Consider the following 44,415-nt stretch of genomic DNA (forward strand, 5'->3'; position numbering starts at 1 on the left):
CGCTCTTTTGCAGGGTGATGGTGACAGTGTAGGTGGTGGCTGCGGAGGAGGGAGCGGTGCCGCCGGAGACGCCGGTCTGGTCCAGCCGGAAGGTGAGCTCCAGGTCGGCGTAGCAGCAGTTGTCCATCCGGTCCTGGTCCTCCAGCAGATAGCGGCGGCCCAGATTGCCCTGGGCCAGGTCGGTCTGCACCGCCTCCAGCAGGGGCTCCAGCAGCTCGGCGGGCAGGTACTCGAAGCCGTAGCTGTCGTCCTCCGGGTTATACAGGTTCACCAGGGCGGCGTCCACCAGCCGGGCGGTCTCCCCAATGGAGCCGAAATAGATTTCGCTGATTGCCTGAGGCTGGTTGATGAGCCGGGACAGCTGGGCGGCGGGGGTGGAGGGGTCCTCCAGATCCTCCTGCCGGATGGGCAGATCGTACTGCCGCTCCAGCACGGTGCCGTCGGTCAGCTCATACCACAGGCGGACGGAGGTGTTGGTCTCCACCTGCAGGTCCAGTCCGTTGGACTGGGTGATCCAGGACTCGGTGCTGATTCCGCTGGCCTGCACCGCCTCCAGTTCATCCTTGCGGCCGGTGATGGCGGAGTGGAGGCTGGTGACCTTCTCAATGGTCTGGGGATCGGAGGTGGAGAAGTCCAGGTAGGCGCCGCTGTCATAGGGGGCGCTGCTGATGCCGCTGATCTCCACCGTCTTGACCTGAGCGGCGTCGGGCACCCGGCGCTCAAAGCCCAGCAGGTCCAGCTCCAGGGTGGCCATGGCGGCCACCAGACACACCAGAAAGATCACGCAGCCCTTCCAGCTGGTTTTGAACACCCAGAACCGCTTTTTCAGCAGCATTTCCGCGATGAAGCAGCCCGTAGCCCCCCACAGCAGCATCCAGCCCAGCAGGGTCCAGGCCCCCGAGGGCAGCAGGGTGTAGAAGATGGCGTAGAAGAAGGCCCCCAGGGTGATGGAGCAGCACAGGGCCATGCCGTAGCGGAACACCGGGCGCACCCAGCCCACGGTGATCACGTCCCCCGCCCGCTCCAGCTGGCGGCGGCGGTAGACCGCCAGGGCGATGCCCGCCAGGGCCAGGCCGATGAGGGCGTAAAGAGTCACCAGGCCCAGGCCGTAGTAGCGGGGGGTGCTGCCCGTGTAGTCCAGGCCGGTGGAACGGAGCAGCTTGAGGGCGGGGGTGAGCCACAAGGCCCACTTCTCGGCCCACTCCGCGCCGGTGAACCCGAAGAGAAATTCCCGGGCAATGCTCTCCACCAGATAGGTGAGGGCGGCGGCCAGGAAGTTGAGGATGAAATAGAAGGCGGGCAGGGCCAGAATGTGGCCGGTAAACATGGCGCAGAACACGGCGAAGGAGTAGAAGAACAGGCACAAAAGGCAGGTGACCACCAGCCAGGTGAACAGGGAGCTGAACACCACCGTGCCGTTGAGAGCCTCCGCCGCCAGGGCCAGCAGAAAGACAGCGAAGTTGGGCACCCACAAAAAGGCCAGGCCGGACAGGTAGTTGGTGAGGAACAGGCCCTCCCGCCGCATGGGCAGAGCGTGGAGCATCCCCACCGAGCGGGCGGAATAGAGGTAGGAGAACACCGCCATGGCGCACAGGATGCCAAAGAGGAAGGCCAGCACCAGGGCCATGTTCCGGCTGCCGTCCAGCAGGACCAGGGGGAATTCCCAGGCGTTCCCCTTGTCCCACACGTCCCGGCGCAGCAGTACCCCCGCCGGCAGCAGTACCACCCAAATCAGGGCGTACAGCCCCCAGATGGGCCAGAACCGGGCCAGATTTTTGCGGAACAGGGTCATATTAAAGTACGATGTCCCGGACCCCATAGTCCTCACCTCCCAACTCATAAATAAAGATTTCCTCCAGGGTGAGGGGCAGCGCCTCCATCAGAATGGGGGCGTACACCGCCAGCCGGTTGGTGACGTCGGTGGCATTGCCCCGGATGATGAGGGTATGGATGCGGCCCACCTGGGACACATGGAGCACCTCCAGGTCCTCCGGCAGCTGGGGCATCTCCCGCTCCTGGAACACGATCTGCATTTTCACCACGTTCTCCTGCAGATCGGACAGGGAGCGCTCAATGAGTACCTTGCCGTGGGAGAGGATGCCCACATGGTCGCACACGTCCTCCAGCTCCCGCAGGTTGTGGGAGGACACCAGCACGGTGGTGCCGTGCTCCGCCACGTCCCCCATCAGCAGGGACCACACCTGGCGGCGCATCACCGGGTCCAGACCGTCCACCGGTTCGTCCAGCACCAGCACCTCCGGCCGGCAGCACAGAGCCAGCCAGAAGGCACTCTGCTTCTGCATTCCCTTGGACAGGCGGCGGATGGGCTGGTTTTCGTCCACGTTGGTAAACACGTCCTTCAGAGCCTGGTACCGGGCCGTGTCAAACCGGGGATAAAAGCCCTTGTAAAAGCGCATCATGTCCCGGGTGGAGGCGGACAGAAAGTAGTACAGCTCGTCGGGAATATCGGCGATGCGGGCCTTGGCGGCGGGGTTTTCGTAGATGGGGTTGCCGTCCAGCAGCACCGAGCCGGAGTCCTGCCGGTACACCCCGGTGACGTGGCGCAGCAGGGTGGACTTGCCAGCGCCGTTGGGGCCCACCAGACCGTAGATGGAGCCCTGGGGTACCGTCATGGTCAGGCCGTCCAGGGCCTTAAAGCCGTCGAAGGTTTTGACCACATTCTTGGCTTCGATCATGGTTTCCTCTCCTCTCTCACCGCCTGGCGGGCGGCGGCCTCGTCCAAACGGCGGGCCAGTTCCCCCGCCGTCATACCCAAAAACAGCAGCTCCGCGGCGGAGGAATCAAAGTCCTTCAGCAGCCGCTCCCGGCGGTCGGCGTTTACGTCCGCCTGGGGGGCGGCAAAGGAACCCTTGCCCGCCACGGTGTACAGATAGCCCTCCCGCTCCAGGGACTCGTAGGCCCGCTGGATGGTGTTGGGGTTGATGGCCAGCGACGTGGCCAGCGCCCGCACCGAGGGAAGTTTGTCCCCGGCCTGGAGGGCCCCCGTCACAACCAGGTGCCGCAGTCCATCCTTTACCTGTTCATAGATGGGCCGGGCGTCCCGGTAATTCAGCTGGATCATCCTGGCATCTCCTTTCCGGAAGTGTATGACACATCTTAGTACAGTTAGTATACACGGGTGAGAGGGGGGAATTCCTTAAAAAAGTGTGACGTTTTTCTTCCGGTTTTCGGCGGGGGCGACGCGCAGAGCATAAAAAAACGTCCCGCGGTTTTCCGCGGGACGTTTGATTGCGGCAAAAGCCGATCAGCACATGGGCTTGAGGTCGGGGGAGACGATCAGGGTGGCCTCGGTGGCAGCCTGGATCTGCTCCACGGTGAACTCGGGGTTGTACTCCACCAGCTCCAGACCCTTGTCGGTCACGTTGATCACCGCCATCTCGGTGATGATCTTGGTGATGCAGTGCACGGCGGTGTAGGGCAGACGGCACTTCTTCAGGATCTTGGGGTTGCCCTTGGCGGTGTGCTCCATGGCGACGATGACGTTCTTGGCGCCCACCAGCAGGTCCATGGCGCCGCCCATGCCGGGCACCTTCTTGCCGGGGATGATCCAGTTGGACAGGGAGCCCTCCTCGTCGACTTCCAGGCCGCCCAGGATGGTGGCGTCCACATGGCCGCCGCGGATCAGGCCGAAGGAGGAGCAGGAATCGATAAAGGCGCCGCCGGGGGCCACAGCGGCGGGAGCGCCGCCGGCGTCGGTGACGTACAGGGGGTCCTTATTCTCGTCGGTGACGGTGCCGGTACCCACGATGCCGTTCTCGGACTGGAGGGTCACCTTCACGCCCTCGGGCAGGTAGTTGGGAACCAGGGTGGGCAGGCCGATACCCAGGTTGACCACGTCGCCGTCCTTCAGCTCCTTGGCGACACGCTTGGCGATAAAGCCCTTGATCTCAGACTTTTCCATTACGCTTTCCCTCCATCCACAACGTAGTCCACGAACACGCCGTAGGTGTGTACGTTCTCAGGCTCGATCTCACCGATCTCCACCACATAGTCGGCCTCGGCGATGACCAGATCGGCGGCGGTGGCCATGGGCAGGTTGAAGTTGCGGGTGGTGCCCTTGTACCACACATTGCCGGCCTTGTCGATCTTGTTGCCGCAGATGATGGCCACGTCGGCGTGGACGGTCTTCATCAGCAGGTAGTCGCGGCCCTCGATGGTCTGCTTACCCAGGCAGAAATCCTTGTTGTCCTCCACGATGGTGCCCACGCCGGTGGGGGTGAGCACGCCGCCCAGGCCGGCGCCGTTGGCGCGGATCATCTCGGCCAGGGAGCCCTGGGGAATCAGGTCCACCTTCATGGTGCCTTCGTTCATCTGCTGGGCAACCTCGGGGTTCAGGCCCACGTGGGTAGCGATCAGATGCTTGACCTGGTGGTTGTGGATCAGCTTGGCCACGCCGTAGTAGTCCTCGCCCAGAGGGCCGCCAGGCATGGAGCCGTCGTTGGAGATGAGGGTAAAGTTGCCCTTGCCGGACTTGGACAGGGCGTCGATGATCTTGTGGGCGTTGCCGCAGCCCATGAAGCCGCCCACCATGATGGTGGCGCCGTCAGGGATGAGGGCCACAGCCTCTTCCACAGTGACAAACTTGGCCATTGGAGTGTCCTCCTTAAATCACATTATTTTCAAGCCGGAGGGCCGGTAAACGGCCCTCCGGTTTGAAGTTACGGATGGATCAGCACTTCTCGAAGATGGTGGCGACGCCCATGCCGCCGCCGATGCACAGGGTGGCCAGGCCCTTCTTGGCCTCGGGCCGCTTCTGCATCTCGTGGAGCAGGGTGACAATGATACGGGCGCCGGAAGCACCAACGGGGTGACCGATGGAGATGGCGCCGCCGTTGACGTTGACCTTGCTCATGTCGAAGCCCAGCTCACGGGCCACGGCGATGGACTGAGCGGCAAAGGCCTCGTTGGCCTCCACCAGGTCGATGTCGTTGATGGTCACGCCGGCCTTGGCCATGGCGTTGCGGGAAGCGGGCACGGGGCCCACGCCCATGATCTTGGGATCCACGCCGCCCTGGCCCCAGCCGATCAGCTTGGCCATGGGCTTCAGGCCGTACTTCTCCACAGCCTCGCCGGAAGCCAGCACGATGGCGGCAGCGCCGTCGTTGATGCCGGAGGCGTTGGCAGCGGTGACGCGCTGGACGTGCTTCTTGGCGTCAGCCTCGTGGACCTGGGTGACCTCAAAGGTGTGAACGATCTCGTCCTCCACGCCCTCGGGACCGGCGGGGAAGGCGCCGCGCAGCTTGGAGACGGACTCCATGGTCACGCCGGCCTTGGGGAACTCGTCCACCTTGAACTCCACCATTTCCTTCTTCTTCTTCACCATGACGGGCACGATCTCGTCCACGAACTTGCCGGCAGCCTGGGCGGCCTCGGTCTTGTTCTGGGAGGACACGGCAAAGGCGTCCATCTCCTCGCGGGTGATGCCCCACACGTCGGCGATGTTCTCAGCGGTGGTGCCCATGTGATAGTTGTTGTAAGCGTCCCACAGGCCGTCCTTGATCATGGTATCGACGACCTTCTTGTCGCCCATGCGGGCGCCCCAGCGCTCAGCGGGCAGAGCGTAGGGAGCAGCGGACATATTCTCAGTGCCGCCGGCCACGATGACGTCGGCGTCGCCGGACAGGATGGCGCGGGCGCCCTCAATGACGGACTTCATACCGGAGCCGCACACCATACCCACGGTGTAAGCGGGCACGGAGTAGGGCAGACCGGCCTTCACGCCCACCTGACGGGCGGGGTTCTGGCCCTGGGCGGCGGTGAGGATGCAGCCGAACATCAGCTCGTCCACCTGCTCGGGCTTCAGGCCGGAGCGGTTCAGGGCCTCCTTGACCACCACAGCGCCCAGATCGGTGGCGGGGGTGTCCTTCAGGCTGCCCCCGAAGGAGCCGACAGCGGTACGGCAGCAATTGACTACGTAGACTTCTTTCATTGTGAATGACCTCCAGATGATTTCGATTTCTCCCCTAATAAACCCTTCGTTTCATTATACATCCGATATTAGTAAAAATCAACTGTGGAAAGTGTGGAAGCGGCGGGCGCCGCATGGTATCCGGTTTGCACCAGAAGCGCAGGGGCAGGATAGGGTTGCGGGCCGGGTTACGGGGGGATATAATAAAGAAGAACAAGACAGGAGAAGGAGGCGTGGTATCGTGCGGGAAGAACACTGGGCGGCCTATCTGGACTGCGTGGGGGAGCTGCTGGTGTCCCAGCCGGTGCAGGCCATGAAGGAGATCCGGCACCATCCGGGGGTGTCCTGCTTTGAGCACAGCCTGTTTGTGTCCTATGTGGCTTTCCGCCTGGCCCGGCGGTGGGGGCGGGACGGACGGGCGGCGGCCCGGGCGGGGCTGCTCCACGATCTGTATCTCTACGATCCCAAGAGCCTGCCCTCCTATAAACAGTGCTTTGCCCATCCCCTGGCGGCGGAGCGAAATGCCCGGGCCCTGTGCGGGGAACTGAGCCGGGAGGAGGAGAACGGCATCCTGGCCCATATGTGGCCCATGGCACGCAGCGCCCCCCGCAGCCGGACGGCGGTGGCGGTGTGTGTGGCCGACAAGCTGTGCGCCACGGCGGAGGTGCTGGGGATCTGGCGGCGGACCGCCCTGTACCGGATGGCCTGCCTGCCCCGGCCTGCCTTCGGTGGAAACGCGGTAAAGAAACGGTAAAGACCGCCCTTTCCTTGTGCAAGGGGCCCAAGTTGGAAAAAAAGGCGGGTTTTTTTCAAAATCCCGGTGCATTTTTCCGCCTACTTTGCTATAATAATGTCTACTGAATAAACCGAAAATCGGTTTATTCCCGCGGCTGTAGCCGCGCAATTCCATAAAATGGCTCAAGGGAGCCGATTTTATGGAATTCAGCCATTGTTATAATGCGTATTTCCATTGGTGCATTGAGACGCACCAATGGAAGGTGCAAGGTTTTTTGGATAACTTCGTCCAAAAACCTTGCACCAGAACAAAGCTACTTGGCCTTGAAAGCTTTGGCTTTCAAGCCTTCCAGCTTTGTTCATTGCGCATTATAATGACCCTAGAATACGCCCTGCGGCAGCCTGCCCGCCGGGCGGACAGGCAAATCCATTGTTTTTTGAGGTGATCTCAGGTATGAGCGCGACTGGAGCGGTAGTGTTCCTGCCCCGGGAGGGGACCGGCGTGTGCCCCATGCTGGAGGACCTGCTCTTTGATCCGGCGGCCCTGTGGCTGGCGGAGGCGCTGGAGAGCGCCGGCGTGCAACAGTTTTTCGTGGTGTGCCACAGTGACGACCGGGAAAAGGCGGAGGGCTGCTTCCCGGTGGGAACGGAATTCGTCACCGGCGGCACCGAGGACGCCCTGGATCAGCTGATGGCCTTCCTGGGCAAGCTGGAGGGAAAGGTGCTCATCCTGACCCGGCCGGTGCTTCTCTCCTGGCAGAGCGCCCGGCAGCTGGTGGATGACAGCAGCACCGGTCCTCTGGATAATAAGGATACCGGCGTGTGCCGCATTGACGCGGCCCTGTTGGCCCAGGCTCTGGCCGACGGCAGCGGCCTGGACGAGGCCCTGAAGGAAAACGCCGACAAGCTGGGGGGCCGGAGCATCTGGTATCAGGGCGCCGCCCTCATCAAGAGCAGCCCCGAGGGCCGGGTGGAGGCCGAGCTCACCGCCCGCAACTACGGCGCCTACCGCCTGCTGGAAAGCGGCGTGCGTATTATGGACCCCAACACCTGTTATGCCGGACCCCGGGTCCGGGTGGGTAAGGGCACGGTGATCCTGCCCGGCACCATCCTGCGGGGAGAGACGGTGATCGGGACCGGCTGTGAGCTGGGCCCCAACACCATGATCCGGGACTGTACCCTGGCCGACCATGTGGTGGTCAATGCCTCCCAGCTCAACGAGAGCACCGTGGACACCGGGGCCAGGATCGGACCCTTCGCCTACATCCGCCCCAACTGCCATGTGGGGGCCAACGTGAAGGTGGGCGACTTTGTGACGCTGAAGAATGCCTCCGTGGGAGAGGATACCAAGATCTCCCACCTGACCTATGTGGGAGATGCCGACGTGGGCTGCCGGGTGGACCTGGGCTGCGGCACCGTCACCGTCAACTATGACGGGGTGGGCAAGTACCGCACCACCATCGGGGACGACGCCTTCATCGGCTGCAATACCAATCTGGTGGCTCCCGTCCGGGTGGGGGACGGCGCCTACACCGCCGCCGGCTCCACCATTACCGACGACGTGCCCGCCGACTCCCTGGCCATCGCCCGGCCCCGCCAGACGGTGAAGAAACAGTGGGCCGCCCGCCAGACCCGTAAAAAGTGAACCCGTCCCGCTGATGGGACAGAAAATAAAAAAATAAGTTCGATCTGCACGAAAAGACAGAGAACACTAATTTTGTGAGAGGATGTTTGAAAGATGATCGCACACGGTAAGGACATCAAGATCTTTTCCGGCACTTCCAACCGCAAGCTGGCTGAGGCCATCTGCAAGGAGATGGGCATGGAGCTGGGCAACGCCGAGGTAGGCGCCTTCTCCGACGGAGAAAACTTTGTCTCCATCTACGAGACCGTCCGCGGCTCCGACGTGTTTGTGGTCCAGTCCACCAGCCACCCGGTCAATGACAACCTGATGGAACTGCTCATTATGATCGATGCCCTGAAGCGGGCCTCCGCCGGCCGGATCACCGCTGTGATGCCCTACTTCGGCTACGCCCGTCAGGACCGCAAGACCAAGCCCCGCGATCCCATCTCCGCCAAGCTGGTGGCCAACCTGATCACCCGGGCCGGCGCCGACCGGGTGCTCACCATGGACCTGCACGCCAACCAGATCCAGGGCTTCTTCGACATCCCCGTGGACAATCTGCTGGGCAACCCCATCTTCACCAACTACCTCCACGACCGCTTTAATGGCAAGGAGGACGAGATGATCGTGGTCTCCCCCGACGTGGGTTCCGTGGCCCGGGCCCGGGCCTTCGCCCAGAAGCTGGGCATGGGCCTGGCCATCGTGGACAAGCGCCGCCAGAAGGCCAATTCCTCCGAGGTCATGAACATCATCGGCGACGTGCAGGGCAAGAAGGTCATCCTCTTTGACGACATGGTGGACACCGCCGGCTCCCTGTGCGGCGCGGCCCAGGCCCTGGTGGAGCTGGGCGGTGCGGTGGACGTCATCGCCTGCGCCAGCCACGGCGTACTCTCCGGCCCCGCTGTGGAGCGCATCGAGAAGAGCGTCATCAAGGAGCTGTACTTCCTGGATACCGTCCCCGCCAAGGAGGGCGTGACCTGCGACAAGATCAAGTATCTGTCCGTGGCCCATCTGTTTGCCGAGGCCATCGAGCGCATCTACGAAGAGGTCTCCGTGTCCAAGCTCTTTGTGTAATTAAAATTCTGACCATACCATCAGGTAGGGCGGGGGCTTGCCCCCGCCTTTGCCTGTTTAAGGAGTATCTATGTTTTTCAACAGAAATCGAGCCTCCGGCGTGGAGTGGCTGGTGGTGGGCCTGGGCAATCCCGGGGACAAGTACGAGAACACCCGGCACAACGTGGGCTTTCTCACCATCGACCACATCGCCGGGGAGCAGCGGGTGCCGGTGCAGAAGCTGAAGTACCGGGCCCTCACCAACACGGTGGAGCTGGGGGGCGCCAAGGTGCTGCTCATGAAGCCGGTGACTTATATGAACCTGTCCGGCGAGGCGGTGGGGGAGGCCGCTCGGTTCTACAAGATCCCCGCCGACCATGTGCTGGTCATCTCCGACGACGTATCTCTGCCCATCGGCAAGCTGCGCATCCGCAAGGGGGGCTCCGCCGGGGGCCACAACGGCCTGAAGAACATCATCCAGCACCTGGGCACCGACCAGTTCCCCCGGGTGAAGGTGGGCGTGGGGGAGAAGCCCCATCCCGATTACGACATGGCCGACTGGGTGCTCTCCAAGTTTGTGGGTGAGGACCTCAAGACCATCACCGCCGCCATCGAGAAGGCGGGCAAGGCGGTGGAGTGCCTCATCGCGGAAGGGCCCGACAAGGCCATGAACAAGTTCAACGGCTGAGGGAAATATGATTACTTTTCGTAAAATTGATCAAAGCAATTACATGGATTGCATCTGCCTGAAGGTAAGAGACGACCAGACCGGCTTTGTGGCGGATAATGCCCGCTCTTTGGTGGAGGCCCGGTTTGAAGAGGGCCTGTACACCAGGGCCGTCTATTCTGATGACACTATGGTGGGCTTTGTTCTGTTTGATTATGACCCCGAAATTCCGGGCTGGTGCATGAGCCGGTTTATGATCGGCGCACAGTATCAGGGGCAAGGACTGGGCAAAGAGGCAGTGCTCCGCTTCCTGGACTTTATGAGAGAAGAGAGGAAGGTGGGGGAGCTCTATCTTCATGTGGAATTGGAAAATACGGCGGCCTATCAGCTGTACGAAAAGCTGGGCTTTCAAACCGTGGGAGAGATTCAGTATACCTTTGACGGAACCACCTACCGGGAGTGGCGCATGATGCGCCGGCTGTGAACCTGTGGGCCGCTGTTGCCAAATCGTAACTTGCAATTCCCGACGGGGATGCTAGGATAGAAGGAGCGGGCGCGCCCGCTCCTTTTTTGCAGAGGGGCGCGCCGGATTTGGGAGGTGGTCTCCATGGCGGGACGCAGGCTGTTTTGTCAGTGTGGTCCGGTGTGCTACCGGATCTCCCTGTGGAAAGAGGGGGCACGCAAGGCCCTGGCCGACCGGCGGGGTGGGGTACATTGGTCCACCTGGCGGTGTGAAGAGGAGCTGCCCGTGCTCCTCAAGGGGCACCGCTCCCCGGTGCTCCGGCGTCTGACCGGAGTGGACATGGATTTGCAGCGCAGCAAGCGGACCAATCTGGCCCTGGCCTCCGCCTGCATCGACGGGGTGGTGGTGGCGCCGGGGGAGAGCTTCTCCTTCTGGCGCCTGGTGGGCAAGCCCTCCGCCCGGAAGGGTTACCAGGACGGACTCACCATCGCCAGCGGGAACCTGGGCCGGTCGGTGGGGGGCGGGCTGTGCCAGCTGGCCAACCTGATCCACTACCTGGTGCTCCACAGCCCCCTGACCGTCACCGAGCTGCACCACCACTCGGACGCCCTCTTTCCCGACGACCGCCGCCGGGTGCCCTTCGGCACCGGCACCTCCATCTTTTACCCCCATGTGGATTACCGCTTCCGCAACGATACCGACCAGCCGGTCCAGCTGCGGGTGTGGCTGGAGGAGGACGACCTGTGCGGCGAGCTGCGGGGGACGAACCCCTTCCCCCTGCGCTACCGGCTGCGGGAGGAGGGGAGCGGTTATGTCCGGGAGGGGGAGACATACTACCGGGTGAGCCAGGTCTACCGGGTGGCCTATGACCGGGCCACCGGTGAGGAAGTGGGCCGGGAGCTGCTGCTGGACAACCACTCCAAGGTACTCTTTGATCCTACTCTCATCCCGGCGGATCAGATGTTGGAGCGGTGAAAGGAGAGGGCTATGCTGCTGGAACGAATCAAGGCCCACAGTGCCGCCCTGGGGGACCGTCCCGCCCTGAGGGCGGGGGAGCAGGTCATCCGCTGGGGAGAACTGTGGCCTATGGCCCAGGGCCTGGCGGCCAAACTGCGGGAGCAGGGGACCGGCCCGGTGGCCCTGGTGGGCGACCCGGCGGAGGTCTGGGTGCCGGTGGCCTTTGTGGCCTGCCTGCTGGCGGGGCGGCCCTATCTGCCCCTGGACCCCCTGCTGCCCCCGGCGGGACAGCGGGAGCTGCTGGAGCAGGCGGGGGCGGTTCTGCTGGACCGGCGGACGGCGGAGGAGGGCTTTTCCTCCGATCTGTCCTGCCCGCTCCCCGACGACCCTAACCGCATCGCCTATGAGATCTTTACCTCGGGCAGCACCGGAACGCCCAAGCTGGTGGAGGTGAGCCTGAGCAATCTGGAACACTTCCTCCGGTGGGCTTTCGCCCTGCCGGAGATTGCCGCCGTCCTGGGCGGGACGGCGGTAGGTCAGGCGGCCTGGTCCTTTGATCTGTCGGTGGCCGACCTCTATCTGGCTCTGCTGGGGGGCGGCACCCATGTGGCCCTCACCCCGGCGGAAAAGGAGGATTTTACGGCCCTCTTCCGCCGGTTGGAGGAAAGCGAAGTGTCCCTGCTGGTGGCCACCCCCTCCTTTTTGCGCCTGTGCCTGACGGAGCCCTCCTTCGGTCCTGCACAGCTGCCCCGTCTGCGGACGGTCTTCTCCTGCGGGGAGGTATTGCCCCCCGCTGCCGCCCGGCGGCTGCTGGACCGGTTTCCCGGCGTGACGCTGCTCAACGCCTACGGCCCCACCGAGGCCACTTGCGCCGTATGTGCTGTTCCTATTTCCCGGGAGATGTGCGGTGGGCCTCTGCCCATCGGCACAGTTGGGGAGGGGGCTGTGGATATCTCCCTGGAGGAAGGGGAGATCATCCTCACCGGAGCCAGTGTTTCCCCTCGGTTTGGTGGGAAGTATTCCACAGGGGACCTGGGTTATGTGGAAAACGGACTGCTCTACTGGGCGGGGCGGCGGGATTTACAGCTGAAGTACAAGGGGTACCGGCTGGAACCTGCCCGCATCGAGGGGGTGCTGGAGGCCCTGCCCCAGGTAGAGCGGGCGGCGGTGCTCCCCCGGCGGGATGGGGCGGGACAGGTGAAGGGCCTGACCGCCTTTGTGGAGGGGGCCGGGCTGGAGCCGGAGAAGCTGGCTCAGGCCCTGGCGGATTTGCTGCCCCCCTGGCAGATCCCCGGTCAGTGGAAGCTGCTGGATCGGCTGCCCCTGACCCCCAACGGAAAATGCGACCGGAAACGGCTGGAGGAGATGCTATGATGATGGGTGACGATGTGATCCGGGACCTGCTGGTGCAGGTCTGCGGCACCCGGGACGCCCTCCGCCCCGGAGCCGACCTGCTGGAGGAGGGCATCCTGGACTCCTTGGCCATGATCGACCTGCTGGAAGGGCTGGAGGATCTGGGCATCCAGATCCAGCCCACCCGTGTGCCCAGGGACTCCTTCCGCACGGTGGAGGGCATTCTGGCCCTCTGCCGCCAGGCGGAGGGGGACGCCCCCTGAGGCTGCCCCCTGCACCGGGGTAAGGTGCGCTTATAACTTCCAAATTTTTCTATATCTTCGAGGTGTACCATGAAACAACTGCTGTCCGCGCTGAAGGATATCCCGGAATATTGTGCCCTGACGGCGGCCATTGACAACGGGGCCTGCCCGGTGGCCTTCTCCGGCTTGTCGGCGGTCCACCGGGCCCACTTTGCCGCCGGGCTCCATCAGGAGCTGGAGCGGCCGGTGGTGGTGGTGTGCGCCGACGAGGGGGAGGCCCAGCGGATGGAGAAGGATTTGGCCGCTCTCTCCGGGGAGAAGGTGGCCACCCTGTCCGCCCGGGAGTTCACCTTCCACAACGCGGCGGTGGTGTCCCGGCAGTATGAGCACCGGCGGCTGTCTGTTCTGCGGGCGCTGGCGGCGGGGGAGTGCCCCCTGCTGGTGTGTACGGTGGAGTCCCTCCTCCAGCGCACCATCCCCAAAACCCTGCTCACCCAGGCCGCCCAGGTAGTGCGGATGGGGGAGGCCCATGACCTGAACGAGCTCACCGACACCCTCACCGCCGCCGGGTACGCCCGGTGCCAGCAGGTGGAGGGCGTGGGCCAGTTCGCCCTGCGAGGGGGCATTCTGGACTTCTTCTCTCCCGCCCATCAGAAGCCGGTGCGTGTGGAGTTCTTCGGGGACGAAGTGGACGCCATGGGCTTCTTCGACCCGGACACCCAGCGGCGCATCCAGAACATCAGCGAGGCGGAGATCTTGCCCGCCGCCGAGGTGCTGCCCCAGTTCACCCCCGGCGGCTGGGCGGGGCTGCTGGAGGGCCTGGACAAGCTGATCGCCCGTACCCGCAAGCGTAAGGGGTCGGAAAAGCTGGTCCAGACCCTGGAGGAGGACCGGGAGCGGCTGGACGCCGGTACCTCCTTCCCGGCCATGGACCGGTATGTAAGCCTCATCTACCCCCAGATGGCCACGGCGGCCGACTACCTGCCGGAGGACGCTGTGGTGATTTTCAGCGAGAGCGGCCGGGTGGCCGAGCGGGGGAAAAACTACTTGTGGCAGCTGGGGGAGGACGCCAAGTCCCTGATGGAGCGGGGCGAGCTGGCGGGGGATCTGGCCGACTTTGCCCGCACCCCCGAGGAGCTGTGGCAGGTGTTGGAGGAGTGGCCGGTGTGCTACCTGGACGCCTTCGCCGCTTCCACCTATCCCCGACGGCCCCGGACGGTGCTCAACCTGCTGGCCAAGCAGCTGCCCTCCTACGGCGCCAGCCTGGAGACCGCCGTCTCCGACCTGGCCCATTACGTCTCCGAGGGCTTCCGCACCGTGGTGCTGGTGAGCAGCCAGCAGCGGGCCCTCAACCTCCAGGCCCTGCTGCGGGAGCAGAAGATGACCACCGCCGTGGACTTTGAGCTTCACGACCTGCCCGGCTACGGCAAGGCGGTCATTGCCGTGGGGGGCGTCACCGCCGGCATGGAGTACCCGGTGGGGCGGCTGGCGGTGCTCACCGAGGGCCAGTCCGCCCTGGGCAAGCGCCGCCGGAGCAAGCCCGCCACCAACCGGCAGAAGCTCAAGTCCTACGCCGACCTCTCCCCCGGGGACCTGGTGGTCCACGAGCACCACGGCGTGGGCCGCTTCGTGGAGATGACCAAGAAAGTGGTGGACGGCATTGAGAAGGACTATGTAAAGATCGCCTATGCCGGCACCGATATCCTGTATGTCCCCGCCACCCAGCTGGACCTGGTGAGCAAGTATATCGGCGGCGGCGAGGACGCCAACGAGAAGCGCAAGCTGTCCAGGCTGGGGGGCGGCGACTGGGAACGGGCCAAGTCCAAGGCCAAGAAGGCGGTGAAGGACCTGGCCAAGGGCTTGATCCAGCTGTACGCCCAGCGGCAGCGGCAGCCCGGCTTTGCCTTCTCCCCCGACTCCGAGTGGATGCACGAGTTTGAGGAGCAGTTTGAGTACGCCGAGACCGACGACCAGCTGCGGTGCATCGCCGAGATCAAGCGGGACATGGAGACCGCCCGGCCCATGGACCGGCTGCTGTGCGGCGACGTGGGCTACGGCAAGACCGAGGTGGCCTTCCGGGCCATCATGAAGTGCGTGCTGGATGGCAAACAGGCCGCCATTCTGGTGCCCACCACCGTGCTGGCCCGGCAGCACTACCTGTCGGCCAAGCAGCGCTTTGCCAAGTACCCGGTGGAGATCGACGTAGTGAGCCGGTTCCGCACCGCCGCCCAGATGAAGGAGACCCTGCGGCGGCTGGAAGCCGGGCAGATCGACCTTTTGATCGGCACCCACCGGCTCTTCCAGAAGGACGTAAAATTCAAGGACCTGGGACTGCTGGTCATCGACGAGGAGCAGCGCTTCGGCGTCCAGCACAAGGAGCGGCTCAAGGAGCTGTCCAAGCAGGTGGACGTGCTCACCCTGTCGGCCACCCCCATTCCCCGTACCCTCAATATGGCCCTCTCAGGCATCCGGGACATGAGTACCCTGGAGGAGCCCCCCATGGACCGCCAGCCGGTGCAGACCTATGTGCTGGAGCACGACTGGGGGGTGCTGATGGATGCCGCCCGCCGGGAGCTGGAGCGGGGCGGCCAGGTGTACTACCTCCACAACCGGGTGGACACCATCACCCGCACCGCCGCCCGCATCAAGGAGATGCTGGGGGAGGACGTGGAGGTGGCGGTGGCCCACGGCAAAATGAGCCAGGAGGAGCTCAACGAGGTCATGACCCGCATGAGCGAGGGCGAGGTGGATGTGCTGGTGTGCACCACCATCATCGAGACCGGCATTGACATCGCCAACGCCAATACCCTCATCATTGAGGACGCGGACAAGATGGGCCTGGCCCAGCTCCACCAGATCAGAGGCCGGGTGGGCCGGTCCACCCGCCGGGCCTTTGCCTACCTGACCTACCGGCAGGGGAAGGTGCTCACCGAGGTGGCCTCCAAGCGGCTGGGGGCCATCCGGGAGTTTGCCGAGTTCGGCTCCGGCTTCAAGATTGCCATGCGTGACTTGGAGATCCGTGGGGCGGGCAACATCCTGGGCCCGGAGCAGTCCGGCTTCATGCTCAGCGTGGGCTATGATATGTACCTGCGGCTGCTGGAGGAGGCGGTGCTGGAGGAGCGGGGCGAGCCCATCCCCAAGCGCACCGAGTGCGCCGCCGACCTCAGCGTGGCGGCCTCCATTCCCGACCGGTATGTCCCCTCCCCGGAGGAGCGGATGGACCTGTACCGGCGGATCGCCGCCATCCGCACCGAGGCCGACGCCGACGACGTCACCGACGAGCTCATCGACCGCTACGGCGACCCGCCCCGGACGGTGAACAACCTGATCTCGGTGGCTCTGCTGCGGGCGGCTGCCGCCGAGAATGGGGTGGTGCAGATCCGCCAGCAGGGAGGCGGCCTGCAATTCTACCTGGACGGCTTTGACCTCCAGCGGGTGAGCGCCCTGTGCGCCCTGGAGCACTACCGGGGACGGCTGCTCTTCTCCGCCGGAGAGAAGCCCTATCTGGCCCTGCGGCTCAAGAAGGGGGAGGACCCCTTGAAGTGGGGCCGGAAGGTAATGGAGGACTACGGCAAGACCGGGGCGCAAAGCCCGGCAGACCAACCGTAAAACAGGCAGAAGGGGCCCGGCGCATTGCGCCGGGCCCCTTCTGTATAGGGAAAGAAAGATGGGAATCGTGGATCAGAAGCCGACGATGTTCAGATACACGTCCACCGTGCCGGATACCACATAGGGATTGCCGTCGGCATCGTTGGCGTACCAGAAATTCTCCTCCATGGGGAAGTCCGGGTTGGAGGAACCGGCAGTGGCGTATACCGGGATGGAGATCTTCACCCAGCCGTCGGTGGCCTGGGTAAAGGTGCCGGTCAGGTACTTGTCGGCCCAGCGGTAGCCGTCCTCATTCTCCTGGACCTCATAGTCCAAAGACAGGCCGTACTCCGCCAGGGCGTCCAGAGCGGCCTGGGTGCCGATGGGGGAGGAGCCGGGGATCTCCCGGTCGGCGGTCAGGTCGTCGGCGGTGTAGAAGATGCCGTCATAGAAGGAGTTGATGCCGGCCCGGTCCACGGGATCGCCTACCTTGCCCCACAGGATGATGGGGGCTACCGCAAACTCACTGGGCTCCACAAACTGGAAGTGGAGGGTGCGGGTGACGGCCTCGCCGTTTCTGGGGGTGACGGTAAAGGTCACGTCGGCCTCTGCCACGCCCTGGCACTCGCCCTCCAGGTGGTCGCCCACCAGGGTGATGCCGTCGGGCAGCTGGCCGGACACCTGCTTGACGGTAAAGCTGTTCTGCTGCTCCTCGGGCAGCCACCAGCGGAACTCGTAGCCCACGCCGTTGTACCAGGTCTGCGGGTTGCCGTTTTCGTCGGTATAGGTCTCGGGGGCTACGCTGAGCACATAGTCCACCTGGTCGGGGTCATAGGGGGGCAGCACCGACTGGATGACGGCGGTCTGGGTGGAGGCGTCGTAGCTGACGGCCTTGCCAAAGGCCTCACTGATGGCACGGATGGGCACATAGGTGGTGCCGTTGTAGGCAAATACATCCACTTCCTTGCCGTTGACGTCGGTGGGCACAAAGGCCTCGCCGTCGATGGACAGCTTCATGCCGGGGTTGACGGCGATGTTGACCAGATTACCGGCGGCCAGGGCGGCGGTGCCGGTGCCCAGCACCAGGGTCAGAGCCAGGGCGGCCACGCGGGTCTTTTTCTTCATAGAGACACTTCCTTTCGTGAACTGCGGGTTTTGCAAGCTGAAACCAGCATACCACAGTACTGTAAGAAAGTGGTGTGCATAACAGCACACTCGTACACACCGGAAGGAAAACAGCAGGGCCCGGCGTGATACGCCGGGCCCTGCTGCATTGGGAAGGGAAGGAAGTTTGGAAAGATTTAGGGTTCGGAATTATAGGCATCCTGGATGATATCAGAGCCAATGGTTGTAACGGTAAGGTTACCGCCCCGATCCTGGAGGGTGCCGGTACCGGTAATAGAACCGGTGCCGTTGATATCGCCCTGGTAGCCCGCGTGGGCGTCGCCGGCCAGCTCCATGGTGCCATTGATGGTTAGGGTGCTGCCCGGCCAGATGCGCAGGATGCCGGAACAGGTCATGGTACCGCCCTGGTCAATCACCAGGTTCATGCCGTCCACCAGGTACATCCAGCCGCCGTCGTTTTCGGCTTCGACAAAGTCGGGGACCATAAGCTTACCGCCTGATTCCACCACCAGCTTGTCGTCCCCCTCCAGCCAGTACTGGTTGCAGGAGACGGTGCCGCCGTCCTTGATGATCAGGGAGGTGTGGCCCGCAAAGCCCTCAAAGCCGCTGCTGGCAAAGTCCAGCTTGCCGCCGGTGAGGGTACCCTCGATGGTGATGAGGTAGGGGGTCTGCTCCTCCAGCTCCCAGTTGTCGGAGCTGTCCCGGACCAGCAGGGTCACGTTATCGGGCAGGGTCAGGGTTTCCCCGGCGGCCAGGGTGTAGTTGTTGCGCAGCTCCAGGTAGTAGTTGCCGTAGGTATTGTTGTTCTGTACGGCTTCGATGGAGGCACGGATCATGGCGTCCACCGCCTCGTTGTCGTTCCCCAGATCGGGGAAGTTCAGGGCGCAGTTGACCCGGCTGGGGTCCTCGGCCTCAATGGGGGGATGGTCGGGAATGGCCCAGCTGCCGTCGTCGTTGGCGCTGATGCCGTGGTAATAGAAGGCCCCGGCGCTCATGTCTATTTTGTCAGCGGTGACGCGGCCGGTGCCGTCTATGTACAGCTCACCGTCCAGAGTAAGGAGACCGGAAACATTCAGGGCGGCGTCATAGTCCACATAGACCCGGCTCTGCCCCTCCAGGGGGAGGGCCAGGGAGTCGGCGGTGACGGTGGTACCGCCCTGGATGTGGACTTCACCGTCCACCGTCATGGTCTCGGTGACGGTGAGGTCAAACCGGTCGTTCCACAGGACCACGTTTGCGGGGATTACCAGATTGCCCTCTACCGCCGCGTTCTGGAGCAGGATTACCTCGCCGCCGCCGTCGGCCTGAGCGGCATTCAGGGCATCCTCCAGGGTGAGCCAGAACCGGCCGTCATATTCCGCCTCACCGATGGGGCGGTACTCCTCCTCCTGGGTGTTCCGCTGGAAGAGGGTGCATTCCACAGTGGCTCCATCCTCCACCACCAGGCATTCCTCAATATTGCCGGTGATGTACAGCTCGCCGGTCAGGGTACTGCCGCTCTTCACGGTGAGCTGAGCCACGGGATAGCCGTCAAAGGTGATGATCTCCACATTGCCGTTGAGAATGCTGCCGCCGGACTCAATGGTAATGCCCCGGTTTTCGCCCCCCATGAGGGCCAGGCTGGTGTTGGCGGGCAGGGTGAGAGGGGTATTGACGGTGAGCTGGCAGCGGACCTCCAGCAGGTGGAAGGTGTAACCTGCGTCCTCAGGGATGTCGTTGATGCAGTCGATGGCCTTAGCCAGAGCGGTATCGCTGCCGTTCAGGTCCTCCGTGAAGTTGAAAGCGGTAAAGATGGAGCAGTCGATTTCATTTTCCATGTGGGGCAGGGGGGCCAGATTCCAGCCCTCGCCGTTCCACTGGGCGTACTGGTAGTACTCCACGGCCCAGTCCGAGCCTTCCGGCTGGTAGTTGACCACGGTGCAGTCGATGGTGCCCCGGTTCCAGATGGTGTTGCCGCTGCGCAGGGTACCCCCGCCGTTGATGGTGCCGCGGTTCAGGATGGCGTACAGGTTGTCCAGGGTGACAGTTTCCGGAATGGTCAGGGTGACCCCCTCATTGATGCCCAGGGTCCAGTTCTCGGGGATGGTGATGCCCTGGGTCAGGGTGTAGTTGCTTACCAGATAGAGGTCGCCCCCCTGGGAGCCCTCCGGGATGGCGGCCACGGCAGCTTCCAGAGAGGAGTAGCCCACGCCGTCAATGGTGGCCACGGTTTGGGCGGGATTGGCGCTGCCCAGGGTCAGGCCGCTCATGTCCAGACCGGTGGCCCAGCCGCCCATGCTGATGTCCTCCAGACCGTGCCACTTGAGGAAGATGGTGAGCATCTTGGTGGAAGAGGTGGCGCCCTCCGGGGCCACCGTGTATTCATAGGTGAAGACGCCGTCATCCCCAAAGGCCTCGGAATAGGTGAATTCCTCCCAGGGCCACTCCACACCGTCCACCGAAGTGGTGAGGCGCAGCACGGGGACGTCATTGTTATACTCCACGCCCTCCGGGGCCTTGAGCTGGAGGGTGAGCACATAGTTGCCTTCCTCGTTGAGCGTCAGGTTGCCGGAGACCAGGTTCAGCAAGGTCTCCGGGTCGGTTTCGCCGATGGTAATGCCCTCGGTAGTGGTTGTCACCGTGCCGTCAGGCACGGCGGACAGCTGGGCATAGAGGGTCACATTGCCGGTGACGGTAATATCGCTCAACTCCACCGGAGGCCACTCGCCCTCCACCTTCCAGCCCGTAAAATCATAGCCCACCTTACCGGGCACGGTGATGCCGCTGCCGGTGGGATGGCCGCCGCTGGCCACCCGCTCGGTGCCCAGCACCTCATCCAGGAACTGATAGGTGACGGTGTAGTAGGAGACGGAGCTGCCGCCGCCGGAGGAAGAGCCGCCGCCGGAAATACCGGGGGTGGTGGCGGAGGAGCCGCCGGCCACGTCCTTGTCCCCGGCAGTGACGCCGGAGGTGCCCTCAGAGGCCTCCACCTTGGTATTGGGGGTAGACACGGCCACATTGTCGGCGTTGGCGGTGACGTTGTTCACCTTGCCGGAGCCGGACACGGTGGTGCCCGCACCGTCGGCGGTGACGCTCTCCACCGTGCCGCCCTTGCCTACGGTAATGGCGGTATCGGGCGCGGCGGCGGTCAGATTGTCCACCTTGGCCCCGCCGGCCACGGTGATGCTGGCCCCCTGGGCCTGCTCAGAGACGGTGACGCTGCCCACAGTACCGGCCACAGTGACCTGGGCCTGTGCCCCGTCCACATTCAGGGTGCCAACGGTGCCCGCCACGATGACGGCGTCGGAGCCGTCGTTGATGGTGATGACCTCTACAGAGGCGTCGTCCTCCACCGACAGACGCACCCCGCCGTCCCGCCGCTGGGCGGTGATGGTGCTGACGGAGGAAGTGCCCTTGATGATGATGGAGTGCTCGCCGCCGCCCCGGACCACCAGGGCCCCGGTTACGGTGACGTTGTCCAGAATCAGGTCCCCGTCGCCGATGCCCTCGGCGGCAATCAGGTTGCCGTCAATGGTCATGTCGGACAGGGTGACTCCGGCGGCGCTGACAATTACGTTGCCGCTGGCGTCGGCGGTGTAGCTGCCGCCCTCATGGTAGCGGGCGGCAACGGCGTTGTCCAGCAGCTGGGCCACCTCCGCCCGGGTGATGGTGGCGGCGGGCATGATCTTGCCCTCATAGCCCTTGAGGATGCCGGCCTGGGCCATGCCGCCCAGATAGCCTGTGGCCCAGCTGGCCGCTTCACCGGCGTCGGTAAAGCCCTCCAGCCCGGCGGCGTTCTCCGTCACGCCCAGAGCCCGGCCCAGCAGCACCGCCGCCTCCTGCCGGGTGATGGGGTCCAGCGGCCGCAGGGAGGTGCCGTCCCCCTGGAGAATGTTGGCGGCGGCGGCCCCCAGCACCGCCTCCTCATACCAGCTGTCCGCCTCCACGTCGGGATAGGCGGTGTCGGACTGGGTCTGATAGTCCATCAGCCGGTCCAGAATCACTGCCAGCTCGCCCCGGGTGATGGGCGCGTCGGGACGGAACTGGCCGCCGTAGCCCTGGAGGATCTCCTCCTGGCTCCAGCGGTCGATGGCCTCCGCGCCCCAGTGACCGGCGGTGTCGTCATAGGCCAGAGCGGGCGCCGCCAGGGCCAGCGCCAGGACCACGGCCAGCAGCGTGCCCCGGAAGGGATGGGATTTCATATCCGTGTACCTCCTTTTGTGGAAAAGTATGAATAAAAAACCAGGAACTATGGTGATGATACCATAGTTCCTGGCAGGATTGGTGTGCATATATGCACACTGTGTACGACTCAGTTCAGCAGGCTCACCCGGCCGGGGCAGGCCTGTTCCGCCACATCGGCCATGGACTGGGGGACCAGTACCAGATTGAGCCGGGGCAGGGCGGACAGGGGGGAGAAGTCGGGGACGGCGGGGCCGTTAAAGCAGAAGGTCTCCAGCAGTTCGGCCTGGGCCAGGGGGGAGAGGTTGGTGACGTTGGACGCAAACAGCCCCAGGTTGCGCAGCCGGGGCAGGTTTCCCGCGCCGGTCAGGGAGTTCTGTCCGGCGTGGAGCCGCAGATCCACCACCTGGCAGCCCGCCAGAATGGACAGGTCCTCACAGGGCAGCAGGCCCACGTTGAGAATGGGCAGCAGGTCCCGCTCCGCCAGGGCGGACACCGCCTCCTCCGGCGGCCCCCACAGGGAGAGCTCCTCCAGCAGGGGCAGGGTACCCAGCACCGACCAGTCTCCGTCGGACACCGTCCGCCAGCCCAGGGACAGACGGACCAGAGGCAGATCGGCCAGAGGCGCCAGACTGTCCAGGGGGGTGAACTGGCCGCTGTCGTCCACCCCGTCCAGGTTCAGGTCCCGCAGCCTGGTGAGCCCCGCCAGCGGGGTCAGGTCGGAGGGGGTGTTGCCCCCCAGCCACAGGGTGCTCAGGCTGGTGAGGGAGGAGAGGGGAGACAGGTCCTCAATGGAGTTGTCGCACAGCACCAGAGTGGTGATGGGCAGCCCCTCCAGCGGAGAGAGGTCGGTGATCTGCTGCCGGCACAGCCATACCTCCTCCAGGTTGGGCATACTGGCCAGCAGGGACAGGTCGGACACATCTCCCCGGGAGGTGTCGCCGGTCATATCATTCATATAATAGGAGTAGGACGAGGGGTCCTCCAGCACCTCATTGCCCAGCAGAGCCAGCCGCTCCACCTGCTTCAGGTCGCCGTAGGTGATCTCCCCGTCGGGGCGGTCCAGTTCCTCCCGCACCGCCAGTTCCAGGCAGTAGGAGGAAAATTCCACCGGCTGAACCCCCTGCATCCGGGGCAGGGCCACGGCCCCCACGCCGCCCAGGCACAGGGCCAGGGCACAGACCGCCGCTACGAGTTTGCGCTGCCTCCCGCGGGCCTTGCCGCCCAGCCCCTCCTTCAGCGCTGCGGCGGTGGGGTAGCGGTCGTCGGGACTGAAGGCAGTGCATTTGCGCAGGACCCCCTTCAGCTGCCGGGATACCGGAGCCGCCTCCAGACTGTCCCGGTCGTAGGAGCCGGTGAGGGTCCAAATCAGGGTGGCGCCCAGGGCGTACAGGTCGGTGCGCTCGTCGGTCTGGGCAAAGCCGTATTGCTCGGGGGCGGCGGTGACCGAGCTGCCCATAATGCGGGTGTCGCTGTCCCGGTGGGGCTTGTACTGTCGGGCGATGCCGAAGTCAATGAGCCCCACATCTCCGTCGGGTCCTATAATGATGTTGTCCGGCTTGATATCCCGGTGGATGATGGGCGGGTCCATCCGGTGGAGCTGGTCCAGCAGGGATAAAAGCTTCAGCCCCATCTGACGGCAGCTTGCCTCGTCACAGGGGCCGGTGCGGTCCAGATAACGGGTCAGAGACTCCCCGGGCAGGTAGCTGCGGACCAGATAGACGGTCTGCTCCTGCCGGAAGCAGTCGGTGGCCAAAGGCACACGGCCCGCCAGAGCGGGGTAGAGCTGAGTGAGCAGCCGGAACTCCTCCTCTAGGTCCTCGCCCCCCTCCCGGGCAATCTTGAGCACATAGGGAGCCTCGTCGCACCGGCGGCGGAGGAGCCACACGCTGCGGCTTTCCCGCTCCGCCAGACAGGCCTCCGGCCGGTAGACGAGGGCGATACGGTCGGGCAGTTCCAGGCTGTCCACCACCTGCTTGTAGTCCTGACAAAAATCCTCGGTGCGGCTCACAGAAGCCCCCCTTCTCCCAGAGAGAGGAGCAGCTCGTCGGTCTCCTCCAGGGTTAGGTGGTGGGTCAGTCCGTAGAGCACCGCCGCGTCAAACCGGCTGCGGGGATAGAGGGAGGCCTTGCCGCAGCGGGTGAGCAGCTTCTGGGTCTCCTCCTCCCCCAGGTCCAGGGCCAGAGCCAGCCGAAGCAAAAAGGTGCGGGTGGGAGGACGGGTGCCGTTAAAGAGCTGGTAGCCGTAGGACCGCTCCAGATAGCAGGCCCGGATGGCGTCCTTCACCAGCCAGCCCCGCCGCTCCAGCAGGCCGTATAAGTAAAAAGTATAGTCCGGCGGGGTAAAGGCGCCCCCCGCCAGCATGGCGGGATCCGAGGACGAGCGGATGGCATTGCGCAGTTCATCCGTGGTTTTCACAGCGCCCCTCCTTTCTTTATGGGATAGAAACAATTTATAAAAAGGTAACTGTCATCCATTATACTACCCGGTCGGGGACTTGGAAAGAGTGTATCATAGTTTCTCCACCGGCAGGTGTGCGGAATTGCACACTTTTTGCATAAAGAGAATAAGACCCGCGATCTGGAACAGAAAAGGGTAGATCATGCAATTTGTTCACAATTTACTCTTTTTTCTTTTCAGGGGTTATGCTATACTAGGAAACTGAATCAATGTCAACAGCCGCGTTTTGCGCTGTGGAAGATCAGAAAGGTGAAACAATCACATGGGACTGTTGAAAAAGCTGTTCGGCACCAGCTCCGCCAAGGAGCTCAAGGCCATCAAACCCATCGTGGACAAGATCGAGGCCCTGGACGAGGAGTACTCCAAGCTCACCGATGAGCAGCTCAAGGCCAAGACTCCTGAATTTAAAGAGCGTCTGGCCAATGGCGAGACCCTGGACGATATCCTGCCCGAGGCCTTTGCCGCCTGCCGGGAGGCGGCCTGGCGTGTGCTGGGTATGAAGCCCTACCGGGTGCAGCTCATCGGCGGCATCATCCTCCATCAGGGCCGTATCGCCGAGATGAAGACCGGCGAAGGCAAGACCCTGGTGGCCACCCTGCCCGCCTACCTCAACGCCCTGGCCGGCGAGGGTGTCCACATCGTCACCGTCAACGACTACCTGGCCAAGCGTGACTCCGAGTGGATGGGTAAAGTCTACCGCTTCATGGGCCTCACCGTGGGTCTGGTGATCCACGACATCCAGCCCAAGGACCGCAAGGCCTCCTACGCCGCCGACATCACCTACGGCACCAACAACGAGTTCGGCTTCGACTACCTGCGGGACAATATGTGCATCTACGCCACCGAGATGGTGCAGCGGGGCCACGCCTTTGCCATCGTGGACGAGGTGGACTCCATCCTCATCGACGAGGCCCGTACCCCCCTCATCATTTCCGGCCAGGGTGACAAGTCCACCCAGCTGTACACCATTGTGGACGCCTTCGTGGCCCGCCTGAAGGGCCAGCGGGTGGCCAAGGTGGACACCAAGGAGGAAGAGGACCCGGACGTGGACGCCGACTACATCGTGGATGAGAAGGCCCGCACCGTCACCCTCACCGCCCGTGGTATTGCCAAGGCTGAGCAGCAGTTCCAGATCGAGAACCTGGCCGATCCCGAGAACACCACCCTGTCCCACCACATCAACCAGGCCATTAAGGCCCGGGGCCTGATGAAGCGGGATATCGACTACGTGGTGAAGGACGGCGAGGTCATCATCGTGGACGAGTTCACCGGCCGCCTCATGTACGGCCGCCGCTATAACGAGGGCCTCCATCAGGCCATCGAGGCCAAGGAGGGGGTCACCGTGGCCCGTGAGTCCAAGACTCTGGCCACCATCACTTTCCAGAACTACTTCCGCCTGTACAACAAGCTGTCCGGTATGACCGGTACCGCCATGACCGAGGAGGAGGAGTTCGGTACCATCTACTCCCTGGACATCGTGGAGATCCCCACCAACAAGCCTCTGGCCCGCATCGACCACCCCGACGTGGTGTACAAGACCGAGGCCGGCAAGTACAAGGCCATTGTCAAGCAGATCGAGGAGTGCCACGCCAAGGGCCAGCCTGTGCTGGTGGGCACCATCTCCATCGAAAAGTCGGAGCAGATCTCCGAGATGCTCAAGCGCAAGGGCATACGCCACAACGTGCTGAACGCCAAGTTCCACGAGAAGGAAGCCGAGATCGTGGCTCAGGCCGGTAAGCTGGGCGCCGTCACCGTGGCCACCAACATGGCTGGCCGTGGTACCGATATTCTGCTGGGCGGCAACGCCGAGTTCCTGGCCAAGGCCGAACTGCGGAAGGCCGGACTGTCCGACGAGCTCATCGCCGAGTCCACCGGCTTTGCCGACACCGACAACCAGGAGATCCTGGTGGCCCGCCGGATGTTTACCGAGGCGGAGGCCAAGTATAAGGACGAGATCAAGGAGGAGGCCGAGAAGGTCCGTGCCGCCGGCGGCCTGTTCATTCTGGGCACCGAGCGCCACGAGTCCCGCCGCATCGACAACCAGCTGCGGGGCCGTGCCGGCCGTCAGGGCGACCCCGGCGAGAGCCGGTTCTTCCTCTCCCTCCAGGACGACATCATGCGCCTGTTCGGCTCCGAGCGGGTCATGGGCATGATGGACCGGCTGGGTATGGATGAGGACACCCCCCTGGACTCCAAGATGCTGTCCAACGTCATTGAGAACGCCCAGAAGCAGGTGGAGTCCCGCAACTTCCAGACCCGTAAGACGGTACTGGAGTACGACGACGTGATGAACACCCAGCGTAAGGTCATCTATGAGCAGCGCCGCAAGGTGCTGGACGGCGAGAACCTGAAGGAGGCTGTCCAGACCATGCTCTCCACCGTCATCTCCAACGAGGTGGCGGCCCACATGGGCGAGCAGAAGCACATGGACGCCGAGAACTGGCGGGAGGTGTGCGCCCAGTTCAGAGGGCTGTTCCTCACCCCCGAGGACTACAAGTTCGACGACGAGGAGCTGCAGAAGTACGACGCCTCCCAGCTGGAGGAGCTGCTGCTGGAGAAGGCCACCGAGGTCTACAGCAAGAAGGAAGCCGAGCTGGGCGAGCCCCTCATGCGTGAGCTGGAGCGGGTGATGATGCTCCGGGTGGTGGACGAGTACTGGATGGACAACATCGACGCCATGCAGGAGCTGCGTCAGGGCATCGGCCTGCGGGCTTACGGCCAGAACGACCCTGTGGTGGAGTACAAGCGCGAGGGCTACGAGATGTTCGAGCGCATGATCGCCGCCATCCAGGAGGAGACCCTCCGCCGGATCTTCCTGGCCCGGGTGCAGGTGGGCTCCACCGTCAAGCGCGAGCGGGTGGCCAAGGTCACCGGCGAGAGCGCCGGCGCCGACGGCACCGTAAAGAAGCAGCCCGTCAAGAAGGGCAAGAAGCCCGGCCGCAACGATCCCTGCCCCTGTGGCAGCGGCAAGAAGTACAAGAAGTGCTGCGGGATGCACGAAGAGGACTGAGGACCGTCCAGGGGGTATCCCAAAAGTGAAGTGTGGCTGCGCTGGACTTCTATCGGAGGCGCCCCCGGCGCCTCCGACCCCCTAGATACGAGCCTGCGTGCCGGCAAAACGCCGGCGACTTGGCTCGATACCCCCGGTTTCGCGCCCCGCGGCGCGGGTCGTGGTGTTTTTCCGAAAAATGAATTTCCGGAAAAACGGATTTCGATTTCCGGATGGAGGACTCCATGAACATCATCGAACACAACAAAAATGGCCTGCTCTATCTGTCCTGCGACGGCTTTGAGGCCGCCGGCGGAGTGGCCCACGGCTTTTCCACCCGGCTGGGCGGGGTGTCGGAGGGGAAGTTTGCCTCCCTCAACCTGAGCATGAACCGGGGAGACGAGCCGGACAAAGTGGCGGAGAATTACCGCCGCTTCTGCGCCGCCATCGGCGCCGATGTGAAGGGTGTGGTGTGCGCCAGCCAGGTCCACGGGGACACGGTGCGCTCCGTCACCACCGCCGACCTGGGCATTGCCCTGGATGAGCCGGAGCCCTGGCAGGCCGACGGCCTGGTCACCGACATCCCCGGCGTGGTGCTCACCGTCTTTACCGCCGACTGCCTGCCCATTCTGCTCTACGACCCGGTGCGCCGGGTGGTGGGGGCGGTCCACGCCGGTTGGCGGGGCACCGCTCTGGGTATCGCCGCCAAAGCGGTGGAGCGGATGGTGGATTGCTACGGCTGCGACCGGCTGGACATTCTGGCCGCCATCGGCCCCGGCATCTCCAAGTGCTGCTTTGAGACCCACGAGGACGTGCCCAACGCTATGACCGAGGCCATGGGGGCCTCCGCCCTCCACTGCATCCAGGTGCTGCCCACCGGCAAGTTCCATGTGGATCTGAAGGCTCTCAACGCCAAGCGGCTGGAGAACGCCGGTCTGGACCCCGAGCACATCGCCGTGTCCGGCGACTGTACCGCCTGCCTGCCGGAGAAATACTGGTCCCATCGTGTGACCCACGGAGAACGGGGCAGCCAGGCGGCAATGATCGCACTGTTATAATCAAATCACAGGGGCGGGCGGTGATGAGCCGCCCGCCCTTTCCTATTGAGACAGGAGGGGCTGCCCTTGAACAAACGAACACGACGGATTCTGGCTGCTCTGGGGGCCGCCCTCTGCCTGGTCCTGGCGGGCTGTACCGGCGGGCCGGAGCCGGAGGTTACCCCCACGCCGGAACCCACCGTCTCCGCCGCCCCAACCTCTGAGACGGCGGAATTTACCCTGGCCTGCTACCCTCAGGCCGGGTTCCACCCCATCACCGGCGGCAACCGCACCAACCTGTCTTTGGGCGGGCTGATGTACGAGGGACTGTTTGCCCTGGATCAGCAGTTTGAGGTCAGTCAGGTGCTGTGTTCCGGTTATACCGCCTCGGAGGATGGGCTGACCTGGACCTTCACCCTGCGCAGCGGCGTCACCTTCTCCGACGGCAGCCCCCTCACCTCGGCGGAGGTGGTTTCCTCCCTGGAGACCGCCCGTTCCAGCACCCTTTATTCCGCCCGGTTTGCCGACATTGGCGCCATCACGGCGGGAGAGGGAACGGTGACCGTGACCCTGACCCGGGCCAACGGGTCCCTGCCAGCCCTGCTGGACATCCCCATCGTCAAGGTGACCGGCGGCACCCCGCTGGGCACCGGGCCCTATGTGCTCACCGGCAGCGGCAACGACCTGTCCCTCACCGCCAACGGAAGCTGGTGGCAGGGGGAGAAGCTGCCGGTGGACACCATTCCTCTCCAGGCCATTCAGGAGGCAGACGATTTGATCCACGCCTTCGACACCAAGGAGATCTCCCTGGTGTCCACCGACCTGACCGCCACCAATGCCCTGGGCTTCTCCGGCTCCTTTGATACCCTGGATTATCCCACCTCCACCATGGTGTATGTGGGCTTCAACACCGTCAGCGGCCCCTGCGCCGACGCCGGGGTGCGGAAGGCCCTGCTGCGGGCCTTTGACCGAGAGTCGGTATCCACCGCCATCTTCTCCCGCCACGCCCAGCCTGCCGCCCTGCCGGTCCACCCCGGCAGCGCCCTCTACCATGAGGATCAGGCCTCCGCCCTCAGTTACTCCTCCCAGGCGGTGGCCGAGGCCCTCACCGCCGCGGGCTGGACTGCCACCGACAGCGGCTGGGTCAACGGACGGCAGACACTCAGCCTGGAGCTGGTGGTGTCCGCCGAAAATCAGGACCGGGTGGCGGCGGCTCAGCATCTGGTCAACGGCCTCAACGATCTGGGCATCCGGGCCACCCTCACCAAGCTGGACTGGGACGCCTATGTCTCCGCCCTTCAGAGCGGGAACTTTGACCTCTACCTGGGGGAGGTGCGGCTTACCGCCGACTTTGATCTCACCGCCCTTATCACCGCCGGAGGCTCCCTCAACTACGGAGGTTACAGCGACACTCAGGCCGCCCAGCTGCTCCAGACCTATCGGGCCACCAACGGCCAGAGCCGGGACCTGAGCGCCCGTCAGCTCTACGCCCGGCTGGCGGAGGAGCCACCCTTCGCGGTGATCTGCTTCAAAAACTGGTCCGTGCTCTCCCAGTGGAACGCCGTCTCCAATATGACGCCCACCCAGCAGAATCTGTTCTTCCAGTTTGCCTATTGGGAGATCGCACAATGAATCCAGCGGCCCCCGCATCACGCGGGGGCCGCTTCCGTTTGCGAAAAAAGCCTCGCAGAGTTCGCGCCCGCAGGCGCGAATAAAGTCAAATCCGTTTTCAGCCGCGACCTGTGCGTGGATGAAAACACTTCTCAGGCTGCAAGTGTGGGGCCTGTCCGCCTCCAGCGGACAGGCCCTGCGCGCGGCAGACTGCACCCCCCTCGAAAAAGTGGTGTGCCACTTTTTCGACAGTCTCCAGCGGCCCCCGCATCACGCGGGGGCCGCTTTTTGCGTGTCCGCCCCGCCAGGTTTCCCTCAATTCCGGGGGACAGGCCTGCTATACTGTATCCAAAAGCTGGAAAACAAACAGGCGAGGAGCGGTCACCATGACACAGTGGTATGCGTGCAGCGCCAAGCGGGCGCTGGAGGAATTGAGAAGCAATCAGGGCGGACTGACCGGGGCGGAGGCCGCCCGGCGGCTGGTGGCCCACGGGCCCAACAAACTGGCCCACAAGAAGGACAAGTCCTTCCTGGCCCGGCTGCTGGGCCAGCTGAAGGACCCCATGATCCTGGTGCTGCTGGCGGCAGCGGCCCTGTCCCTGTGGGCCAGCGGGGGAGAGGACTGGCTGGACGCCGCCATTATTCTGGGCATCGTGGCGGTGAACGCCATTATCTCCCTGTCCCAGGAGGACAGCGCCCGCAAGGCGCTGGAGGCCCTGAGCCAGATGTCCGCCCCGGCGGCCCACGCCCTGCGGGACGGGGTGCTGACCCGGGTGGAGGCGGACAAGCTGGTGCCCGGCGACGTGATCCGTCTGGAGGCGGGGGACCTGGTGCCTGCCGACTGCCGCATCCTGGAGGCGGCAGGACTCCAGGCTGACGAATCCGCCATGACCGGCGAGTCCGCCCCGGTAAACAAGGGAGCCCTGGGACCCCTGCCCGCCGACACCCCCCTGGCAGAGCGGCGCAATATGCTCCTCTCCGCCACGGTGGTCACCCGGGGCCGGGCCACCTGTCTGGTAGCCGCCACCGGAATGGATACCGAGGTGGGTCATATCGCCGGTCTCTTGATGGATAAGGGGGAAAGCGAAACACCTTTACAGAAGAAGATGGGGGAGATTTCCAAGACCCTGTCCTTCCTGTGCCTGTGCGTGTGCGCGGTGATGTTCGGGGTGGGGCTGCTCCAGGGGCGGAATCTGCTGGAAATGTTCCTCACCGCCGTATCTCTGGCGGTGGCCGCCATCCCTGAGGGCCTGCCCGCCATCATTTCCATCGTGCTGGCCCTGGGGGTAAGCCGCATGGCCAAGCGGCGGGCCATCGTCAAAAAGCTGCCTGCGGTGGAAACTTTGGGGTGCGCCGGGGTGATCTGCTCCGACAAAACAGGCACCTTGACCCAGAATAAAATGACGGTGGTGGATATCTGGACGCCCTCCCAGGGGGAGCGGGATCTGGCCCTCACCATCGGGGCCCTGTGCGGTGATGCCGAGCTGAATTGGAAGGGGAAGAGCCCGGTGTGTACCGGCGATCCCACCGAGGCCGCCCTGGTGGAGGCAGCAGCACGGGCTGGACTGGATAAGAATAAATTAGGGGAGGAATGGCCCAGAAAAGGGGAAATTCCTTTTGATTCCGAACGAAAACTCATGACCACGGTACATAGTAAGCCGGGCGGGGGATACCGGGTGATGGTGAAAGGCGCTCCCGATGTGCTGGCCCGCCGGTGCCGGTTGGCCGAGAGCGCCCTGCGGCGGATCACCACCCGCAACGAGGCCATGGCGGGCAAGGCTTTGCGGGTGCTGGGAGTGGCCTACAAGGATATAGAGGGGCTGCCCCATAGTCTGGACAGCGACAGCCTGGAGCGGGGCCTCACCTTCGTGGGGCTGCTGGGCATGATGGACCCGCCCCGGCCGGAGGTGCGCCGGGCGGTGGACCAGTGCTACAGGGCGGGGGTACGGCCGGTGATGATCACCGGTGACCACAAGCTTACCGCCGTGGCGGTGGCCAAAGAGCTGGGCATCTGCCGGGATGGGGACCGGGCCCTCACCGGCGAGGACCTGGATTTTCTGCCCCAGCCCGCCCTGGAGGAGGAAGTGGACAAATTCGCGGTATACGCCCGGGTATCTCCAGAACATAAATTACGGATTGTAAAGGCCTGGCAGGCCAGGGGGAAGGTGGTGGCCATGACCGGAGACGGCACTAATGACGCCCCCGCCCTCAAGGCTGCCGACATCGGCTGCGCCATGGGCAAGGGAGGCACCGACGTGGCCCGTGGGGCGGCGGATATGATCCTCACCGACGACAACTTTGCCACCATCGTCTCAGCGGTGGAGGAGGGGAGAGGGATCTACGCCAACATCAAAAAGGCCATCCACTATCTGCTCTCCTGCAACATCGGGGAGATTCTGACCATTGCTCTGGCTACCCTGTTCCGGTTTCCGGAGATGCCCCTGGCCCCGGTCCAGCTGCTGTGGCTCAATCTGGTTACCGACTCCCTGCCCGCTCTGGCCCTGGGGGTGGAGCCGGTGGAGCCGGGGGTGATGGACCGGCCGCCCCGGCAGGCGGGGGAGTCCCTCTTTGCCCACGGCTTTGCCTTCCGGCTGGCCTGGCAGGGGGTGATGGTGGGGGCCCTCACCCTGGCGGCCTATGTGCTGGGGGCCTGGGTGCTGCCGGGCTGCTCCCTGGCGGCGGGCAACACCATGGCCTTCGCTACCCTGACCCTGTGTCAGCTTTTCCACGCCTTTGACGTGCGCAGTGAGGAGGCGTCCCTTTTCCGGCTGGGAGTGACCTCCAACCCGGCTATGAACAAAGCCTTTTTGATCGGCCTTGCCATGCAGCTGGCGGTGCTGCTGGTGCCCCCCCTCCAGACGGTATTCTCCACTGTGTCTCTGTCCCCACGGGCCTGGGGGGTGGTGGCCGGTCTGGCGGTAACGCCGGTGGTGGTGTGCGAGGCGGCCAAGGCTTTCCGCCGCAGCCACAAGCCGGGCAAGCGGGTAAGCGCCGCCAAGGCGGCGGCGGGCCGGTAGCGCAAAAAAATCAAAATTACCCCTTGACAAAGAGAAAAAGGGGCGGTATACTATGCCAAACTAAATCGTCAAACCGATGAGAAAGAGGAGTAGTCCGGTATCAAGGCCTCACAGAGAGTCGCGGGTGGTGGGATCGCGGCAGGCGGCGTCCGGGTGAATGGACTTTTGAGGGCTTTGCGAAAGGGAAACCGAGTAGCGCGACGGGGACTCCACCCGTTATCAGGGGAGCGTGTGCTGGCAGGCACGCGAAAGTGAGCGGGCGCATTGTTTCTATGCGTCAATCCGGGTGGCACCGCAGAGGTTTTTATCACGCCTTTGTCCCAGAGAATCTTTGGGACGAGGGCGTTTTTTCGTGCCCTCTCCCGCAAAACCAAACTTGAAGGAGTGCATGAACATGACCAAGATCCCTCACCGCCTGTACCTCACCGAAGACCAGATGCCTCAGCGTTGGTTCAACCTGCGCTCGGCCATGCCGGAGCAGCCCGACCCCATGCTTCACCCCGCCACCCTCCAGAGCCTGGGAGTGGACGATCTGGCCCCCATCTTCTGCACCGAGCTTGCCAAGCAGGAGCTGGACGGCACCACCGAATATGTCGACATTCCGGAGGAGATCCAGGAGGTCTACAAGATGTACCGGCCCTCGCCTCTGATCCGGGCCTACAACCTGGAGCGCGCCCTGGGCACCCCGGCCAGGATCTACTACAAGTTTGAGGGCAACAACACCTCCGGCTCCCACAAGCTCAACTCCGCCGTGGCCCAGGCCTACTACGCCAAGATGCAGGGCCTCACCGGTGTCACCACCGAGACGGGGGCCGGCCAGTGGGGCACCGCCCTCAGCGAGGCCTGTTCCTACTTCGGGCTGACCTGCGACGTGTTTATGGTGAAGTGCTCCTACGAGCAGAAGCCCTTCCGCAAGGCGGTGATGGGGGTCTTTGACGCCGACGTCACTCCGTCTCCCTCCAACCTCACCGAGGTAGGCCGCAAGATCCTGGCGGAGAACCCGGGCACCACCGGCAGCCTGGGCTGCGCCATCTCCGAGGCGGTGGAGGCCGCCCTCAACAGCGAAGGCAAGAAGCGCTATGTGCTGGGCAGCGTGCTCAACCAGGTGCTCCTCCACCAGTCCATCATCGGCCTGGAGTCCAGGATCGCCATGGAGCAGCTGGGGGAGTACCCCGACGTGGTGGTGGGCTGCGCCGGCGGCGGCTCCAACCTGGGGGGACTCATCGCCCCTTTTATGGCCGACAAGCTCAAGGGCGTGAAGAACCCCCGCATCGTGGCGGTGGAGCCCGCCTCCTGCCCCTCCCTCACCCGGGGCAAGTACGCCTACGATTTCTGCGACACCGGCAGGGTGACCCCTCTGGCCCGGATGTATACCCTGGGCTGCGGCTTCATTCCCTCCGCCAACCACGCCGGCGGCCTGCGCTACCACGGCATGAGTCCCGTCCTGTCCAAGCTGTACCACGACGGGCACATGGAGGCGGTGGCCTACGAGCAGACCAAGGTCTTTGAGGCGGCGGTGCTCTTTGCCAAGCAGGAGACCATCCTGCCTGCTCCCGAGTCGGCCCACGCCATCAAGGGAGCCATCGACGAGGCCCTCAAGTGTAAGGAGAGCGGCGAGGCCAAGACCATCCTTTTCGGCCTCACGGGCACCGGCTACTTTGATATGACTGCTTATGAGAACTACCTCACCGGCAAGATGACCGACTATATTCCCACCGACGAGGATCTGCAAAAGGGCTTTAACTCTCTGCCTGATATCCCCCAGAACAAAGATATCTGAAGAAAAGACCACCCTGCCGCCGCCCGGGAAAACCCCGGGCGGCGGCGTACGCTTCGGAACAAAAGGGGAAATATTGTTCCGATTCCTATGGAAATACCTTGTATTCTCCGAAACTATCCGGTATAATAATAGAACAAACGCCGCTGCGCGGCATCAATGGAAAGGTGAGGGATCATCCCATGGAATTGAAGAATTTTGACAATATCATCAGCCGTGTTCCCAAGCTGAATGCTCCTCTGCGCGTGGTCCTGGCCGGTTCTGACGGCGAGAATATGCTCCGCGGCCTGTTCCAGGCTCAGAAGGAGGGCTTTGTGCAGCCCGTGCTGGTGGGCGACCGGGCCCGTACCATGGTGCAGCTGGAGAAGCTGGGCCTGGACAAGGAGCCCTACACCATGGTGGACACCGCTCCCGGCCACAACGTGACCCAGGCCGCCATCGACGTGATCCACTGCGGCGAGGGCGACATCCTCATGCGCGGCAATATGCCCACCCGCGACTTCCTGATGCCCGTGCTGGACAAGAAGAACGGCCTGCGGACCGAGCGCCTTATGAGCCATGTGTCTCTGGCCTCCATCCCCGAGTATCCCAAGCTGCTGGCTCTGTCCGACATGACCATCATCGTCAGCCCCAACCCCACCCAGAAGAAGGCCATCATCAAGAACACCGCCGACGCCCTGAAGGCCTTCGGCTATGAGAATCCCAAGCTGGCCCTGATGGCCCTGGTGGAGAACGTCAACTTCCATATGCCCGACACCATCGAGGCCCAGCGCCTGGTGAGCGAGCAGAAGCAGCACCCCTTCGCCGACTGCGAGCTGTGGGGCCCCATCTCCTACGACCTCATCATCTCCAAGGAGGCCTGCCGGCTGAAGAACTACGACTGCCCCTGGTCCGGCGGCGGCTTCGACGGCATCATCGCCCAGGACCTGATCGCCGGCAACATCCTGGTGAAGAGCTGGCTCATCCACGCTCACGCCACCACCTGCGGCGCTGTGGTGGGCGCCAAGGTGCCCATCGCCCTCACCTCCCGCTCCGCCAACGCGGAGGAGAGCTTCCTGTCCCTGGTGTTCTGCGCCGTCCTCAACGAGTGGCGCAAGACCCAGCAGAAGTAAGTCCATACGGTAAAAGGCCGGCGCGTCAGCGCCGGCCTTTTTGCGTGGATGGGGGATATGGCGGGCGGCCATAAAGGCCGCCCCTACAGGGTGAAGCACAAAAAAGGCCTGCTGCAAAATAGAATACAGCGGTCATTCTGAGCCCCAGCGGGGCGAAGAATCTTCCTGTGGCAGACAAACTGGCAGAAAAGATCCGACCCTGACGCTCAGGATGACAAAATGGGGACCTGCTGCAAACTGCGCAGCCGGTACAAAGACCCGTCATTCCGAGAAAAACGGCCGCCCGGTGGGCGGCCGTTTTTCGTGGGAATCCGCCCCTTTTGCCGGGGAAACGGATTGCCACGCCAGTGTGCGCACTGGCTCGCAATGACAGGCTTGTGTAAGACAGCGGTTTTGCAGCAGACCCTTCTGCTTACTTCAGGTGAGAGAAGTCGTGCTTCTTGGGACGGGCGTGATAGTGGGTGTGGAGCAGCTCGTGAGAGCGGTGGGACAGAGGCGCGCCGAAGAACTCCTCATAGATGGTCTTGATCTCCGGGTTCTCGTGGCTCTTACGCAGAGGCAGGGACCGGTCGATCTCGTACAGGGCCTTGATGCGGGCGTCCCGGACGGCGTTGTTGGTGCCGATGGGCTGACCGCCGCCGCCGATGCAGCCGCCGGGGCAGGCCATGATCTCGATGAAGATGTAGTCGGCCTCGCCGCTCTCCACCCGGCGGATGATCTCCTCGGCATTCTTCAGGCCGTTGGCGATAGCCACCTTCAGCGGGGTGCCGTTGAGGTCAATGGTGGCCTCCTTGATGGCGTTGACGTCGTTGCGGACGTCCTCGAACTCCAGACGGGGCAGAGTCTGGCCGGTGTACACCTCATAGGCGGTACGCAGGGCGGCCTCCATCACGCCGCCGGTGGCGCCAAAGATGGCGCCGGCGCCGGAGCCGATGCCCAGGGGGGAGTCAAACTCGCTCTCAGGCAGCACGGACAGGTCCAGACCCTCGTAGCGGATCAGCTTGGCCAGCTCACGGGTGGTGAGGACATAGTCCACGTCCCGGTAGCCGTCCCGGCCCAGCTCAGGACGGGAGGCCTCGTACTTCTTGGCGGTACAGGGCATGACGGACACGGACACGATGTCGTGGGGGTCCCAGCCCATCTTCTGGGCATAGTAGGTCTTGACCACGGCGCCGAACATACCCTGGGGGCTCTTGGCGGTGGACAGGTTGTCGCACAGCTCGGGGTGATGCTTCTCCATGTAGGTGACCCAGCCGGGGGAGCAGGAGGTGATCATGGGCAGCTTGCCGCCGTTCTTGATGCGGTCCAGCAGCTCGCTGCCTTCCTCCATGATGGTCAGGTCGGCGGTGAAGTTGGTGTCGAACACCTTGTCAAAGCCCATCATCTTCAGGGCGGTGACCATCTTGCCGGTGACGATGGCGCCGGGCTCCAGGCCGAACTCGTCGCCCAGACCCACGCGGACGGAGGGAGCCACCTGTACCACAACGTGCTTGCGGGGGTCCTGAATGGCGCGGACCACATCGTTGGTGTTGTCCACCTCCACGATGGCGCCCACCGGGCACACCAGGGAGCACTGGCCGCACAGGACGCAGTCGGTCTGGTCCATGGGCAGGTCAAAGGCGGTGGTGATCTTGAAGTCGCCGGAGCGGTTGGCGGCGGTGAGGGCGGCGCAGCCCTGGACCTCGGCGCACACCTTTACGCAGCGGCCGCACTTGACGCACTTGGAGGGGTCCCGCACGATGGAGGGATTGTCGATGCGCAGAGGCTCGTTGGAGGAGATGTCGGGCAGCTCGGGCAGCAGGCGGTTGAACCGGCGGCACAGCTTCTGCAGCTCACAGTTGCCGTTGCGGGCGCAGGAGAGGCAGTTCTGCTTGTGGTCGGCCAGGATCAGGTCCAGCACGCCAACCTGGGCGTCGTACACCTTCTTGGTGTCGGTAAAGACCTCCATGCCCTCCCACACCACGGTGGAGCAGGCGGCCAGCAGCTTGCGCTGGCCGGTGACCTCCACCATACACATCCGGCAGTGGGCCTTGATGGTCTGGTCGGGGTGATAGCACAGATGGGGGATATCGATGTTCAGCATCTTGGCCGCCTCGATGATGCGGGTGCCGGCGGGCACCTCCAGCGGCATATGGTTGATGGTAAGATGTACCGTATTGCTCATCGGACCGCGACCTCCTCTTTGACGGCAAAGACTTCAGGGAAGCGCTTCATGGCGGACAGCAGGGCGGATTGAGCCGTCTCGCCCAGGCCGCACAGGGAAGCGCAGGACATGATGTCGGCAAACTTCTTCAGGGTGTCCACATCCTTCTGGGTGTGCTCGCCGGCGGCCACCTTATCCAGCAGCATGGCGATGTGGCGGTTGCCCTCCCGGCAGGGGGTGCACTGGCCGCAGCTCTCGTGCGAGAAGAACTCCTGGGTCATGCGGAGGAAGCCGATGACGCTGGTGCGCTCATCCACCACCAGCACGGCGCCCGAGCCGATGGCAGTCAGGTCGGCCTGCCGCATTCCCTTGTAGGTGTAGGGGGTGTCCAGCTGGGAGGGAGCGCAGATCCGACCGGAAGCGCCGCCCAGCTGCACCAGGCGCAGGGGATACTCGGGGTTCTCCATACCACCGGCCAGGTCGTAGATGATCTCCCGGATGGTGATGCCGAAGGGAACCTCAAACACGCCGGGGTTCTTCACGTTGCCGGAGACAGAGATCATCTTGGTGCCGGGGCAGTCCTCGGTGCCCTGGCTCTTGTAGTAGCCCTCGTCGTCCAGCAGCAGGGGAGCCACCAGAGACAGAGACTCCACGTTGTTGACGCAGGTGGGCAGGTGGAACACGCCGCACTGCTTGATGAAGGGAGGCTTCATACGGGGACGGCCCGCCTTGCCCTCGACGGACTCGGCCAGAGCGGAGCCCTCGCCGCAGACGTAGGCGCCGGCGCCGGAGTAGAGGTGGATGCGGTAGTTCAGGCCGGAGCCCAGGATATCGTCGCCCAGGTAGCCGGCCTCCTCGCACTGGGCAATGGCGGACAGCAGGCGGGGACGCAGGTGGGAATACTCCTCACGCATATAGATGTAGCCGTTGTCGGCGCCCACGGACCAGCCGGCAATGATCATGCCCTCCAGCAGCTGGAAGGGATCGTTGGTGAGCAGCTCACGGTCCTTGAAGGTGCCGGGCTCGCCCTCGTCGGCGTTGCACACCACGCACTTGTGCTTGCCCTTGACCTCACGGGCCTGGCGCCACTTCTTGCCCATGTCATAGGCGGCGCCGCCCCGGCCCTGAACGCCGTTGGCGGCCAGCACGTCGGCGATCTCGTTGCCGTCCATCTTCAGGGCCTTCCGCAGGGCAGTGAAGCCGCCGATGGACTCGTAGCTCTTCAGGCTGTCCGGATCGTACTTCCCGAAGTTACGGGTGATAAAACAGACTTTATTGCTCATACCGGCACCCCCTTAATTGAGCTGCTGGAGCATATCCAGGATACGCTCCTCGCTGTCCAGATGGCCGTACACCACGCCGTTGACCCGCACGGCGGGGGACACGTCGCAGGCCCCGAAGCAGGGGACCTTCTCGATGGAAAAGCGGCCGTCGTAGGTGACCTCGCCCACCTCCAGGTTGAGCAGGCGCTTGAGGGTCTCCACCAGAGTGTCGCTGTCCTTCACCCGGCAGGGGGCGGAGTTGCACACCTCCAGAGTGAACTTGGCCCGGGGCTTGGAATGGAGCGCGGTGTAGAAGGAGATGACATCGTAGACCTGAGTGGGCTTGACGCCAAGCTTCTCGGCCACATAGTAGGCGGCGGACTCAGGGATGTAGTGCCGCTCCACGGCGGCCTCCACGTCCAGCAGGATACCCACCAGCTGGGTGGCGTCCCCGTTGTGGGCGGAGATGATGCCGTCGATCTTGTCCGCCAGCTCCTTGTCTAGAACGTCGGCGGCTTGGGTAAAGGGCTTCATAGGGGCTCCTCCTCTTTGTTAGAATTGCTCCACCGGAGCGGCGGGATACTTACCGGAAGGTGACTAGTTTACCAGATGAACCGGGGAGTTTTTTCAAGTATATCAATTCTTTTGGAAAATTGCAACAGTTACCTTCAAGTTTGTATAACAAGGCGAAAACAGGGCAGTATAAAAAAGTTCAATTCGTCAAATTCACCCAAACAGAGCCGTGGGACTGTAAAAAAGAGCTCTGAATGGGGAAACGCAGAGAGCGTTGATGCGCACATTCAGACAAAGGAGGACTTGCCATGGCCCATGATCGCTCCGACGGACAGACCCATCCCCACCCCCGGCAGGAGCCCCGCTATCCGGGGGCCATCACCCTGGCTCGGCTGGAGGAGATCTTCCGGGACTGCGTGGATTTCGTCCACCGGACGGTGTGGGTGGGGGAGGACCCCAGGCACAGTTTGACCCTGTGCTACCTCAGCGGTATGGTGCGGATGGAGCGCATCAGCGACTATCTCCTGCGGCCCATGGCCCAGGATCCGGAGCTGGCCCGATGCGCCGGAACCACCCCCATGATGGAGCGGATGCGCCAGGGGGCCCTGTACAACCTGACGGTGGAGGAGCGGGACAGGCTGGACCAGGTGGTCTTTGACCTGGTGGCCGGGTGGTGCGTGTTCCTGTTTCCCGGGGAAAGCACGGTGCTGTCCTGCTTTGTGGGTACCGAGGAGAAGCGGTCTGTGTCCGCTCCCGACAACGAGACGGTGCTCAAGGGGTCCAAGGACGCCTTTGTGGAGAGCGTGCGTACCAACACCAGCATTGTCCGCCGCCATTTGAAGGCCCCGGAGCTGCGGATTCAGGAGCAGATCGTAGGCCGCCAGTCGGCCACGCTGGTGGATATCCTATATATAGAGGGGATCACCAATCCCCATCTGGTGGAGCAGGTGACCGCCCAGCTGCGGGACATCGACATTGACGGGGTGTTTTCCACCGGAGCCATTGAGGAGTATATCGTGCCCGCCGCCCACACCCCCTTTCCCCTCATCCAATACACCGAGCGGTCCGACCGGTTCTGCGCCGGGCTGGCCCAGGGGAGGGTGGGCATCCTCATCGACGGCATCCCTCTGGGCTATCTGGCTCCGGCGGTGCTGGGCAACTTTTTGCAGGCCCCCCAGGACAAGTCCTCCAACTGGCTGCTGGCCACCGCCCTGACGGTGCTGCGCTACTTCTGTATGCTCACCACCCTGCTGCTGCCCGCCCTCTATATCGCCATGGTCACCTTCCATCAGGAGATGATCCCAACCCGACTGGCCCTGTCCATCATTGCGGCCAAGCAGAACGTGCCCTTCCGTTCGGCTTTTGAGGTCATCGTCCTGCTCATCGCCTTTGAGATCCTGCAGGAGGCGGGCCTGCGGCTGCCCCAGTCCATCGGCCAGACGGTTTCTATTATAGGCGGTCTGGTGGTGGGCTCGGCGGCGGTGGAGGCCAAGATCGTCTCCCCGGCGGTGCTTATTGTGGTGGCGGTGGCCGGCATCGCCGGGTACACCATGCCCTCCCAGGAGCTGGGAGGCGCCCTGCGGATCTGGCGGTTTGTGCTGGTGCTGCTGTCCAGCGCGGCGGGGCTCTTCGGCACCGTTATGGGCGCGGCGGTACTCATCGTCCATCTGGCGGGCATCGAGAGCTTTGGGGTGCCCTATCTCACCCCCTTTGCGGTGGGTACCGGCCGCAGGCCCCGGGAGCACGTGCTGCTGCGGCGGCCCATGCCCCAGATCAAGGACCGGCCTGCCGCCCTCAAACCCAGGAACAGGAGGAAACAGCGGTGAAAAAACAGGTTCTGTTGGTGCTGCTCCTCATGCTCCTGCTCACCGGCTGCCGCCGGTACTCCGGTTTTCTGCCCTACGCCCGGGAGATCGAGGACATGGAGCTGATCCGCACCCTGGGGGTGGATACGGCGGGGGACGCCGGGGTGGCCATCACCGCCTCCGGCGGCACCTCTCAGGAGGAGACTGAGGTGGTGGCCGGGGAAGCGGGTACCATCAGCGCCGCCGTGCTGGAGCTCCAGGGGGAGGGGTCCTCCTACCTCTATTTCGGCCACGTCACCCAGCTGCTGCTGGGGGAGGGGCTGGCCAAACGGGGGGTTATGCCCTCTCTGGACTATGTGCTGCGGGATGTGGAGATGCGCCTGGAGACCGCCCTCTATGTGGTGCGCAATGGCACGGCGGGCCGGGCCATTGAGGCTGCAGCCGCCGACGGCTCTGCCACCGACCGGCTGGAGGCCCTGGCCGACGACGCCGGGCTCACCGCCAACTCCATGCCCCGGACGGTGAAGGACGTGCTGGCCGAGCTGGACCGGCAGGGGGCCTCCTTTCTGCCGGCAGTGCTGGCGGACGGCGGGCTGACCGCCGCCGGTTACGGCATCCTGAAGGATGGGGTGCTGGTAGGCTGGGCGGAGGGGGACGCCGCCCTGGGGGTCAATCTGATCTTCGGCAAGGTGGACGCCGACGTGGTGGAGGTACAGGCCCCCGACGGCACCGCCGCCGCCCTGCGTGTGGTGGGGGCCGCCACTTCGGTGCGGCCCATCTGGCAGGGGGACACTCTGGCCGGACTGAAGGTACACTGTAAGGTGGACGCCAATCTGGCGGAGGGGAGTGCCATGCCCGACCAGGCCACCCTGGACGCCCTGGAGGCGGAGCTGGCTCGGGTGGAGGCGGAGCGGATGGCCCGGGCACTGGAGCTGTCCCGGGTGCTGGATGCCGACTATCTGGGTCTGCGCCAATCCGCCGCCTTTGCGGTGCCCTGGCACAAGAAGGCGCTGCTGGGCAGCTATTCCATGAAAGACCTGAAGCTGGAGGCCACCGCCGAAGCGGTGATCCAGCGCAGCTACCACGCCGACGGGTAATAACTATTATATGTAGGAGGTGACACCATGCCGGACGACCGCATTTCTCTGCGGCAGCTGCTGACCCTGACCTTTGCGGCTCTGCTGTCCCCCGCCATTCAACTGCTGCCCGGCAGCACCGCCCGGCAGGCGGGGGTAGGGGGCTGGCTGGCCACCCTTATGGCGCTGCCGGTGTTGTTGGGCCTGTGCTGGCTGCTGTGTTGGCTGTTCCGGGGTGGGCCGGGGGAGGGCGGGCTGCCCGATGCGGCCCGGCGGCTGCTTGGCCCCGTCCTGGGGCGTGTTCTGTGCCTCCTCTATCTCTTCTGGGGGCTCTACCTGCTGGCGGCCAACGCCCGGCAGGTGGCCCTGCGCTTTCTTACCATCAGCTACCGCAACGCCCCTATGGTGCTCTTTCTGCTGGCCCTGCTGGGGGTAACCTTCTGGCTGGTCCGCAAGCCGGTGCGTGCCCTGGCCCGAGCGGGAGAGGTGTTCTTCCTCACCCTGGCCGCCGGGCTGGCCCTGTCCCTGCTGCTGGGTGCCTTTCAGGTGGATACCGCCAATCTGCTGCCCGTGTGGGTGGAGGACCTGCCCGCAGTGGGCTGGGCCACCCTGCCGGTGCTGGGCCTGCTGGGCTATGTGGTCTTCGCCACCTGCCTGGGGGGCCATGTGGTGCCTGAGGCGGGCAGCCGGCGAAAGATCCTGCGCTGGGCGGTGGGCCTGTGCCTTACCTTGACTGCGCTGCAAGTGGTATGCCTGGGCAATTTCGGGCCCGGACTGGCCGGGCGTATGGACACGCCATTCTTTATGATGGTAAAAGGCATTGGCTTTGAGGGCACCTTCCAGCGGATGGAGTCGGTCATCATTGCCCTGTGGGTACTGGCCGACCTGGCCCTGCTATCCTTGTTGGCCTGTGCCTGTTCGGAACTGGCCCAGAAAGGGTTTGCAATTCAGAAAAGAAGCACCGCTGTGCTGCCCATCATTCTGGCGGCTGCGGCAGGGGCCATCTGGCTCTTTCCCGACGCCTTTGCCCTGGATCGGGCTCTGGAAGGTCCGGTGCTGTGGGGGAGTATTCTCTTTGGATTGGGCGTTCCGCTGCTGCTGTTTGTCATCTCTCTGTTCCGCAAGAGAGAGTAGGGGGGCATCTTGTGGGTAAGGCTCTGATTTTCTACTATATATAGGTAGTGTTTGGAGCGGCGCAAAAAATCGAAAGAAAAGTGAAAAAAGGTGTTGACAAATGGGGGCGAGAGTGATATTCTATCTGAGCGCCTTGCGAGAGAGCATGAAAATCTGACCAAAATCGGAAGAAACCGAGGGGAACCCGGACGGTCTTTCTGAGAAGGAACAGAAAAAAGTGCTTGACAAACGCGAGTGTGCGTGGTAAACTAAATAAGTTCGCGCCGGAAGGCACGAACGAGCTTGAAAAAGAACCGAAACAAGCGGTTCGGGGCTAAAAAGCCCTGAAAAAACTTGAAAAAAGTTCTTGACAAGCGAAACAGAGTGTGCTAAAATAAATAGCACGTCAGCCCGAGTGGCTGACAAGAGCGTGTACCTTGTAAATTAAACAACGTGAAAGAAACACGAAGCACCAGAAAGGACGAGAAGTCCTTCTGACAAGCGAAGCTTGAAGGAAGGCTCTTGAATTGATTTCTTTGAAGCTATGAATTAAGCTTCGATAAGATGATTTGAAGAACTTTGGTTCTTTAGATACCATTTTAT

At 63.7% G+C, this 44,415-nt stretch carries 31 protein-coding genes (1 of these 31 cut by a window edge); 18 read left to right on the forward strand and 13 right to left on the reverse strand.

The window, feature by feature from the left end; all coding sequences use genetic code 11:
* The 6 genes from B5G06_RS01350 to B5G06_RS01375 form a co-directional block, all read right to left on the reverse strand.
* Positions 1-1,819, reverse strand: the 5' portion of a protein-coding gene (locus B5G06_RS01350; RefSeq protein WP_143382689.1) for a hypothetical protein. The gene continues 83 nt to the left of window position 1, outside the view; the window shows 1,819 of its 1,902 coding nt (coding positions 1-1,819); its start codon is at positions 1,817-1,819; its stop codon lies beyond the left edge, outside the window.
* Positions 1,794-2,696 (reverse strand): ABC transporter ATP-binding protein, encoded by a 903-nt coding sequence (locus tag B5G06_RS01355; RefSeq protein WP_087187309.1) that lies wholly within the window; start codon positions 2,694-2,696, stop codon positions 1,794-1,796. Before B5G06_RS01355 ends, B5G06_RS01350 begins: the two co-directional genes overlap by 26 nt.
* The gene (locus B5G06_RS01360) at positions 2,693-3,082 is read right to left on the reverse strand and encodes a GntR family transcriptional regulator (RefSeq protein ID WP_087187310.1); all 390 of its coding nucleotides are present in this window, start codon (positions 3,080-3,082) and stop codon (positions 2,693-2,695) included. The genes B5G06_RS01355 and B5G06_RS01360 overlap by 4 nt, the downstream gene beginning before the upstream one ends.
* A gap of 183 nt (positions 3,083-3,265) precedes the next feature.
* Positions 3,266-3,922, reverse strand: coding sequence for a 3-oxoacid CoA-transferase subunit B (locus tag B5G06_RS01365; RefSeq protein WP_087187311.1), 657 nt, complete (start codon positions 3,920-3,922; stop codon positions 3,266-3,268).
* Positions 3,922-4,611, reverse strand: coding sequence for a CoA transferase subunit A (locus tag B5G06_RS01370; RefSeq protein WP_087187312.1), 690 nt, complete (start codon positions 4,609-4,611; stop codon positions 3,922-3,924). Before B5G06_RS01370 ends, B5G06_RS01365 begins: the two co-directional genes overlap by 1 nt.
* A 79-nt stretch (positions 4,612-4,690) precedes the next feature.
* Complete coding sequence (locus B5G06_RS01375) at positions 4,691-5,950, reverse strand: acetyl-CoA C-acetyltransferase (RefSeq protein ID WP_087187313.1); 1,260 nt, start codon at positions 5,948-5,950, stop codon at positions 4,691-4,693.
* Positions 5,951-6,170: 220 nt separating this feature from the next.
* On the opposite strand from B5G06_RS01375, the gene B5G06_RS01380 reads away from it, so the two are divergent.
* The 9 genes from B5G06_RS01380 (at position 6,171) to mfd (ending at position 16,632) form a co-directional block, all read left to right on the forward strand.
* Positions 6,171-6,683: an HD domain-containing protein gene (locus B5G06_RS01380; protein WP_242955303.1), complete on the forward strand. Its 513-nt coding sequence runs from the start codon at positions 6,171-6,173 to the stop codon at positions 6,681-6,683.
* 435 nt (positions 6,684-7,118) lie between these two features.
* Positions 7,119-8,309: a DapH/DapD/GlmU-related protein gene (locus tag B5G06_RS01390; protein WP_087187315.1), complete on the forward strand. Its 1,191-nt coding sequence runs from the start codon at positions 7,119-7,121 to the stop codon at positions 8,307-8,309.
* A gap of 93 nt (positions 8,310-8,402) precedes the next feature.
* Positions 8,403-9,362: a ribose-phosphate pyrophosphokinase gene (locus B5G06_RS01395; RefSeq protein ID WP_087187316.1), complete on the forward strand. Its 960-nt coding sequence runs from the start codon at positions 8,403-8,405 to the stop codon at positions 9,360-9,362.
* Between the two features lie 70 nt (positions 9,363-9,432).
* Positions 9,433-10,029: an aminoacyl-tRNA hydrolase gene (pth, locus tag B5G06_RS01400; RefSeq protein ID WP_087187317.1), complete on the forward strand. Its 597-nt coding sequence runs from the start codon at positions 9,433-9,435 to the stop codon at positions 10,027-10,029.
* 43 nt (positions 10,030-10,072) lie between these two features.
* Positions 10,073-10,492 (forward strand): GNAT family N-acetyltransferase, encoded by a 420-nt coding sequence (locus B5G06_RS01405; protein WP_242955304.1) that lies wholly within the window; start codon positions 10,073-10,075, stop codon positions 10,490-10,492.
* Positions 10,493-10,615: 123 nt separating this feature from the next.
* Positions 10,616-11,446: a VanW family protein gene (locus B5G06_RS01410; RefSeq protein WP_087187319.1), complete on the forward strand. Its 831-nt coding sequence runs from the start codon at positions 10,616-10,618 to the stop codon at positions 11,444-11,446.
* 12 nt (positions 11,447-11,458) lie between these two features.
* On the forward strand, positions 11,459-12,802 hold the full coding sequence (locus B5G06_RS01415) for an AMP-binding protein (RefSeq protein WP_087187320.1): 1,344 nt from the start codon (positions 11,459-11,461) through the stop codon (positions 12,800-12,802).
* A complete protein-coding gene (locus B5G06_RS01420; protein ID WP_158098710.1) occupies positions 12,799-13,044 on the forward strand; it encodes a phosphopantetheine-binding protein in 246 nt (81 codons plus the stop codon). Before B5G06_RS01415 ends, B5G06_RS01420 begins: the two co-directional genes overlap by 4 nt.
* Positions 13,045-13,113: 69 nt before the next feature.
* Positions 13,114-16,632, forward strand: a complete 3,519-nt coding sequence (gene mfd, locus B5G06_RS01425) for a transcription-repair coupling factor (RefSeq protein ID WP_087187322.1) — start codon at positions 13,114-13,116, stop codon at positions 16,630-16,632.
* 72 nt (positions 16,633-16,704) lie between these two features.
* Here the strand turns inward: mfd and B5G06_RS01430 are convergent, their stop codons facing one another.
* The 4 genes from B5G06_RS01430 to B5G06_RS01445 form a co-directional block, all read right to left on the reverse strand.
* Entirely contained in the window at positions 16,705-17,736 is a 1,032-nt protein-coding gene (locus tag B5G06_RS01430; protein WP_087187323.1) for a stalk domain-containing protein, read from the reverse strand.
* 176 nt (positions 17,737-17,912) lie between these two features.
* Positions 17,913-21,917 carry an S-layer homology domain-containing protein gene (locus B5G06_RS01435; RefSeq protein WP_158094650.1) on the reverse strand — a complete coding sequence of 1,335 codons (4,005 nt, stop codon included), beginning with the start codon at positions 21,915-21,917 and terminating at the stop codon, positions 17,913-17,915.
* Between the two features lie 110 nt (positions 21,918-22,027).
* The gene (locus B5G06_RS01440) at positions 22,028-23,908 is read right to left on the reverse strand and encodes a protein kinase domain-containing protein (protein ID WP_087187325.1); all 1,881 of its coding nucleotides are present in this window, start codon (positions 23,906-23,908) and stop codon (positions 22,028-22,030) included.
* On the reverse strand, positions 23,905-24,315 hold the full coding sequence (locus B5G06_RS01445; RefSeq protein WP_087187326.1) for a hypothetical protein: 411 nt from the start codon (positions 24,313-24,315) through the stop codon (positions 23,905-23,907). Before B5G06_RS01445 ends, B5G06_RS01440 begins: the two co-directional genes overlap by 4 nt.
* Positions 24,316-24,619: 304 nt before the next feature.
* Here B5G06_RS01445 and secA point away from each other — a divergent pair, with 304 nt between their 5' ends.
* The 6 genes from secA to B5G06_RS01475 all read left to right on the forward strand — a co-directional run bounded on the left by secA (position 24,620) and on the right by B5G06_RS01475 (position 35,900).
* Entirely contained in the window at positions 24,620-27,367 is a 2,748-nt protein-coding gene (secA, locus tag B5G06_RS01450) for a preprotein translocase subunit SecA (RefSeq protein ID WP_087187327.1), read from the forward strand.
* Between the two features lie 224 nt (positions 27,368-27,591).
* On the forward strand, positions 27,592-28,404 hold the full coding sequence (gene pgeF / locus B5G06_RS01455; RefSeq protein ID WP_087187328.1) for a peptidoglycan editing factor PgeF: 813 nt from the start codon (positions 27,592-27,594) through the stop codon (positions 28,402-28,404).
* A gap of 66 nt (positions 28,405-28,470) precedes the next feature.
* Entirely contained in the window at positions 28,471-30,015 is a 1,545-nt protein-coding gene (locus B5G06_RS01460) for an ABC transporter substrate-binding protein (RefSeq protein WP_087187329.1), read from the forward strand.
* Between the two features lie 365 nt (positions 30,016-30,380).
* Complete coding sequence (locus tag B5G06_RS01465) at positions 30,381-33,011, forward strand: cation-translocating P-type ATPase (protein WP_087187330.1); 2,631 nt, start codon at positions 30,381-30,383, stop codon at positions 33,009-33,011.
* Between the two features lie 394 nt (positions 33,012-33,405).
* The gene (locus B5G06_RS01470; RefSeq protein ID WP_087187331.1) at positions 33,406-34,791 is read left to right on the forward strand and encodes a TrpB-like pyridoxal phosphate-dependent enzyme; all 1,386 of its coding nucleotides are present in this window, start codon (positions 33,406-33,408) and stop codon (positions 34,789-34,791) included.
* Positions 34,792-34,970: 179 nt separating this feature from the next.
* Positions 34,971-35,900 carry a phosphate acyltransferase gene (locus B5G06_RS01475; RefSeq protein ID WP_087187332.1) on the forward strand — a complete coding sequence of 310 codons (930 nt, stop codon included), beginning with the start codon at positions 34,971-34,973 and terminating at the stop codon, positions 35,898-35,900.
* A gap of 412 nt (positions 35,901-36,312) precedes the next feature.
* Here the strand turns inward: B5G06_RS01475 and B5G06_RS01480 are convergent, their stop codons facing one another.
* From B5G06_RS01480 to B5G06_RS01490, 3 genes are read right to left on the reverse strand one after another with little or no spacing between them, the layout of a single operon-like run.
* Complete coding sequence (locus B5G06_RS01480; protein ID WP_087187333.1) at positions 36,313-38,064, reverse strand: NADH-dependent [FeFe] hydrogenase, group A6; 1,752 nt, start codon at positions 38,062-38,064, stop codon at positions 36,313-36,315.
* A complete protein-coding gene (locus B5G06_RS01485) occupies positions 38,061-39,326 on the reverse strand; it encodes a complex I 51 kDa subunit family protein (protein ID WP_087187334.1) in 1,266 nt (421 codons plus the stop codon). The genes B5G06_RS01480 and B5G06_RS01485 overlap by 4 nt, the downstream gene beginning before the upstream one ends.
* A 12-nt stretch (positions 39,327-39,338) precedes the next feature.
* Positions 39,339-39,839, reverse strand: a complete 501-nt coding sequence (locus B5G06_RS01490; RefSeq protein ID WP_087187335.1) for a complex I 24 kDa subunit family protein — start codon at positions 39,837-39,839, stop codon at positions 39,339-39,341.
* A gap of 287 nt (positions 39,840-40,126) precedes the next feature.
* On the opposite strand from B5G06_RS01490, the gene B5G06_RS01495 reads away from it, so the two are divergent.
* From B5G06_RS01495 to B5G06_RS01505, 3 genes are read left to right on the forward strand one after another with little or no spacing between them, the layout of a single operon-like run.
* On the forward strand, positions 40,127-41,644 hold the full coding sequence (locus B5G06_RS01495) for a spore germination protein (protein WP_087187336.1): 1,518 nt from the start codon (positions 40,127-40,129) through the stop codon (positions 41,642-41,644).
* Complete coding sequence (locus B5G06_RS01500; RefSeq protein WP_087187337.1) at positions 41,641-42,720, forward strand: Ger(x)C family spore germination C-terminal domain-containing protein; 1,080 nt, start codon at positions 41,641-41,643, stop codon at positions 42,718-42,720. The genes B5G06_RS01495 and B5G06_RS01500 overlap by 4 nt, the downstream gene beginning before the upstream one ends.
* Positions 42,721-42,747: 27 nt before the next feature.
* A complete protein-coding gene (locus B5G06_RS01505) occupies positions 42,748-43,833 on the forward strand; it encodes a GerAB/ArcD/ProY family transporter (RefSeq protein ID WP_087187338.1) in 1,086 nt (361 codons plus the stop codon).
* Positions 43,834-44,415: the final 582 nt, after the last annotated feature.

This window comes from Flavonifractor sp. An52, from assembly GCF_002159385.1.
Lineage (GTDB): Bacteria > Bacillota > Clostridia > Oscillospirales > Oscillospiraceae > Flavonifractor > Flavonifractor avicola.

Bases quoted from the DNA above. Each gene is read 5' to 3' on its own strand.
- B5G06_RS01355 (WP_087187309.1), bottom strand. From the start codon at position 2,696: ATGATCGAAGCCAAGAATGTGGTCAAAACCTTCGACGGCTTTAAGGCC.
- B5G06_RS01360 (WP_087187310.1), bottom strand. From the start codon at position 3,082: ATGATCCAGCTGAATTACCGGGACGCCCGGCCCATCTATGAACAGGTA.
- B5G06_RS01365 (WP_087187311.1), bottom strand. From the start codon at position 3,922: ATGGAAAAGTCTGAGATCAAGGGCTTTATCGCCAAGCGTGTCGCCAAG.
- B5G06_RS01370 (WP_087187312.1), bottom strand. From the start codon at position 4,611: ATGGCCAAGTTTGTCACTGTGGAAGAGGCTGTGGCCCTCATCCCTGAC.
- B5G06_RS01375 (WP_087187313.1), bottom strand. From the start codon at position 5,950: ATGAAAGAAGTCTACGTAGTCAATTGCTGCCGTACCGCTGTCGGCTCC.
- B5G06_RS01390 (WP_087187315.1), top strand. From the start codon at position 7,119: ATGAGCGCGACTGGAGCGGTAGTGTTCCTGCCCCGGGAGGGGACCGGC.
- B5G06_RS01395 (WP_087187316.1), top strand. From the start codon at position 8,403: ATGATCGCACACGGTAAGGACATCAAGATCTTTTCCGGCACTTCCAAC.
- pth (WP_087187317.1), top strand. From the start codon at position 9,433: ATGTTTTTCAACAGAAATCGAGCCTCCGGCGTGGAGTGGCTGGTGGTG.
- B5G06_RS01405 (WP_242955304.1), top strand. From the start codon at position 10,073: ATGGATTGCATCTGCCTGAAGGTAAGAGACGACCAGACCGGCTTTGTG.
- B5G06_RS01410 (WP_087187319.1), top strand. From the start codon at position 10,616: ATGGCGGGACGCAGGCTGTTTTGTCAGTGTGGTCCGGTGTGCTACCGG.
- B5G06_RS01415 (WP_087187320.1), top strand. From the start codon at position 11,459: ATGCTGCTGGAACGAATCAAGGCCCACAGTGCCGCCCTGGGGGACCGT.
- B5G06_RS01420 (WP_158098710.1), top strand. From the start codon at position 12,799: ATGATGATGGGTGACGATGTGATCCGGGACCTGCTGGTGCAGGTCTGC.
- mfd (WP_087187322.1), top strand. From the start codon at position 13,114: ATGAAACAACTGCTGTCCGCGCTGAAGGATATCCCGGAATATTGTGCC.
- B5G06_RS01430 (WP_087187323.1), bottom strand. From the start codon at position 17,736: ATGAAGAAAAAGACCCGCGTGGCCGCCCTGGCTCTGACCCTGGTGCTG.
- B5G06_RS01435 (WP_158094650.1), bottom strand. From the start codon at position 21,917: ATGAAATCCCATCCCTTCCGGGGCACGCTGCTGGCCGTGGTCCTGGCG.
- secA (WP_087187327.1), top strand. From the start codon at position 24,620: ATGGGACTGTTGAAAAAGCTGTTCGGCACCAGCTCCGCCAAGGAGCTC.
- pgeF (WP_087187328.1), top strand. From the start codon at position 27,592: ATGAACATCATCGAACACAACAAAAATGGCCTGCTCTATCTGTCCTGC.
- B5G06_RS01465 (WP_087187330.1), top strand. From the start codon at position 30,381: ATGACACAGTGGTATGCGTGCAGCGCCAAGCGGGCGCTGGAGGAATTG.
- B5G06_RS01470 (WP_087187331.1), top strand. From the start codon at position 33,406: ATGACCAAGATCCCTCACCGCCTGTACCTCACCGAAGACCAGATGCCT.
- B5G06_RS01475 (WP_087187332.1), top strand. From the start codon at position 34,971: ATGGAATTGAAGAATTTTGACAATATCATCAGCCGTGTTCCCAAGCTG.
- B5G06_RS01480 (WP_087187333.1), bottom strand. From the start codon at position 38,064: ATGAGCAATACGGTACATCTTACCATCAACCATATGCCGCTGGAGGTG.
- B5G06_RS01485 (WP_087187334.1), bottom strand. From the start codon at position 39,326: ATGAGCAATAAAGTCTGTTTTATCACCCGTAACTTCGGGAAGTACGAT.
- B5G06_RS01490 (WP_087187335.1), bottom strand. From the start codon at position 39,839: ATGAAGCCCTTTACCCAAGCCGCCGACGTTCTAGACAAGGAGCTGGCG.
- B5G06_RS01495 (WP_087187336.1), top strand. From the start codon at position 40,127: ATGGCCCATGATCGCTCCGACGGACAGACCCATCCCCACCCCCGGCAG.
- B5G06_RS01505 (WP_087187338.1), top strand. From the start codon at position 42,748: ATGCCGGACGACCGCATTTCTCTGCGGCAGCTGCTGACCCTGACCTTT.